The following is a 56565-nucleotide window of genomic DNA, read 5'->3' as shown; positions in this document are numbered from 1 at the left end:
TCGAGAGCGTGCGCGACAGGTCCGGCACCGCGATCGTCGCGATACCGGGCTCCGCCTCGGGGTTCCGGCCGATCACGCAGGTTCCGCCGAACCAGTGCACGGCGCCGGAGTCGAACCGCAGGACGACCGCGTCGGGCGGTACGGAGTCGTCGGCCACCGGTGCGGTCGGCGTGGGCACTGCCGCGAACCCGGCCGCGGGGGTGGGACCGAACCCCGCACGACGGGTGGCGTCGAGACCGGCCTGCACCGCGCCTCCCGGCAGTGGGGTCGACCCGGGACGGACACCCGCCGACGCGGCGGCGCCGAACGCAGTGCCGAGCGCAGGCACGGCGGGGTCGAGCGGCTCACGTCCGCGGTTCAGCGCCGCGGTCAGCGTGCCCGTCGCCGCGGCCCACGGGCCGGCTCCGGGCGCACGCCGGTGCCGACGGCCACCGAGGCGGGCGAGCTGTCGGACGGGCCCGGCGGGCAGCGCGTCGTCGACGTCGACGACGCGGGTACCGAGGAGCAACCCACCCGGCCCGCGACCGGTCCTGGAGGCGCGCATCGCCACGATCACGGTCGTCACGACGAGCCCGGCGACGGCTCCGGCGACGGCGGTGCCCACGGGGTCGGAGGAGGGGACCGCGGTGTGGGCGAGGAAGAGGAGGGCGGCGCCGGCGGCACCGCCGAGCAGGCAGACGACGACGTCCACCAGTCGGGCGAGGAGGACAGAACCGGCCGGGGCCGTGGCGACGCCCTGCAGTGGGTCGTACTCGGTGGAGGCGACCGTGCGACCGAGGAGTGCGCCGCAGTCGGTGCAGAAGCGCTGCCCCTGGCTCGACGCGACCCCGCATCGACCACAGGTCATCACGGGGACGACGGTCTCGACCACGAACGACGACATGCCTCACCTCCCATCGGCACGTCCGATCATGTCAGAAGCCGGGGGTGACGCGCGTCGCCGTCGTGGTCTACGCTGCGAGTATTCGCTGTCACCCGTTCGGGGTGGGGGAAACGACGAAGGGGATGTGCGATGAAGTTCGCCATGGGGGCTCAGGTCCTCACCAACCTGACCAAGCAGACGTCCGGAGCGTCGGGCGACCTGGGGACGCTCGTCCGCAAGCTGGCCGACTCGGCCGAGCCGCTGCAGGGTCGTTTCAACGGTGCCGGTCGACAGGCCTTCGACCGTTTCAAGGCCGAGACCGACACCATCGCCAACGAGCTCAACGGTGCGCTCGCGAGCGTGCTGCAGGGCATCTCGGGCATGGATCGTTCGTTCCAGGAAGGCGACCAGGACATGGCGCAGTCCACGAGCTCGCTCGAGGGCAGCTCGAACTTCGACGCGGCCCGCTTCAGCGGCCGCGCCTGACGGATCTTCGGGGAGAGGGAGAGAACACCATGAGCGGTGGCAACCAGGCAGACCGTCGCGACTACGACGTCGCGGCCTCGCAGAACGCGCAGGACAACTTCAACGCCGTGGCGGCTCAGCTCGAGTCGCTCATCGCGCAGCGTGACTCGGACGTGAAGGCGGCCATGGCCGACTACCAGGCCGACGGCGTCTCGGACGAGTACCACGCCAAGGAACAGCGGTGGAACACCGTCGCCGGCGAGGTCAAGCAGATCATCGCGACGCTGCGTGCATCGCTGCAGTCGAACGACGAGTCGGCGCAGTCGGCCATCAGCAAGGCGAAGTCGGCCGTCGGCAACATCGGCTGACGTGGTCGACGGATGGCGGGTCGACCCCGCCGGGGTCGAGGCCGTGCTCACGGACGTGTCGACCAAGACCACGACGATGAACAACGCCCTGGGCGGATCCGCGGACGGATCCATCCACGGCGTCGGAGAAGTCGTGCAGGACGCCGCGACGGCAGCACAGTCACAGGTGATCGGTGAGGCGCTCGCCGGGTTCTTCGAGCACCGGCAGGCCACACTGACGGGGATCCAGAACCGGATCCAGGCATCGCTGTACGGTGCTGCCGGCGCGACACGTGCCATCGTCGACGGCGACGACGAGATGGGTGCTGCGACAGTGCAGGCGAACGCCGTCACGGCGTCCACCAACGGCGACTTCCGCGCGTTCGACGGGATGTTCGATCGGTGACCGGCGTCGTCAAGACGGGAGCCATCCCGTACACGGACGTCCAACTCGAGGCGATCACGAGTGGTGCCGCTTCGCTGCGGACCGTCGCGTCCGCCGTCCGCGACGGCACGGCCGACATCGTCACCGCCTGGAGCGGCATCTCCGGTTCCTACGAGGGCCCGAGCGACCAGGAACTCTTCGCGGTGATGACACCCATCGGGCCCCAGGGCACGACGTTCGGCGACGACCTGGACACCGCGGCGAAGGCGCTCGACACGTTCGTCACCGAGGTCACGCCGATCGTCGCCGCGCTCAAGGCGTACGTCACGCGCGCCGAGCAGCTGCACCGCGACGTCGACGCGTTCACCCCGAAGACGGCGAAGACCGAGTACGGCAACAGCGCGATCGTCGAGTCCTGGGACCAGGACGAGACCCTCACCGACGAGAACAACGCGATCATCAACGGCGTCGCCGCGCAGGTGGTGGCGTACCAGGCCGCCGAGCGCTCCTGCGCGAACACCATCCGTGGGCTGTCAGGCTTGCAACCGCTGCACGCGATGAGCGGCAGCGGCTCGGACGACGTCCTCGCCTACGGGTACGAAAAACTGCCCGCCGGCACGAAGCTGCCGTGGGGGACCGCGTCGGAGCGGAACGAATCGTGCTCCGAGAAGACCGCCGACTTCCTGCCGAACATGCTCAAGGGCGTCGTCGTCGACGGCATCTGGGGCACAGTGAAGGGGCTGGGCACCCTCGTCGGTGTGGACGGCACGGGCTTCCACCTGGAGACCGCAGCGACGTCGTGGAGTGGGGTCCTCGCGCTCACGGGCTTCAACATGAAGACCATGCAGAAGGACCGCGACCTCCAGCTCGAGGCGTGGACCCAGGTGGGAAAGGCGACGGTCGGTTGGGACGAATGGGGCAGGGACCCTGGTCGCGCCGCCGGACAGGCGCTGTGGGGGATCGGCTCGATCGCCGTCCCGATCGCCGGGCAAGCGGGCAAGCTCGGCGCCGTCGGCAAGGTCGGCGAAGTCGCGGGGGCCGTCGGCAAGGCGGGGAAGTTCCTCGACCTCGTCGATGCCGGTGCGTGGGTCTCGAAGGGCCTGACCAAGGTGCTGCCGAGGCTCGATGAGCTCAAGACGATCATGACGAAGGGTGTCGGTGACGACGCCGTCGGGTCGACTGGGCGACTCGCCGACTTCAAGACCGGGCTCGACGACTTTCTGCACGGACGGCACGGCGACACCGACGTCGAGGTGCCGCCTGCTCGGACCGAGGCGGACACGGACGTGCGTGCGGGGAGCGACGCGAACGCGCGGGCCGACGGCGGCGATGCGACGGTGCACGCGCCGGAGCGGGAGCCGGCGCTCGTGGGGGCCGGTGGGCACGGCGAGACGGCGACAGGCGACGGCGGTTCGACGTCGGGGTCGCACGGCGGTGCAGGGCACGGGGGCGACTCGGCCGGGCACGGTGGCTCGGGCCACGGCACGGATGCCGATCACGGCGCCGGTGGTGGTCGGCCGGACGGCGACGGGCACGACGAGCCCGGGACTCCGCCCCCGCACCACTCCGACCGTTCGACGGACCCGGTGTTCGCCGACGATCCCAGTGGTCCCGGCTGGGAGCGTGACGAGTCGGCCCGGGGCGATGCCGAGCGGCCCGACTACGGCGAGCCGCACCTCCACCTCGACGAGCTCGGTGAGAACTACCGAGCTCCTGACGACCCGACGTACAAGGGCGCGGGGATGAGCGACGAAGTGCGCGCTCTCGTCGACGACTGGGGCAATCCGAACGGCCTGTACGGCAAGGACGCCGACGGCAACTACCTCACGCGGGACGGCTGGGAAGACCGGTACATCGACTGGAACGAGGAGTGGCAGTCGTACGCGCCGGAGTACCCGGGCAACGCGGGAGCTGTTGCCGGCCATCGCGTCGACTGGACGGATCCGCAGTTGTTCGTGCAGCAGTACGGGTCGCAGTTGGACCGGCTCGGTGCGGACAAGGGCGAATTCCTCTCGTTCCCCGGGACGTCATTCGAAGAGCGAGCGTTGCCGCCGTCCAACCTCAGCGACAAGTACTCGACGTTCGACTTTGATGCCGCTGCGTTCGAAGGAAAGGGACTGAAGATCGAGGTGAGCGAGATCGCTCCGGCTTTCGGGCACCCTGGCGGTGGACTGCAGGTGCGGTTCTTCAAGCCGGGCGATCCGATTGAGTTCGTTTCCGTCACCGACCTCAAGAGATTGGGAATCCTGAGTTGACCGACAGTGAACCAGGCGAGTTCGCCGACCTCCAGTACCTCGAGGACGTCCTGCTGCGTGCCGGAAACGACCTCGTCACGTGTGAACCGCGAAGGGTGCAGTTCGGCGATCACGAGACACTGCAGCGGTACTCGGTGTCCGGCACGTCGGTCGAGGAGTGGCGTGGAGACCGGGGGCGTGGCGCCCTGACCGGCACACGGTTCGGGTCGGCCACGGACGCGGAATTGTGGATCGTCGCGGACGCGAGTGGGTACATTCGCGAAGCTCGTGGTCTGCCGATCGCACATTGGCTTCCCGACGAAGAGCACGAACTCCCCGAAGGGTTCACTATCGAGCAAAACGGCGCCGGTGTTCTCCTCACCTGGAGCGCATCGGGAACGGAACACCGAGTCCGTTTCGGCGGCGCTCTCCCGGAGGCCCATGCGGTGCAGTTCTCGGCCGTGGCACGGGTGCCGCTGGACCAGATCGAAGAGTGCGCGCTCCAGCTCGACGCCCGCTCGGCGTTCGCGGCCGCGGCGTCCGCTGCTTCGCGCTGAACGACTCCGTCGTGCCGCTGATCCATCGGACTACGCCGCAATACCGTGCCTCGAGGTGCTCGCGGTCCTGGACAGATGTCGTGTTCAGAGACGGAGACGGTGACGATGCTGCGCGTCGAATCGCGTCCTCTGCTGCTGGTGTCACCCGAGATCGAACTGACCTCGAACGCGCCCACTGGCTGCATCGATCACCCCGAGGAGCTTCCCGCTGGCATGACGTCGACGGTCGAGTCCACGTTGAACGTGCTCCCGTGGACGGCGCAGGCGCCCCGCTCCGTGCCGGGTTCGGGAGGGGTCGTTTCGTTGCCGTTCGCAACGGTGGCGCGTGTTCCCGTGGACCGCATCGAGCAGTGCGCGCTCGAGACCGATTCCCGGCGAGCATTCGCCGAGCCTGCGCTTCCCGATTGACTCCGGCCTCTCGGCACGAGGCGCGGTCGTCCGTTCAGTCCTGAACGACGATCCTCTGCAGCGCGCCGCTGACGAGCAGATCGCGGATCGTCTACGCGATCGAGAAGCGGACCGCGCCGCTGGGCTGCCCGAACCAGGGGAGTGTGATCTGGGCGTGAACGAGGACGTTCTCCGTGCGATGACGATGCTGCGGGGCAGACCTGACCAAGGAATTCTGCCGTCGATGACGAGAAGGGCTTTCACGCTTGATTGACCAGACTGGCCTTCAGCGAGCTGACGCCGATCTGCTCGGAGCGTTCGTGGGCAATGAATCGCCGGACCTCTCTTCGATACCCGGCATCAAGCGCGATGACCGGATCGTTTTCGAGTACGGCACACCGGAGACCGCTTTCAGGATTACTGTCGACGGCTCTGGGTACAAGTTCGAGATTCGTGACAAGGGGAGCATTTGGTCTCTCGCGTGGTTCAGCTGTTTGGTGGATGCCGAGCGCTACGTCTTGGTGCGAGAAGGTGAAGTCCGAAACGATGCGCCGTGGTTCGACGGGAAGGCGACGACGCCGGCAGGAGTTGACCTGATTGAGGAGAACTCAGACAGAGAGCTTCGGTGGCACATCGACGGTGTGGAACACATCGTGCGAACGCTCTCCGACATCGAGTGGTCTCTGGTCTACCGGCTCGCTTGGGTCCGGGCGCGTTCGCTCGCCGAGGTGATCGAGATCGTGAGTGGGTCTTCTCCGGGCAAACAAGTGGGAAGCATCTAGTCCCGAATCACTCGATTCGTCCTTCCGCGGCCCCGGGTGTGCGCCGAGCCTGGCTGTCCGAAGACGGCGATGCCAGCGAGCGCGACTCGCACTACTGCGCCTGTACCGGCACGGAGGTTCGACTTCGGTTGGCTCAGCGCACGGATGCCCGAGTCGATTGTCGCTACCGAGTCTGCGCTTCGACCGGCAAGGAGATACGACGAATACGGTGAGGACGCCGACAGCAACTACCTCACGCGGGACAGCTGGGAAGACCGGTACATCGACTGGAACGAGGACTGGCAGTCGTACCTGCCCGAGTACCCCGGCAACGCTGGCGCCGTCGCCGGGCACCGCATCGACTGGGTGGATCCGCACAGGTTCGTCGAGCAGTACGGCTCGAAACTCGACCGGCTCGGGAAGGAGTCCGGCAATTTCTTCTCCTTCCCGGGGACCTCGTTCGAACAGCGCGCCCTTCCACCGTCCAACCTCAGCGATGCCTATCGGAAGTACGACTTCGACGCCGCTGCTTTCGAGGGGCAGGGGCTGAAGATCGAGGTGAGCGAGATCGCTCCAGCATTCGGGCACCCGGGTGGAGGGCTCCAAGTCAGGTTCGTCGACCCCGGTCCCCCCATGAGTGTCCGCTCGGTTACGGACCTCCGCGGGCTCGGGATCTTGTCATGAGCGACGAGCGCATCGCGTTCCCGCACCTCGGACTCCTCGAAGACCTCCTGCGCCGCGCTGGACACGATCTGGTCGTGACGGAGGCGGGGCTCGTCGAGTTCGGCGACCAGGAGACGCTGGAGCGGTACGTCGTTCGAGGCGGAGCAGTTCACGGGTGGGAAGGTGACAGGGGATCCGGTGACTGGACCGGGGTGGTGTTCGAAGCAGGCGAGGACGCTGCGCGGCGGATTGCCGCTTCAGCGTCTGGTGCCCTTCGCTACCGGGCCGGCCTTGAGCTGGGGCACTGGCTCCTCGACCGTCCCGAGGAACTCCCCGACGGGATGTCGCTGAGTGTGGAGAACGAGAGGAACCTTCTGGAATGGACGGTCCGCGGATCTCCTCACCGAGCGTGCTTCGGAGGCGGGCGGTTCATCGCCCCGGCGGCGCAGTTCGCAACCGTCGCCCGGGTACCCGTAGCTGACATCGAACGGTGTGCGCTCGAGGTCGACTCTCGGCGAGCATTCTCGGGGGCGGCCCTCCCCGAGTGAGAAGTGGCTTCGGAGGTAACCCGAACGCTTGCGGCTGATGGCCGCGCAGGGTTCGCCGATGCCACTGTCGGATCAGTCGCTGCCGGTGATCCTCCGGAGTTCTGCTGGGCTGCCCCGAGCCACGGAAGTGTGGTCTGCGCTTGCACGAGCACGATGCCGTCGGTGACGTAGGGGTGCACGCTCGACGGGAGCGACAAGGCGTTGGGTGGGAGCGACCTCGACGCGAACGACGCGCCGAACGGGTTGTGGAGCGTACCCTCCGGCCCGCCGACGCGGCCGACCGGGATCGCGGGCGGGAGCTCAAGGTGGGTCGTATCGACGCGGCATTCGGTTAACCGGGCGACGGTCTGCAGGTGCAGGTCGTGACCTCACGTGGGAATCCGGTCGATGCGATGCCGATGCTGCGGGGCAGACCTAACGAAGGAATTCTGCGGTCGATGACCAGCAGGGCTTTCGTCATCGAGTCCCGGTAGACCGGAAACCGATTCCCGAGTCGCTCTCGATGGCTTCGGCTACACATTCGAGACTTGTGACGAGGAGAGCGACTGACTTCGCGCGTCGCGGCTCGTGCTAAGGAGTCTGCGCCTGGACCGGCACGGAGATCCGTCGAAGAGAACCTTCGACGAGGAGGTCGCGGATGGTCAGAGACTCGTCGGCGATCGTGTAGCGGATGGCACCGCCGGGCTGTCCGAACCAGGCAGGCACGATCGATGCTCGAACGAGCACGGTCGCCTCGGTCACGAACTGGTGCACTCCGGAAGGCTCCCGAAGCGCCGTCGGCGGCAGGGAGCGAGACTCGAACGCAGCGTTGAGCTGGGTCAAGAGCCAGCCGTCGAGCGCGCCGATGCGGTCCACGAGGATCCCAGGCGGGAGTTGGATCAAGCTCGCACCACCACTCGCCGTGATCTGCTCGCGGAGCTGGGGATAGTACGGAGCGAGTCTGTCCTCGATCGCGGAGACCTCCGACGGGGCCATCATCAGCACCGGCGGGATCGGCCGGTCGAGGAACCCCAGAAGTGCTCGCCCGATCGCGTCCTCGTCAGGGGCCTTGACGACGACCCGTGGCTGCCCGTAGTCGATGCACTGCACTTCGAAGACCTGCCCGACCTGCACCACCCGGAGTGCACCCTCGGGAGGGGGCCCGGCTGGCGGATCGCCAGGGAGGATGACCAGCTCCAGGCCGAAGCCCCGGCCATCGAGGTCAGCGCGAAGCTGTTCGAACGTCATGCCACGAGCGTAACAACGGATATCGGGTACGGGCGGCGGTGGAGGAACAATTGGGAACGTGGATCGTGGACGTCTGGGGCGACGGCGGATCCCGCCTCGGGAAAACAACCCGGCGATCACAAAGACCGTGAACGTGGATCCGGCATCCGGCCCGACCCGGGTGATCTGGCCTGAACGGAAGGACCGCAGTTGATCGTGGATCTCGCTCTCAGCGAAGCAGTAGTTCGACTGATCGGGAAGGGTCGGAGCGCGACGCCTGGTGAGTTCTGGACGGCAGTGGAGTCGTTTCCCGACACGGTTCACCGTGATCTCGAGGAGGTCATGCGCGACTATGAGACGCTGTCACAGATCGATTTGGCCTCCGTCGACAACGACTTGATCCGCGGGATGGATCTGGTCAAGGGGAATCTCTCGAGATTCATCCAGAGCTCGACCCGTCCGCGCTGGATGCACTCGAGTGGAACTTCTCCTGGGATTGGCGCTGAACCGGAGAGGTGCGGCTCCTGCTGTCGCTGTCGCTGCCGCTGCCGCTCGAGATCCTCCAGGCGCTCGGCGTGCTCCGCGAACTCCTTCGGCACTGAGAACAGGACGAACTCATGGATGACATCGACGCGACGCGCGTTCTCGCCCTGGCCGAGGCCGCGGGCGTTCCCTTCCGCTGGATGCGGCAGCCCTCCAACGACGTGGACACCTCTTGCATCTACAAGACTGCAGACGGTTGGCGGGTCTCAACGACGAACGAACGAAGCACGGAGGAGTCCGTCAACGACTATTCGGACCGCTCCGCAGCCGTCGACGATTTCGTGAACCGTGTGCAAGGAATCGTCCGGTACAAGGAGCTCCGCAGGAAGTTCCTCGGGCACTAGGGCAGTTGGGATCCCTGTGGTGATTGGGCGCGTTTTAGGAACCTCCCACGACCTGGGCTCCTCGAGGGCGCGAGATTGTGGAGCGATTCACGGTGTCGGACACTTCGGTGATCGAGGAGCGGCGGACCGTGGCGCCGGAGCGCTGACGGGCACGCGGTTCTGCTCAGCAGCCGACACAACGGGAGTGTCCCGAGGGGTTCACGTTGCAGCAGGATGGTAGCCGTGCCCTCAGCAGGCTGCTCGAAGGACTCAGGCTCACTGAGGAGATCTGACAACGGTGTCGTCCCACAAGGAGGAGAACATGGATCGGTCAACTGCCAAGGAGATCCTCGCTGCCGAGGGCCTCGAGCGAGCGGTGTGGTTCCGGCAGCCCACCGGGAAGCCGGACGCGGTGGCGATCTACGAGTTCGGCGGCGGCTACCGGGTGGTGTCGACGGACGAGCGGGCGGTCGAGATCGGTCCGCGGGACTACCAGGACGAGTCCGACGCGCTCGAGGTGTTCATCATGCTGCTCCGCGACCTGAAGGAGCTGGTCGCGAGCGGCGTCGTCCGCTGATCGGGACTGCTGACAATGGACCTGATCGATAGGGCGGAGGCAAGATCGATCATCGCGGAAGAAGGCCTCCGATCGTGGATCTGGTTCTCCGACGAGGAAAGTCGGCCGGATCAAGCGGTGATCAACGAGGACGTGACGGGCTTCGCGGTCTTCGCGACGACTGAGCGAGGCAGGCCCGAGGGCGTGCACCACTTCGACTCGGAGTCGGATGCGCTCGAACGGTACGGATGGCGAGTGTCCACCACCAGCGATCGCGGCACCGAGGAATCGACTCGCGAGAGCGGCGACCGCAACGCAGCCGTGGAAGATTTCGTCCGCCGTGTCGAGGGCTTCGCCTGGTACCAGGAGCCACGGAAGCGACCACTCCCTGACCGGCGCGAGCACTCGTGACCACCGAGCGTCGTGCCGGAAGGTCAGCACGAGGCCGCTCGGTCGATCGTGGCTCGTCACGCCAGAAGGCCATCGGCGTACCGTCCACCCCATGACGAAGCACTGGTTGGCCCCGCGGTTCGGCGGCAGCGAAGTCCTGGAGTACGTCGACACCGAGGTTCCGGCACCCGGCCCCGGCGAGGTCACGATCGCCGTCCGCGCCGCCGGCATGAACCCCGCGGACACCAAGCACACCCGCCAGGGCGACCCCGCGGACCTGCCGATCGCCGTCGGGTACGAGGTCGCCGGCGTCCTGTCCGCCGTCGGTCCGGACACGCAGATCGCGTCCGGCGGGGGAGCGGTCGGCGACGAGGTCCTGGCGTTCCGCATCAGCGGCGGCTGGGCGGAGTCGGTCACGGTGCCCGCGTCCGACGTCTTCGCGAAGCCCGCCTCGCTCGGCTTCCCGGAGGCCGCCAACCTGCTCCTCGCCGGCTCGACCGCCGCCGACATGCTCCGCGTCACCCGCGCCGAGGGGCGCGACACCGTCCTGGTGCACGGCGCCTCGGGCGCGGTCGGCGTCAGCCTGCTCCAGCAGCTGCGGCTGCTGGGCACGCGCGTCATCGGCAGCGCGTCGGAGCGTGGTGCGGACGTCGTGCGACGCTTCGGTGGCGAGTGGGTCGCGTACGGCGACGGCCTGGAGGCGCGTGTCCGTGGTCTCGCACCCTCCGGTATCGACGTGGCACTGGACTGCGTCGGCACCGACGAGGCCGTCGACGTCTCGCTCGCGTTGGTTGCGGACCGGTCACGGATCGTGACGATCGCTGCGCAGGCGCGCGCTGCGTCGGAGGGCATCGCCGCGGTGGGCGGGGCGCAGCCGGCCAGCAAGGCGTTCCGTGATTCGGTGCGGCAGCGGCTCATCGACCTCGCCGGTGCCGGGCACCTCGAGGTCCCGGTGGCGCGGACGTTCCCGTTGGCGGAGGCGAAGGAGGCCGCTGAGCTGCTGGAGTCCGGGCACCCCGGGGGCAAGCTCGCGCTCCTTCCCTGACCGCACCGTCGGACAGGAGTCGTCCGCGCGGATGACGCTCGCCGCCCCGGGGGAGTGCCACACTCTGTGTGGACCGACAGCCCGCGCCGGAAGGACCCCCACGATGAGTGACCAGTACCCGCCCCGGGACCAGTACGGGCAGCAGCCGGGACCGTCCGGCCAGCAGCCGTGGGGACAACAGTCTCCGGGCCAGTACGGGCAGTACGCGCAGCCCGGTCCGGGGCAGCCGAGTGGCGGGAGGTCCGAGCCGCCGCTCTGGGCACCCTGGTACGGCATCCCCTTCCCCCAGGCGTTCCTGCGGTTCTGGAAGAAGTACGTGCGGTTCGACGGTCGGGCAAGCCAGTCGGAGTACTGGTTCTGGGCGCTCTGGTACCTCATCGGTTCGGCGGCCGCCGGCATCATCGGCAGCGGGTTCGATGTGCTGCCGTTCGTCGACGACGGGTCGGACGGGCTCGGCAGCCTGTGGAGCCTGGCCTGCGCGCTCGGCTTCATCGCGCTGACCGTGCGACGGCTGCACGACGTGAACCTCAGCGGCCTGCTCGCCCTGTTGTTCATCATCCCGCCGATCGGCATCCTGTTCTCGCTGATCGTCGGCCTGATCTCGTCGAACCCGCAGGGGCAGCAGTACGACCGCCCACAGCAGGGCTAACGCGCCGTCACGCTCCTGACGGGGGCTCACGAGTTCTGGTTGACTCGAACACGAACATCAGCCAACACTCGAGGGGGATCACGTGAGCGAGCAGTACCCGCAGCATCCGACCGGCCAGCCGAACGCACAGTTCGGTGGCGCGCCGCAGTACGGCCAGCAGCCGCCGACCGGACCGAACGGCGAACCGCCGCTCTGGGCGCCGTGGTACGGGATCTCGTTCGGCAAGGCCGTGGGCCGCTTCTTCAAGAAGTACGCGACGTTCAGTGGTCGTGCCAGCCGGAGCGAGTTCTGGTGGTGGTACCTCGCCAACGCGATCGTGGTCATCGTCCTCAGTATCCTGTACGGCATCGGTATCGGCACCTCAGAGCGGTCGACCGTGTCGACGTCGACGGCGACGTCCACCAGCGTCCAGTCGACCGTCACCGAGCCGTCGGCGCTGTTCGTCATCTCGGGCATCCTGTTCCTGCTCTGGGGCCTCGCGATCATCGTCCCGACGCTCGCCCTCGGCTGGCGCCGACTGCACGACGCGAACCTCCCTGGTGCGCTGTGGATCATCGCGTTCTTCGTCGGCATCGTCGGCATCGTCTTCGGGTCGCTGCCGTCGAACCCGCAGGGCGCACGCTTCGACCGTCCGGAGGGCTCGCGATGACCGAGAGCACGCAGCAGTGGGCGCCCCCGCAGCAGCCCGGTCAGCAGACCGACGCCGCGGGGACGCCGCCGCGCTGGGCCCCGTGGTACGGGATCTCGTTCCCGAAGGCGGTCGCGCGCTTCTTCGCGAAGTACGCCACGTTCAGCGGCCGTGCGAGCCGCAGTGAGTTCTGGTGGTGGATCCTCGCGAACGCGATCGTCACCGGGGTACTCGTCGCCATCGGGACGGTCATCCGCCTCAGCACACTCAATCGCCGGACTGTCGACTACTACGGCAACGAGATCACCGTGGTCGACCCCGTCCCGCCGGTCTTCTGGGTCGTACTTGTCCTGCTGGCGCTCTGGGGTCTCGCGACCCTCGTGCCGTCGCTCGCCCTCGGCTGGCGGCGCCTGCACGACGCGAACCTCTCCGGGGCGCTCTGGATCATCGCGCTGTTCGTCGGCGTCGTCGGCATCGTCTTCGGGTTGCTGCCGTCGAACCCGCAGGGAGCGCGGTACGACCGGCCCGAGGTCGGTCGATGAGCAACGACGGGACGCCGCAGTGGGGCCAGCCGGGTGGAGGTCAGCCGCAGGGGCAGCCGGGGTCCGGTGACCAGCCTGCTCACGGGCAGCCGGGCTCTGGCGAGCAGCCTCTCTACGGGCAGCAGCCTCTCTACGGGCAGCCGCCTCTCTACGGGCAGCCGCCTCTCTACGGGCAGCAGCCTCTCTACGGGCAGCAGCCGTACCAGCAGTACGCCCAGCCGTACGTCGGTGGGTACCCGCAGCTGGCGGAGCCGATACCGGTCGGCCCGGACGGCGTTCCGCCGCTCTGGGCCCCCTGGTACGGCATCGGGTTCCTCGACGCGTTCCTCCGGTTCTTCAAGAAGTACGCCCGCTTCGACGGCCGTGCCAGTCGCAGCGAGTACTGGTACTGGTTCCTGGCCAACGCCATCGTCACGATCGTGCTCTACGGGGGCTTCATCGCCCTGCTGATCGCCACCAGCCCGTCGACCACGGTCGTGGACGACTACGGGTACTCGCGCGACGTGTCGGGTGCGCCCTCACCGTTCGCCTTCGTGCTGCTCGTGCTGTTCGTGCTGTGGTGGTTCGCCACCTTCGTGCCGAACCTGGCACTCGCGTGGCGTCGGCTCCACGACGCGAACCTGCCGGGTCCGCTCTGGCTCGTCTCGCTCGTCGCGAGCCCCGCGGCCATCGTGTTCGGCTGCCTGCCGTCGAACCCGGCCGGTGCGCAGTACGATCGCCCCGACCTGCGGTAGCTCCACGAACGAGAACAGCCCGCCCCACGCGTCGAGCGTGGGGCGGGCTGTTCGTGTGTCGGAGGGCTCAGATCACCCGGAGACGGACGAGCGCGCCGTCGACGACCAGGTCACGCACGGTGGCGGACGGGTCGGCGATCTGGAAGCGCAGGGCTCCGCCCGGCTGCTCGAACCACGGCTGGACGAAGCGGACGTTCACCAGGAACGGCCGGTCGACCACGTAGCGATGCGTCTCGGGCGACGAGGTCACGTGCGGCGGCAGCGAGCGGCTGGGCACCGGGGTGTCGAGCGGGTGCAGCAGGTAGCCGTCCGGGCCACCGATGCGGTCGACGGGGACCCCCGCCGGGATCTGGATGGTCAGCCCCTGCTCGCCGGCCTGTGTGACCTGCTGCGCGAGCTGCGGGTAGGTCGACGCCGCACGGTCACGGAGCCCGTCGAGCTCGTGTCGGGGGATGTCACGCGGTGCCGGGAACGGACGGTTCAGGAACCGGCGGAGCATCTCGACCGCGTCATCCTCGCCTGTCGTCTGCGCGAGACGACGAGCGGTGCCGTAGTCGACGACCTCGAGCGCGTAGCCGGAGGCGTCGGTCTGGACGATGCGGAGCGCACCCTCGACCGGCGGTTCGTGCAGGGTCTCACCGGGGAGCTGCACGTACCGGGTCGTGTAGCCGAGCTGGTCGAGGATGGGGCGGGTGTCCGCGAACGTCATGGTCGGGAGCCTATCGGTCGGCGTGGTGCGGAGCTTGGACGGAGCCGGGACTACGCCCGACCCCGCATGATCGCCTGCTTGACCTCGGAGATCGCCTTCGTCACCTGGATGCCGCGGGGGCACGCGTCGGTGCAGTTGAAGGTGGTCCGGCAGCGCCAGACGCCTTCCTTGTCGTTGAGGATGTCGAGACGGACGTTCGCGGCGTCGTCGCGGGAGTCGAAGATGAACCGGTGGGCGTTCACGATCGCGGCCGGACCGAAGTACTGCCCGTCGGTCCAGAACACCGGGCAGGACGACGTGCACGCTGCGCAGAGGATGCACTTCGTGGTGTCGTCGAAGCGGGCGCGGTCGGCGACGGACTGCACACGCTCCTTGCCGGGCGTCGGGGCCGACGAGGACTGCAGGAACGGCTGCACCTCGCGGTAGCTCTGGAAGAAGGGCTCCATGTCGACGACGAGGTCCTTCTCGAGCGGCAGGCCCTTGATCGCCTCGACGTAGATCGGCTTCGAGACGTCGAGGTCCTTGATCAGGGTCTTGCACGCCAGACGGTTGCGGCCGTTGATGCGCATCGCGTCGGAGCCGCAGACGCCGTGCGCGCAGGAGCGGCGGAAGGTCAGGGACCCGTCCTGCTCCCACTTGATCTTGTGCAGGGCGTCGAGGATGCGGTCGGTCGGCAGCATCATGACGTCGAAGTCCTGCCAGCGCGGCTCGTCGTCGACGTCAGGGTCGAAGCGACGGACGATGACCGTGACGGAGAAGGATCCGGGAGGGGCGTCCTGCACGGTGTCGGTGCGGGGTGCGTCGGAGACCAGGGTGTCGGTCATCTCAGTACTTCCTCTCCATCGGCTGGTACCGCGTGATGACGACAGGCTTCCAGTCGAGCGTGATGTGGTCGTCGGCGAGTGACGAGTGCGGGTCGCCCGTCAGGTACGCCATGGTGTGCTGCATGTAGTTCTCGTCGTCGCGCTTCGGGTAGTCGTCGCGCATGTGGCCGCCGCGGCTCTCCTTGCGGTTGCGTGCGGAGTAGACGACGACCTCGGCCAGGTCGAGCAGGAACCCGAGCTCGACGGCCTCGAGCAGGTCGGTGTTGAACCGCTTGCCCTTGTCCTGCACCGAGACCTGCATGAATCGGTTGCGGAGCGTGTGCAGGGTCTCGGTGACGCGGGCGAGCGACTCGTCCGTGCGGAACACCTGCGCGTTCTTGTCCATCTCCTCCTGCAGTTCCTTGCGGAGGGCGGAGACGCGCTCGGTGCCGGTGGATGCGCGGAGCTGGTCGAGCATGCCGCGGACGCCAGCAGCCGGGTCTTCCGGCAGCGGGAGGAACTCGGCGGTCTGGACCCACTCGGCGGCGTTGTTGCCCGAGCGCTTGCCGAAGACGTTGATGTCGAGCAGCGAGTTCGTGCCGAGACGGTTCGAGCCGTGCACGGAGACGCAGGCGCACTCGCCGGCGGCGTACAGGCCGGGGACGACGGTGGTGTTGTCGTACAGGACCTCGGCCTTGACGTTCGTCGGGATCCCGCCCATCGCGTAGTGCGCGGTCGGCATGACGGGGACCGGCTCGACGACCGGGTCGACGCCGAGGTACGTGCGGGCGAACTCGGTGATGTCCGGCAGCTTCGTCTCGAGGACCTCGGCCCCCAGGTGTGTGCAGTCGAGCAGCACGTAGTCCTTGTTCGGACCGGCACCCCGGCCCTCGGCCACTTCCTGCACCATGCACCGCGCCACGATGTCGCGGGGAGCGAGGTCCTTGATGGTGGGGGCGTACCGCTCCATGAAGCGCTCGCCCGAGGCGTTCCGGAGGATCGCGCCCTCGCCGCGGGCGCCCTCCGTCAGCAGGATGCCGAGCCCGGCGAGCCCGGTGGGGTGGAACTGGAAGAACTCCATGTCCTCGAGCGGCAGGCCCTTGCGCCAGACGATGCCGACGCCGTCGCCGGTCAGGGTGTGCGCGTTCGAGGTGGTCTTGTACATCTTGCCGAAGCCGCCGGTCGCGAAGATCATCGCCTTGGCGTGGAAGACGTGCAGCTCACCGGTCGCGAGCTCGAACGCGACGACGCCGGCCGGCTGCTGGCGGGTGACGCCGTCCTCGCCGACGACGTCGACCATGATGAGGTCGAGCGCGTAGAACTCGTTGTAGAACTGGACGCCGAGCTTCACGCAGTTCTGGAACAGCGTCTGCAGGATCATGTGACCGGTGCGGTCCGCGGCGTAGCAGGCCCGGCGGACCGGGGACTTGCCGTGGTCGCGGGTGTGGCCACCGAAACGACGCTGGTCGATCTTGCCCTCGGGCGTGCGGTTGAACGGCAGCCCCATGTTCTCGAGGTCGATGACGGCGTCGATCGCCTCTTTCGCGAGGATCTCGGCAGCGTCCTGGTCGACGAGGTAGTCGCCGCCCTTGATCGTGTCGAACGTGTGCCACTCCCACGAGTCCTCTTCGACGTTCGCGAGGGCCGCGGCCATCCCGCCCTGCGCCGCGCCGGTGTGCGACCGCGTGGGGTAGAGCTTCGAGATGACGGCCGTCTTCGCCTTCGGGCCGGCTTCGATCGCGGCTCGCATGCCCGCGCCTCCGGCGCCGATGATGACGATGTCGAACTGGTGGTGGTGGACGGTGGTCTCGGTCACAGGGGTCTTTCCGTAGACGGTGGGAACGCGGGCAGCAACGGTGGTGGTGTTACTGCGCCGGGCAGAAGGACGGCAGGTCGGCGGCAGCGGCGCCGGCGGGGCACGGGTCGAAGGTCCAGCAGACGAGGAGCCCGAGGACGATCAGCACGACACATGCGGCGAGGATCGCGACGAGGAGCGTCTTGCGGATGCCCGGCTTCGACACGTAGTCGTTGACGATCGTGCGCATGCCGTTCGAGCCGTGGATGAGCGCGAGGACCAGCATCAGCGAGTCCCAGACCTTCCAGAAGGGGTTCGCCCACTTGCCGGCGACGAAGGCAAAGTCGATCTGCTTGACGCCTTCGCCCGCCACCATGTTGACGAAGAGGTGGCCGAAGATCAGCACGACGAGCAGCACGCCCGAGGCGCGCATGTAGATCCAGCCCCACTTCTCCCAGTTGGTGGTGCTGCGGGCGGCTGCGGCCGAGCGGGGAGGTTCGACGATCTGCGTGGTCATCTTCGTGCCCCTCAGTTGAAGTCCGCGACGAGGTTCATGAGCTGGCGGGGCAGGAAGCCCGCGATCGCCACCGCCCACAGGACCATGACGATCCAGAACATGGCGCGCTGGTACTTCGGGCCCTTCGACCAGAAGTCGATCAGGATGATCCGCAGCCCGTTGAAGGCGTGGAACACGATGGCCATCACGAGCGCGATCTCGCCGATGTTCATGAGCGGCGTCTTGTACGTGCCGATGACCGCGTTGTACGCCTCGGGCGAGAGCCGCACGAGCGCCGTGTCGAGGATGTGCACGAGCAGGAAGAAGTAGATGGCGACGCCGGTGATGCGGTGGAGCACCCACGACCACATCCCGATCGAACCGCGGTAGAGCGTGCCCTGTGGCGTCCGAGAGGCCCGCGGGGCTTCTATCGAGACGTCGGGCACCGCGGTCGCCGTACCCCCGCCGGTGTGCTCAGCCATGAGCTCGTCCTTCCATAGGACGGGCTCGCCCGATCGGCGAGCCCTTGCCGTTCGTGTTCGTGTGGAACACGACCCATCCTATGCGCGAGCGCTGACCTTCTCGTCCCGACCTGCCCGCAGGCCCCGTCCGACGGGCGGCGCGCCGATGGTGCGGGCCGTGTCGTGGTGCTCGAGGAGCTGGTCGCCGACGGCCTCCCAGGTGGTCCCCTCGACGCGGAGCCGACCTGCCGAACCCATCCGCTCGGCCAGTGCTCGGTCGTGGTGCAACCGCAGGACCGCGTGGCGGAGGGCCTGCGGTTCGTCGGCGTCGTAGAGCTCCCCGTCGAGCCCCGGGGCCACGAGGTCGAGGGGGCCGCCGGACGCCGGGGCGATCACGGGCAACCCGGAGGAGTGGGCCTCCTGCAGGGTCTGCCCGAAGGTCTCGGCCGGTCCGGTGTGCACGAACAGGTCGAGTGCCGCGTACGCGTCGGCGAGGGCATCGCCGCGCAGGGGACCGGTGAAGGTCACGTCGAGGTGCCGGAGACGCCGCTCGAGCATCGCGCGCGACGGACCGCCGCCGGCGACGACGACCCGGATGCCGGGGACCCCGCCGAGTTCGGCGAGCCGCTCGACCTCCTTCTCCGGGGCCAGCCGGCCGACGTAGCCGACGATCGTCTCGCCGTTCGGGGCCAGACGACGGCGGAGGGCCCGCACGTGCCCGGACGTCCGGCGAGCGGGGTGGAACAGCTCGGTGTCGACGCCCCGGCCCCAGCGGGCGACGCGGGGCACGCCGTCCTCGGCGAGCATCGCGGCGGTCGCACTCGACGGGGCGAGCGTCAGCGAGGCACCGGCGTGGATGCGTCCGAGGATCTTCCGCACCAACGGGACGGTCGCCGTCAGGCCGTTGCGGCGGGCGAACCCGGCCACGTCGGTCTGGAAGACGGCGACGGAAGGGATGCCGAGCCTCCCGGCTGCCGTGATCGCGCGCCCACCCAGCAGGAACGGACTGGCGGCGTGGAGCACGTCGGCGCCGGAGGCGGCGAGGATCGTGTCGAGCACCGGGTGGGGGAGCGCCACCGGGAACTGTCGGTACGCCACGGCGGGGACGCGGTGGACGTCGAAGGAGCGGTAGCGCTCGACGGCGCTGCGCGACCGGAACTGCGCGAGCCCCGGGGTGTCCGGCGCGATCACGACCGCGCGGTGACCACGTCGTTCCAGGTGGTCGAGGACCGCCAGGACGCTGGTGGTCACGCCGTTGAGGGTGGGCAGGAAGCTCTCGGTCACGACGGCGACGGTCCGGGGGGACGTGCCGCGCTCCACGCTGCGTGCGCTCATGGTGCTGCCCATGCTCCGGGCATGACGTGACCCGACGGGGCCGACGACGTGAACGGGGCGCACGCGCCGGGTGAACAACGCGGCGGCCCGTGCTGCGGGAGCCCGCATGCGGGAATCGTGCGGGGACCACCCAGGATCCGCCCGGTGGGACCGGTACGGTGAGCGCGTGGCTGACGCTCTCGAAGACTTTTACGCGATCATCCCCGCAGGGGGCATCGGATCGCGCCTGTGGCCGTTGTCGCGCGCGGACGCACCCAAGTTCCTGCACGACCTGACCGGTTCCGGCACCTCGTTGCTGCGGCAGACCTGGGACCGCCTGGCGCCGCTCGCCGGCGACCAGCGGATCATGGTCGTCACCGGCCGTGCGCACCGGGTGGCGGTGGAGTCGCAGCTGCCCGGCGTGGAGGACCACAACGTCGTGCTCGAGAGCGAGCCGAAGGACTCCACCGCGGCCATCGGCCTCGCGGCGGCGATCCTGGTGCGCCGTGAGCCCGACGTCGTCATCGGCTCGTTCGCGGCCGACCACGTGATCGGGGACGCCCGGGGCTTCCGCCGCTCGGTCCGCGAGGCCGTCGCCGTCGCACGCGCCGGCTACGTCACGACCATCGGCATCACCCCGACCGAGCCCGCGATCGGCTTCGGCTACATCAACGCGGACACCGCCGGGCTCGACATCGAGGGAGCCCCGACCGCGCACGCGGTGAAGTCGTTCGTCGAGAAGCCGGACCTCGACACCGCCCGCTCGTACGTCGAGCAGGGCAACTACCTCTGGAACGCCGGCATGTTCATCGCGCGCGCCGACGTGCTGCTCGCCGAGATCGGCCGGACGAAGCCGGAGCTGCTGGCCGGGATCAACGAACTCGCGGACGCCTGGGACACCTCCGCTCGCGGCGCCGTCGTCGACGCCGTCTGGCCGATGCTCGAGAAGATCGCGATCGACTACACGGTCGCCGAGCCGGCAGCCGCGGCCGGACGCATGGCGGTCGTCCCCGGCGACTTCGACTGGGACGACGTGGGTGACTTCGCCTCGCTCGCCAAGCTGCAGTCCGGCGGCCGCCCGAACAACCTCGCCGTGCTCGGCGACGGTGCGCGCATCCTGGCGGATTCGTCGAGCGGCATCGTGATCTCGCACAGTCAGCGGCTCATCTCGCTCATCGGCGTCGAGGACATCGTCGTCGTGGACACCCCGGACGCCCTGCTCGTCACCACCAGCGCGAACGCGCAGCGGGTGAAGAGCGTGGTGGATGCGCTGAAGATCAGCGGCCGGGGCGACGTCCTGTAGGTTCGAGTATCGGCCAACGGGCCGGTGATGTTCCAGGTGCAGGGTCGCTGGGGAGCGACGTCGGGGGAGGACATGGCGGACATCGAGCTCGACGCGGGGGATGCGTCCGTACTGGCGAAGGCGGTTCCGGCAGCGGCAGCGAATCTGCACGGGCATGGCAGAAGCCGGTCGCGGTGGGTTGCGAGCACGCTCATGGTCGTGACGGTGGCGACCGCGCTCGCCGGGTGCGCCCGGCAGCCTGAGGATAGTAAGCCTGACGTAGACCCTGACGTCGCGAAGCAGCAGATGATCGACGCCGTCGACGACGTCACCGACCATCTGGGCGGCGAGTGGAAGCCGCGAACTGGGCCTGACTATGCCGAGCGTTGCAGCTTGTCCGGAGGGGAGAAGGGGGCGCACTGGGTGTACCTCACCGGCCGGACTTCCGACGTCGGTTCGGAGGGCCCGGAACCGGACGCGAAGGAGACGCTCGACCGCTGGGAATCCCAGGGCATGGAAGTCGAGCGTTGGGCTGACCCCGACGGGCCCGCGATCGTCGGCCGCGGCGGTGGCTCGATCGACTCCATCAACCTGTACGCGTTTCCGGGCCACTACACCGTCGAAGCCATCTCGCTGTGTTTCCCGGGCGACGCCGACAGCTTGTGACACACCGACGTGACGTGGGATGCGGCTTTGTCGGCTCCGTGCTCCTGGTCGGCATGCTGCTGGTGGGGCTGACCGGTTGCGCCGCGCAGAGGACCGGCACCGGTTCATCTGAGCGGGCGGAGCCCCAGGCGAGTGAGAATGCCGCGAAGCGACAGATGGTCGAAGCGGTCGATGACGCAACAGAGCGCCTCGGCGGTGAATGGAGAGCACGCACCGGGCCGGACTACGCAGAAGGCTGCGTCCTCGCGGACGGCGAGCGAGGTGCGCACTGGCGCTACCTCACGGGCAGCACGCTGGCCGGGCGACCCGATGTCGACGCCGCCCGGATGACGGAGCACTGGGAAGGTCAGGGGATGCGGGTCACCCAGCGTGATTCGAGCGACGGGCCCGCCATCTTCGGCGACGGCGCAGGGAAGATCACCTCGATCAGCGTCTACGCCTACTCGGGGAACTACACCGTCCAGGCCGTCTCGCTGTGCTTCCCGGGCGACGCCGACGAACTCTGACCTCCAGAGATCCGCCGCTCCGTCGACGTCCTGTAGCGCTCCACCGACAAACCCCTCGAACTGGGGGTCTGTGTGCGACCCTGCGTTACGGGCGCGTTTCGGCGGGGTCGCGATCCCGTAACCGATCAGCAGGACCCCCGCAACGGGTCCTGTACCGACCCGACGGTCGTGTACTGTCGCCACGATCGCCCGGAACGCACGTGGTCCGGGCACGCTCCCCGGAGGAACCAACCCGTGACATCTCGTACCCGACAGGTCGTCCTCAGCGGCCTCGCGCTCGCCGGCACCGTCGCCGTCCTCGCTGGCTGCGCCTCGGCGCCGTCCGACACCGAATCGGCGAAGAAGACCGACTTCCGCCCCTGCATGGTCTCCGACGCCGGTGGGTTCGACGACAAGTCGTTCAACCAGCTCGGCTACGAAGGCATGAAGGACGCCGCCAAGGAGATCGGTGCCACCTACAAGGAGGCCGAGTCGAAGGACGCCACCGTCTACGACTCGAACATCGAGCAGCTCATCGGCCAGAACTGCAACCTCGTCGTGACCGTCGGCTTCAACCTCGCCGACGCCACGAAGAAGCAGGCCGCTGCGAACCCGGACACCGACTTCGCGATCATCGACGACAACTCGATCGACGCGGACAACGTCAAGCCGATCACGTTCGACACCTCGCAGGCGGCGTTCCTCGCCGGCTACGCGGCGGCGTCCTACTCGAAGAGCGGCGTCGTCGGCACGTTCGGTGGCATGCAGATCCCGACCGTCACCATCTTCATGGACGGCTTCGCGGACGGCGTGAAGTACTACAACGAGCAGAAGGACAAGGACGTCAAGGTCGTCGGCTGGAACGTCGACACCGGCAAGGGCTCCTTCACCGGTGGCTTCGAGGCCGGCACGCAGGCGAAGTCGGTCGCGCAGACGCTCCTCGACCAGGACGCCGACGTGATCCTGCCCGTCGGTGGCCCGATCTACCAGTCCGCTGCCGAGGCCATCAAGGACGCCGACAACGGCTCCGTCCTCATCGGTGCGGACAGCGACCTCTACGAGGCCGACCCCCGCTACAAGGACATCGCTTTCACCTCGGTCGAGAAGGGCATGCGCCCGGCCGTGAAGGACGTCGTCGAGCAGGCGGCTGACGACAAGTTCTCGAAGGACCCGTACGTGGGCACCCTCGAGAACGACGGCGTCGGCATCGCCCCGTTCCACGACTTCGAGTCCAAGGTCGACAAGGGCCTGCAGGGCGAGCTGGACGACGTGAAGGCCGGCATCATCGACGGCTCGATCAAGGTCAAGACCCAGTCCTGACCCGGTGAACGCGGGCGGGGGAGCATCCCTCGCCCGCGTTCTCGTGCGCCCGGGTGGCTCACGCCACATCGTGCGCCCGGGTGGCTCACGCCACATCGTGCGCCCGGGTGGCTCACGCCACATCGTGCGCCCGGGTGGCGCACACCACATCGTGCATCCGCGGGGTGTACGCGACATCGAGCGCCCGCGTGGCGCGCGCGAGACAGAAATAGACTCCCGAACATGAAGCTCGAACTCCGCGGCATCACCAAGCGGTTCGGCGCCCTGGTCGCCAACGACCACATCTCGCTCACCGTCGAGCCGGGTGAGGTCCACTGCCTCCTGGGTGAGAACGGCGCCGGCAAGTCCACCCTGATGAACGTCCTGTACGGCCTGTACGACGCCGACGAGGGCGAGATCCTGCTCGACGACGTGGTGCAGGACTTCGACGGCCCCGGTGACGCCATGCGCGCCGGCATCGGCATGGTGCACCAGCACTTCATGCTCGTGCCCGTGTTCACGGTCGCCGAGAACGTCATGCTGGGGCAGGAGCAGACCACCTTCGGCGGCCGGCTCGACCTGGCCGGTGCCCGCAAGCGCGTGCAGGAGATCTCCGACCGCTTCGGGTTCGACGTCGACCCCGACGCCAAGGTCGAGGACCTGCCCGTCGGTGTGCAGCAGCGCGTCGAGATCATCAAGGCGCTGTCGCGCGACGCGTCCGTGCTGGTGTTCGACGAGCCGACGGCCGTCCTCACCCCGCAGGAGACCGACGAACTGATGGGCATCATGCGCCAGCTCCGCGAAGCCGGCACCGCCATCGTGTTCATCACCCACAAGCTCCGCGAGGTGCGCGAGGTCGCCGACCGCATCACGGTCATCCGCCTCGGCAAGGTCGTCGGCGAGGCCTCGCCCACCGCGACGAACAACGAACTCGCCGCGCTCATGGTCGGCCGCGCTGTCTCGCTGGTCGTCGACAAGGAACCGTCGACCGGCGGCGCCGATGCCCTGGTCGTCGAGAACCTCACGGTCACCGACCCGTCCGGTATCGTCCTCGTCGACGACGTCTCGTTCACGGTGCGCCGCGGTGAGGTCCTGGCGATCGCCGGTGTGCAGGGCAACGGGCAGACCGAGCTCACCGAGGCGATCATCGGCCTCGAGCCCGTGCACGCCGGCCGCGTCACGCTCGACGGCAAGGAGCTCACCGGCCGCAGCGTCAAGCAGGTGCTCGACGCCGGCGTCGGCTTCGTGCCCGAGGACCGCAAGGAGGACGGGTTGGTCGGCGAGTTCACCATCGCCGAGAACCTCATGCTCGACCGTGCGGACCACGCCGAGTTCGTCCGCGCCGGCACGATCCGCTCGGCCGAGCGCGACGCCTTCGCCGACGCCAAGATCGCCGAGTTCGACATCCGCACGCCCGGTCGCACCACCGCGGCCGGCCGGCTGTCCGGCGGCAACCAGCAGAAGATCGTCCTCGCCCGCGAGCTGAGCCGCGAGCTGCGGCTGTTCGTGGCTGCGCAGCCCACCCGCGGCATCGACGTCGGTTCGATCGAGTTCGTCCACAAGCGCATCGTCGCCACCCGCGACACCGGCGTGCCGGTCATCGTCGTCTCCACCGAGCTCGACGAGGTCGTGGCCCTGGCCGACCGCATCGCCGTGATGTACCGCGGCGGCATCGTCGGCATCGTCCCCGCGACCACCCCCCGTGACGTCCTCGGCCTCATGATGGCCGGGGAACTCCCCGAAGGAACGGAGCTGGCCGCGTGACCACCCCACCGCCAGACAACACGCAGCAGCCAGCCCCCGAGGCGCCGCTCACCGACGACCGTCTGCAGGAGGTCGAGTCGACCCCGCACCTCATGACGGACTCCGCCGAGGACACCGAGCGCCGCAACGGCGCCGGCGGCGATCGCTGGCAGGCCGCCCTGCAGGGCATCCTGAACGGCTCGGTGCTCGTCACGGTCCTCGCCGTCGTGCTGGCCCTCGTCGCGTGCGGCGTCCTCATCGCCCTGACCGACGAGAACGTCCGCGCCACCGCCGGGTACTTCTTCGCCCGGCCCACGGACATGCTCCAGGCGATCGGCACCGCGGTCGGCGGCGCGTACGCCTCGCTGTTCCAGGGCTCCGTGTTCAACTTCGGCGCCGAGTCGTTCCAGCAGGCGATCGTGCCGCTCACCCGCTCGGTCGACTACGCGGTCCCGCTCATCGCGGCCGGCCTCGGCGTCGCGCTCGCGTTCCGCGCCGGCCTGTTCAACATCGGCGGCCAGGGGCAGATCCTGATGGGTGCCGCTGCTGCCGGCTGGGTCGGGTTCTCGTTCGACCTGCCCGCCGCGGTCCACATCCCGCTCACCATCGTCGCCGGCATCGTCGGCGGTGCGGTCTGGGGCGGCATCGTCGGTCTGCTCAAGGCCCGGACCGGTGCGCACGAGGTGATCGTCACGATCATGCTCAACTACGTCGCGCTCTACCTGGTGAGCTACCTGCTCCGCACCCCCGGGCTGCTGCAGGCCTCCGGCAGCAGCAACCCGATCTCGCCCGCCACCAAGGAGAGCGCACTCCTGCCGCAGCTCTTCGGCGTGCGGTACGGCGTGGACCTCGGGTTCATCGTCGCGATCCTGGCCGTCGTCGTGGTCTGGTGGCTCGTCAACAAGTCGTCGCTCGGCTTCCGGTTCCGCACCATCGGTGAGAACCCCCGTGCCGCCCGCGTGGCCGGCATGAGCGTGCCGTCGCTGACCATCTGGGTGATGCTGATCTCCGGCGCGCTCGTGGGCATCGCCGGCGCCTACCAGGTGCAGGGCGCAGTCACCTCCGGCTTCACCTCGGGGATCGACGCCGGCATCGGCTTCGACGCCATCACCGTGGCCCTCCTCGGGCGCTCCAAGCCGTGGGGCGTGTTCTGGGCGGCGATCCTGTTCGGCGTGCTGAAGAACGGCGGGTACGCCATGCAGGCCGCCAACGGCATCCCGATCGACATCGTCGGGGTCATCCAGGCCCTCATCGTCCTCTTCATCGCGGCACCGCCGCTCGTCCGCGCGATCTTCCGGATCCCGCAGCCGGGTGCACGCAAGCGCACGAAGACGAGCAAGAACTCCAGGAAGGCGGTCGCCGCATGAGCACCCTCAGCCCCACCGCGGCCCCCGCGTCGCCGCTCGCGGACCGTCCGGTCGAGACCACCAGGAGCTGGAAGCTCCCGATCGGGTACGCCGTGTTCACGGTGCTCGCGGTCGTCTTCTTCGTCCTGCTCAGCCGGGCCGGCACCACGACGTTCCGGCTGGCGAACGCGGGTGACTTCTTCGCTCTGCCGGACGTCCCGCTGCCCGCGGCCCCGACCGGCTACGTCGTCGTGCTCCTGCTGGCGATCGCGACGGTCTACGCCTTCGTCGAGGTCCGAGCGTCGCGGCACGTCCCGCTCTGGGTGACGTCGGTGTTCGCGATCGTGTTCGTCGTCGGGTTCCTCACCTGGGCCGCGGCCGGTGCCACGATCCCGCTGCCCGGCCTGCTCGTCGGTGCACTCGGCCTGAGCGTCCCGCTCGTGTTCGGTGCCCTCGGCGGCGTGATCTCCGAGCGCGTCGGCGTCGTCAACATCGCCATCGAGGGCCAGTTCCTCGCGGGAGCGTTCACCTCGGCGCTCATCGCGTCCATCACCGGCTCCGCGTGGGTCGGCCTCGTCGGTGCGCTCGTCGCGGGTGTGCTCGTGTCGTTCATCCTCGCGGCGTTCAGCATCAAGTACCTGGTCGACCAGGTCATCGTCGGTGTCGTCATCAACGCGTTCATCTCGGGCCTGACCGGCTTCCTGTACTCGCAGGTGCTGTCCCCGAACGAGGAGACGCTGAACATCGGCATCCGGTTCCCCCGGGTCGAGATCCCGCTGCTGCACCAGATCCCGGTCATCGGCCCGGTGTTCTTCGAGCAGACGGTCGTCGTCTACCTCGCCTACATCGCCGTCGCGGTGGTCACCTTCGGCCTGTTCAAGACCCGCTGGGGCCTGCGCCTCCGCGCGGTCGGCGAGCACCCGCAGGCAGCCGACACGGTCGGCATCAACGTCACGAGCACCCGGTTCTGGAACGTCTCCCTCGCCGGCGCGATCGCCGGCCTCGGCGGCGCGTACTTCACGCTCGACGCGACCGGTGGCTTCACGAAGGACATGACCGCCGGCGCGGGCTACATCGCACTGGCCGCCGTGATCTTCGGCCGCTGGGACCCGATCAAGGCCACGCTCGCAGCCCTGCTGTTCGGCTTCGCGTCGAACCTGCAGAACACGCTGAGCGCGACGCAGTCGCCGGTGCCGAGCGAGTTCCTGCTCATGCTCCCGTACGTGGTGACGATCTTCGCCGTCGCCGGCCTGGTCGGGCAGTCGCGCGGCCCCGCCGCGTCCGGCAAGCCCTACATCAAGAGCTAGTCCTGATCACACCGGCCTGGAGGCGCGGCACATGACCCACACGAACGCCCAGGGTGACCAGGCGGTCACCGCCACCGACCCGGCAGACGCAGCCACGGGCCTCCCGGTCGACGACGTGGACTGGGGCGCCCTCCGGGACGCCGCCACGGCCGCGATGCGGCGCGCCTACGCGCCGTACTCGTCGTTCCCGGTGGGCGCCGCGGCGCTCACCGACGACGGCCGGATCGTCTCCGGCTGCAACATCGAGAACGCGAGCTACGGGGTGACGCTCTGCGCCGAGTGTTCGCTCGTGTCGCAGCTGCACATGACCGGCGGCGGCAAGCTCGTCGCGTTCACGTGCGTCGACGGCGACGGGGCGACCCTGATGCCGTGCGGCCGGTGCCGTCAGCTGCTGTTCGAGCACTCGACCGAGGGCATGCTCCTCGAGACCGTCTCGGGGATCCGCACCATCGACGAGGTCTTGCCGGACGCCTTCGGGCCGCGCACCCTCGCCACCTACCAGCAGGAGCACTGATCACATGGCCGTCGAGCCCTTCGACACCGTCGACCTCATCCGCACGAAGCGCTCCGGCGGCGCCCTGAGCACCGCCGAGGTCGACTGGCTCGTCGACGCGTACACCCGCGGGTACGTCGAAGACCCGCAGATGGCCGCGATGGCGATGGCGATCTTCCTGAAGGGGATGGAGCGGCGCGAGATCAAGGACCTCACGCTCGCGATGATCGCGTCGGGGGAGCGGATGTCGTTCTCGTCGCTCGGCAAGACGACGGTGGACAAGCACTCGACCGGCGGGGTCGGCGACAAGATCACCCTGCCGCTCGCACCCCTGGTGGCGTCGTTCGGCGTCGCCGTGCCGCAGCTGTCCGGCCGTGGACTCGGGCACACCGGCGGCACGCTCGACAAGCTCGAGTCGATCCCCGGCTGGCAGGCGTCCATCTCGAACGACCGCATGATGCAGGTGCTGCAGGACGTCGGCGCGGTCATCTGCGCCGCCGGGTCCGGGCTGGCCCCCGCGGACAAGAAGCTCTACGCGCTCCGCGACATCACCGGCACGGTCGAGTGCATCCCGCTCATCGCGTCGAGCATCATGTCGAAGAAGATCGCCGAGGGCACCGGTGCGCTCGTGCTCGACGTCAAGTTCGGTTCCGGCGCGTTCATGCCGACCTACGAGGCGTCGAGGGAGCTCGCGCAGACCATGGTCGACCTCGGCAACGACGCCGGGGTCGCGACCTCGGCACTGCTGACCGACATGGAGGTCCCGCTCGGGCTGACGATCGGCAACGCGCTCGAGGTGCGGGAGTCGGTCGAGGTGCTCGCCGGCGGCGGCCCCGCCGACGTCGTCGAGCTGACCGTGGCGCTCGCGACCGAGATGCTCACGCTGGCCGGACTGCCCGACGCCGACCCCGCCGCGGCGCTCGCGGACGGCCGCGCCATGGACACCTGGCGTCGGATGATCGAGGCGCAGGGCGGGGACCCGTCCGCCGCGTTGCCGGTGGCCCGCGAACAGCACGTCGTCACCGCGCCGACCTCGGGGGTCCTCACGCAGCAGGACGCGCTGCCGTTCGGCGTCTCGGCCTGGCGGCTCGGGGCCGGTCGTGCCCGCGCGCAGGACCCGGTGCAGGCCGGTGCGGGCATCGAGCTCCACGTCAAGCCGGGGGACACCGTGACCGAGGGCCAGCCGCTCTGGACGCTGCACTCTGACGACGCGTCAAGGATCCCGCGCGCGCTGGAGTCGCTCGAGGGTGCGTGGACCATCGGCCCGGCGGACTCCGCAGCGGCCGCACGAGGGCCGATCGTGCGCGAGCGCATCGGGTCCTGAACCCGGCCACGCGACCGACCGGAGGCTCCCTGCACACCTGTGGGGAGCCTCCAGTGTCTTCCGTTGTGGGTTGTGCACAGGTGCCTGCGCGGCGGCGGTGACCACCGATAGCCTGGGGGCATGAGCGCCGACGCCCCGACCTACCGCCTGCCCGACGCCGGGGCGGTCATCAACGACCTGCCGAAGGTCTCGCTGCACGACCACCTCGACGGCGGTCTGCGTCCCGCGACCATCGTCGAGCTCGCGGCCTCGGCGGGTGTGTCGCTCCCCACCACCGACCCGGCCGAGCTCGGGCAGTGGTTCGCCGACCAGTCGAACTCCGGCTCGCTCGTCGAGTACCTGAAGACCTTCGACGTCACCACGTCGGTGATGCAGACGGCCCCGCAGCTGACGCGCATCGCCCGCGAGTTCGTCGAGGACCTGGTCGCCGACGGCGTCGTCTACGGCGAGGTCCGCTGGGCGCCCGAGCAGCACCTGCAGGGCGGGCTCACCCTCGACCAGACGGTGGAGGCCGTGCAGGCCGGCATCGAGGAAGCCGTCGACGCCGCCGGCGGGCGCATCCGCGTCGGCCAGCTCGTCACCGCGATGCGGCACGCCGACCGGTCGCTCGAGATCGCCGAGCTCGCCGTCCGGCACCGTGACGCCGGCGTCGTCGGCTTCGACATCGCCGGTGCCGAAGCCGGGTTCCCCGCGTCGAACCACCGCGCCGCCTTCGACTACCTGGCGTCCGAACTGTTCCCCGTCACCGTCCACGCGGGCGAGGCCGACGGGCTCGCCTCGATCCGCTCCGCGCTCGTCGACGGCCGGGCGCTCCGTCTCGGGCACGGCGTCCGCATCTTCGAGGACGTCGCCCTGTCCGACGCCGGGGACGGCTCGACGCTGGCCTCCCTGGGCGAGGTCGCCTCGTGGGTCCGTGACCGCGAGATCCCGCTCGAGGTCTCGCCGTCGTCAAACCTGCAGACCGGTGCGATCGCCGCGTGGGGCGACGACCTCGCCGACCACCCGTTCGACGTGCTCTACCAGCTCGGCTTCCGCGTCACGGTGAACACCGACAACCGCCTGATGAGCGGGACCTCGCTGTCGAAGGAGCTCGCGCTGCTCGCGGGCACGTTCGGCTACGACCTCGACGACCTGGCCGCGTTCCAGATCAACGCCGCGCTCGGGTCGTTCCTGCCGCTCGAGGACCGCGAGGAGATCATCGCCACCATCACGGCCGGGTACCAGGAGGCCTGACGCATGGGACTGCCACCGCTGCCGGACACCGCCGTCCTCCTCGGTGCGGACGCGCCCGCGTGGCGTGACGCGATGCGCCTGGTCGGCGGGGCGCTCGTCGCCTCCGGTACCACCTCCGACGAGTACACCGACGCCATGATCGGGATGGTCGAGGAACACGGGCCGTACATCGTCATCTCGCCGGGGCTCGCGTTCGCGCACGCACGGCCCGGTGGCGCCGTGGTGCGGGACGGGCTCGCGATCGTGACGCTCGCGTCGCCGGTGGCGTTCGGGCACCCGCACAACGACCCCGTGCGGGTGGTGCTCGGGCTCGCGGTGGCCGAGGTCGGCACGCACCTCGAATCGATCGGCGAGATCGCGAACCTGTTCAACGACGTCACCGTCACCGGGCGGATCGCGGCGGCGACCACGGCGGACGAGGTCCGCGCGATCATGGGGGTCTCCGCGTGAAGATCGTGACCATCTGCGGTGCCGGCATCGGGTCGAGCGGCATCCTCAAGGTGAACGCCGAGAAGGCGCTGGACGCCCTCGGGCTGTCGGCGTCGGTCGTCGCGGCGGACGTCGCCTCGGTGCGGGACGTCTCCGACGACGCCAACGTGATCCTGACGAGTCAGGAGTTCGTGGAGGCGATCGGTGACACCTACGCCGAGGTCATCGTGATCAAGAACCACTTCGACCAGGGCGAGATCACGGCGGCGGTGGACCGGGCCCTCGGCGAGCACTGAGGCGGGCTGCGCCGTCAACGCCCGTCCCGTGCGGTGCCCTCGTCGCTCGCCCTTTAGAGTTGGGCCATGAGCACCGAGAACCCGCTGAACGACCCCGCTGCCGACCCGTTCGAGGTCGCGCGGGACGCCGCAGCCGCCATCGCCGAACAGTCCGGCATCGAGCGGCACGACATCGCCCTGACCCTCGGGTCGGGCTGGGGCAAGGCCGCCGACATCATCGGCGAGACCGTGTCCGAGATCCCGGCGGACCAGGTCCCCGGGTTCAGCGCCTCAGCCGTCCCCGGCCACTCCGGCACGATCCGGTCGATCCGCCTCGCCGACGGCCGCCACGCGCTCGTCATCGGCGCCCGCACGCACTACTACGAGGGGCACGGGGTCCGTCGGGTCGTGCACAGCGTCCGCACGGCCGCGGCGACCGGTGTCTCGATCATGGTGCTGACCAACGGTGCCGGCGGCATCAAGGAGCACTGGACCCCGGGCACCCCGGTGCTCATCAGCGACCACATCAACCTGACCGCCGACAGCCCGCTCGAGGGCGCGACGTTCATCGACCTGACCGACCTGTACTCGGCGCGTCTGCGCGAGCTGGCCCGGACGGTCGACCCGTCGCTCGACGAGGGCGTGTACACGCAGTTCCGCGGGCCGCACTACGAGACCCCGGCCGAGGTCCAGATGGCGAAGACCATCGGCGGACACATCGTCGGCATGTCGACCGCGCTCGAGGCCATCGCGGCCCGTCAGGCCGGCATGGAGGTCCTCGGGTTCTCGCTCATCACGAACCTGGCCGCGGGCATCCAGAAGACCCCGCTGTCGCACACCGAGGTGCTCGAGGCCGGCAAGCAGGCCGAGCCGGTGATCGCGGACCTGCTCGCACGCGTGGTCACGGCACTCGGGCAGTCGGCATCGTGAAGCTCGACGTCGACCAGGTGCTCGGCGCCGCGCGCGCGTGGCTCGCGCAGGACCCGGACCCGGAGACCCGCGACGAGCTGGCCGCGGCGATCGACGCCGCCGCCGACGGTGACGGTCCCGCTGTCCAGGCACTTGCCGCACGGTTCGACGGCCGACTGCAGTTCGGCACCGCCGGACTCCGCGCGGAGCTCGGCTGGGGCCCGCTGCGCATGAACCGCGTCGTCGTGACCCAGGCCGCTGCGGGTCTTGCGCGGTTCCTCGTCGACACCGGGCGCTCGCGCAGCGTCGTGATCGGCTACGACGGCCGGGTGAACTCGGACGTCTTCGCACGTGACTCGGCCGAGGTCATGCGCGGCCTCGGGCTCGAGGTCACGCTGCTGCCCTCGGCCCTGCCGACGCCGGTCCTGGCGTTCGCCGTCCGGCACCTCGACGTCGGTGCCGGCGTCATGGTCACCGCGAGCCACAATCCGCCCCGGGACAACGGGTACAAGGTCTACCTCGGCCAGGACGACGACGGGTCGCAGATCGTGCCGCCCGTCGACGGCGAGATCGCGGACGCCATCGACACCGTCGCCACCGGGTCGATCGCCGACCTGCCGCGCGGCACGGACTACACCGTCGCGTCCTCGGCCCTGGTCGACGCCTACGTGGCCGCCACGGCCGCGATCGTGCCCGCTCCGGCACGCGGAGTCGACGAGCAGCCGAAGGTCGTCTACACGGCCATGCACGGCGTCGGGTGGGAGACCGCTCGTGCGGTGTTCGCCGCGGCCGGGTTCGCCGAGCCCGCGGTGGTGCCGGAGCAGATCGATCCAGACGGTGCATTCCCGACGGTCTCCTTCCCGAACCCCGAGGAGCCGGGTGCGATGGACCTGGCGATCGCCCGTGGTCTCGCCGTCGGCGCCGACCTGGTGATCGCGAACGACCCCGACGCCGACCGGCTCGCACTCGCGATCCCGACGGCCTCGGACGCCGGTGCGCCGTCCTACCGCCGGCTCTCGGGCAACGAGGTCGGCTGGCTGCTCGGGTGGCGGGCCGCCGCGCGGGCGTCCGAGTCCGGCGTGACCGGCACGCTCGCCGCGTCGATCGTGTCCTCGCCGGCCCTGGCCCGGGTGGCAGCACGTCACGGGCTGGAGTACCGGGACACCCTGACCGGCTTCAAGTGGGTCTCCCGGGTCCCCGGGCTGCTGTTCGGCTACGAGGAGGCGCTGGGCTACCTCGTCGACCCGTCGGTCATCCGTGACAAGGACGGCATCTCGGCGGCGCTGGAGCTGCTGTCCCTCGCCGACGAGCTCGCGGCGTCGGGCTCGACGATCGCCGACCACCTCGAGGCCTTCGCCGCCGAGTTCGGGGCGTTCGCCTCGGGGCAGGTCGCGACCCGTGTGGACGACCTCTCCCGCATCGGCGAGATCATGGCGTCGCTCCGGTCCACGCCGCCGACGTCCCTCGGTGGGCTCGACGTGCACACCGTGACCGACTACGCCGACGGGGTACAGGGCTTCCCGCCCTCGGACATCCTGCGTTACGACCTGTCCGGCGACGCCAGGGTGATCGTCCGGCCGAGCGGGACCGAGCCGAAGGTGAAGGTCTACATCGACACGGTCGCGGACACCGCCGCCGAGGCGCAGCGCCTGGTCGACGCCCTCGCCGACTCGGTGCGCCCCCTGGTCTCGTAGGGCGGCGCGGGCGGTTCCGCTCGTTCGTGTTGCGCCCCGTTGCGGGCATCGCGCCCCGACTCTTCGGGGCGCGATGCCCGCAACGAGGTGCGGTGCCCATGGCCTCTCCACAGATCGCGCAGACCCCGCTCCCGATGGACCGTGCGTCGCGATCATCGGAGCATGGAACACGAACCCATCTCGACCGTCGGCCTCGCGCAGGACCCCGGTCGTGCGTCGGCGATCCGTCGCGCAGCGGCTGCCGGCACCCTCATCCGGGTGCACCGTGGCACGTACGTCGGGTCGGGCGAGTGGGCGTCCATGACGGGACGCGAACGACATCGCATGCTCGTGCGGAGTGTGCTCGCCGGCGGGATGGGCTCGGTCGTGGTGTCACACCGGTCAGCGGTCGCCATGCTCGGACTCCCGTGGATCGGGGCGTTCGGCGAGCGTGTCACGGTGACCGACCCGTCCCGGGACCGGGGCCAGGTCAAGCGGAGCATCCAACGCATCGGCAGCGCCGGCCGGCGACCGTCCTCGGTCGAGGTCGACGGTGTGCCCGTCGCGACCTTGACCGAGACGGCGGTCGACGTCGCCCTTCGCGAACACCCGTGGCGTGCCATCGTCGTGCTCGACGCGGTCCTGCGGCGCGGCGTCGAGCGGCCGGCGATCCTCGAAGCGCTCGGGAGTCGCCGTGCTCGCGGGCATCGACGCGCGCGGGAACTGGTCGAGCACGCGGATCCGCTCGCCGACTCACCGGGTGAGAGCATCACACGGTGGGGTGCGCACGTGCTCGGCGCTCCGGGCCCGGTACTGCAGCAGGAGTTCCGGCACGACGGCCTGCTCCGCGATCGGGTGGACCTGTGGTTCGCGGAAGCCGGGGTGATCGTCGAGTTCGACGGCCGGGTGAAGTACGACGACCCGCGGCGGGGGCGGACGGCGGCAGACGCCCTGGTCGACGAGAAGCGCCGGGAGGACCGTCTCCGCCGCCGTCGCGAGGTCAACGGCTTCGCACGGGTGATGTGGTCGGACGCGATGCCCGCGGGGCAGCTCCCCCGGGTGCTGCACGATGCCGGGGTGCCGCTCGGTCCGAACTGGGGTACTGCCTGGCGTCATGCTGCGAGCCGCGCCCTCTGACGGTCATCGCGCCCCGAAGAGTCGGGGTGCGATGACCGTCAGAGGGCGCACATCGAACTGACGGCGGGAAGGAGCGCCCGCGCTACGCCAGCTCGAGCAGCACGTGACCGGACGAGACCGTCTGGCCGACCGGGGCGTTCAGGCCGGTGACGACGCCGTCCTTGTGGGCCTGCACGGGCTGCTCCATCTTCATGGCCTCGAGCACGACGAGCAGGTCGCCCTTCACCACGGTGTCACCCTCGGCGACCGCGAGCTTCACCACGGTGGCCTGCATCGGCGACGCCACGGACGACCCGGACTTCGCCAGACCCCCACGGACGGCCGACGAGCGGCGCTTCGGGGGAGCGGTGGGGCCGGCGGGACGACGACCGGCGAGACCGGCACCGGCAGCACCGCCACCGACGATCGACGGCATGGTGACCTCGATGCGCTTGCCCTGCACCTCGACGACGACGCTCTCGCGCGCAGCCGGGGCCGGCAGTTCCTCGGGGGAGCCGCTCCACGCCGGGATGTCGTTGACGAAGTCGGTCTCGATCCACTGCGTGTAGATGCTGAACGGCTCGTCGTCGGCCGTCGCGAACGCCGGGTCCGACACCACGGCACGGTGGAAGGGGAGCACGGTCGGCAGGCCGGTGACCTCGAACTCGGCCAGTGCCCGCCGGGACCGCTCGAGCGCCTCGGCACGGGTGGCGCCGGTGACGATGAGCTTCGCGAGCATCGAGTCGAACGAGCCGGACACGACGTCGCCGGAGACGACACCCGAATCGACACGGACGCCGGGGCCGGACGGCGCGTTGAACGCGTGCACGGGGCCGGGCGCGGGGAAGAAGTTGCGACCCGGGTCCTCGCCGTTGATGCGGAACTCGAACGAGTGTCCCCGCGGCGTGGGGTCCGAGTAGTCGAGCACGCCACCCTCGGCGATGCGGAACTGCTCGCGCACGAGGTCGATGCCGGTGACCTCTTCGGACACGCAGTGCTCGACCTGCAGGCGGGTGTTCACCTCGAGGAACGACACGGTGCCGTCGGCGCCGATGAGGAACTCGCAGGTGCCGGCACCGACGTAGCCGACCTCGCGCAGGATCGCCTTCGACGACTCGTACAGCGCGGTCTCCTGCTCGGGCGTCAGGTAGGGCGCCGGGGCTTCCTCGACGAGCTTCTGATGGCGGCGCTGCAGCGAGCAGTCGCGTGTGGAGACCACGACGACGTTGCCGTGCTCGTCGGCCAGGCACTGGGTCTCGACGTGGCGCGGCTTGTCCAGGTACTTCTCGACGAAGCACTCGCCCCGACCGAACGCGGCGATCGCCTCACGTGTGGCGGACTCGAAGAGTTCCTCGACCGAGGCACGGTCGCGGACGACCTTCAGACCACGACCGCCGCCGCCGAACGCAGCCTTGATCGCGACGGGCAGACCGACCTGGTCGACGAAGTCGAAGACCTCGGAGACGTCCTGCACGGGCTCGATGGTGCCGGGGGCGAGCGGTGCGCCCACCTTCTCGGCGACGTGTCGCGCGGAGACCTTGTCGCCGAGGCGCTCGATCGACTCAGGCGACGGGCCGATCCAGACGAGCCCGGCGTCGATGACGGCGCGCGCGAAGTCGGCGTTCTCGGCAAGGAACCCGTAGCCCGGGTGCACGGCGTCTGCGCCGGAGCGGCGGGCGACCGAGATGATCTTGTCGATGACGAGGTACGTGTCGGCGCTCGTGGTGCCGTTCAGCGCGTAGGCCTCGTCGGCGAGGCGGGCGTGCAGGGCGTCACGGTCCTGGTCGGCGTAGACCGCGACCGATGCCTTGCCCGCGTCGCGGGCCGCTCGGATGATGCGGACGGCGATCTCGCCGCGGTTCGCGATGAGGACCTTGCTGATACGGGGCATGACACATCAGCGTATTCGTGCGGCGGGAGTGCGTTTTGACTGGCACCCACAAAGAACCACCCCGAAGAGGTGCGGATGTCTACAGCGACCAGAGGTCGTGCCAGGCGATGCCGAAGCCCCGGAGCAGCATCGAGCGCAGCACCGGCAGGGACATCCCGATCACGGCGGACGGGGCTCCGTCGATCCGCGTGATGTACGCCGCGGCCCGACCGTCGATGGTGAAGGCACCGGCCACCTCGAGCGGCTCACCCGTCGCGACGTACGCGTCGATCTCGTCGACGGACACGTCGTCGGCGAAGGTCAGCACCGCGCTGTCGACCGCGACCACGCGGTCGCCGTCGGCGGCCAGCGCCGACCCGCCGGGCGCGACGTCGCCCAGCTGCGGGACGCCGGCAGGGGACGTGACCAGCGACCGGACGGGAGGCACGGTGCGGGCCCGTGCCGCGCCTCCAGGCCGCTCCGTGGTCGGGTCCAGGTCCCGGCGCCGGTCGTCGCGTCGTCGATCGATCACGCAGTGTCCGCTCCACAGCGTGCCGCCGCCGGCGGCCAGCATCTGCCGCCAGCGCTCTCGGGCGAGGGCGGGGTCGTGCGGCTTGCCGTACAGCTGCCCGTCGACCTCGAACGCGGAGTCCCCGCCGAACACCACCCCGTCCACCGGCGACCCGGCGACCGCGGAGTCCGCGACGGCCGACGCCTTCGCGACGGCGAGGAGCGAGACGAGCTCGGGGCCGGTCAGGTCGCGTCCGAGCGCGTCGGATGCTGCGGTGCCGACGGCGTCCTCGTCGACCCCGGGGGACACGAGCACGGGTTCGATCCCGGACTGGGCGAGGAGTGCTCGGCGGGCGGGGGATGTACTCGCGAGGTACAGACGCATGGGACCATCTCACCATGGGTGAATCCGTCGGCACGCTGCTCGAACTCGACGTCACCGGGATCGCCCACGGCGGCATCTCGGTGGCACGGCACGAAGGTCGGGTGGTCTTCGTCTCGGACGCGATCCCCGGGGAGCGCGTCGTCGCCCGGGTGACCGAGGACCGCAAGAAGTCGTTCTGGCGCGCCGACACGGTCAGCGTCGTCACGCCGAGCGAGCACCGCGTCGACCACGTCTGGCCGGAGGCCGCGCTCGAGCGTGACCCGGAGACGCGCCCGGGCGGTGCCGAGTTCGGCCACATCGCCCTCGCCCACCAGCGCACGCTCAAGCACGACGTCCTCGTCGACTCGTTCGCGCGGTTCGCACGGATGGACCTCGCCGAGGTGCTCGGTCACGACGTCGTCGTCGAGGCCGTGCCCGGTGACGACGCGGCGAACGGCCTCGGCTGGCGCACCCGCGTCCGGCTCCACGTCGACGAGCAGGGCACCGCCGGCCCGTTCGCGGCCCGCTCGCACTCGGTGATCCCGGTGACGAGCCTGCCGCTCGCGACGGCCGTCGTGCAGCAGAGCGCCCCGCTCGGCCGTGGTGCGCTCCCGGGCTCGTCGGTGATCGACGTCCTCGCGCCGAGCGGTTCCGAGGGGGCGCGGCTCGTCATCGACGACCAGAAGCCCACCGTCGTGACCGAGGTCGTGGGGGAGCGCACCTTCCAGGTCGACGACAACGGGTTCTGGCAGGTGCACCGCGCGGCGGCGTCCGTGCTGACCGAGGCCGTGCAGGACCTCGTGGACCGCGACCGCCTCGGCCCCGAGGGCACCCACCTCGACCTCTACGGCGGCGTGGGCCTGCTGGCCGCCGCCCTCGGTGACCTGGTCGGCCCGAAGGCGCGCATCACGAGCGTCGAGAGCGCCGGCCGTGCCACCGAGCACGCGCAGGAGAACCTGTCCGAGTGGCTCGGTGCCCGCGCCGAGACCGGCCGGGTGGACCGCTGGTTGACGAACACGGTGGCGAACGCCTCGCGGGCCGAGAAGGACCGCTTCCGGGCCGGCACGATCGTGCTGGACCCGCCGCGCGCCGGTGCCGGCCGTGACGTGGTCGTGCAGATCGCAGCGCTGCAGCCGGAGCAGGTCGTCTACGTGGCGTGCGACCCGGTGGCGCTGGCGCGCGACGTCGCGACCTTCGCCGACCTCGGGTACCGGCTCGAGGCGCTGCGGGCCTTCGACCTGTTCCCGCACACCCACCACCTGGAAGCCGTCGCACGCCTGGTCCCCACCCGCTGAGGTCCGGGGCGCGGCCCGGGTGCGACCGGGGCGGGTCCGGCCGCCGCTCCTTGCGTGTCGGGGTGTCCACCAATCGGCGGACCGGCCAGCGTGGCGCAGCCCAGAAGCCCCGCACCTGAGTCCGGGCTGGGTATCCTGGGTCGTTGATGGCACTCCGGTTTCAGGGGCCGGCGTCGCGCATCGGAACGAGAGGCCACTGTGGCAGCAGGAACGACAACCACCAGCACCGAGACGTCAGGGGCGGCCACCAGGCCGGTCCGGGTCGCGATCGTCGACGACCACGAGTCCGTCCGGCTCGGGATCCAGGCGGCGTGCCAGAACGAGGGGTTCGAGGTGGTGCTCACCGCCGCCAGCGTCCCCGAGTACGTCCAGAACCTCGACGGGCGAGAGGTCGACGTCGTCGTCCTCGACCTGTCGCTCGGTGACGGATCGACCGTGACCGAGAACGTCAAGGGCGTGCAGGGGACCGGATCAGCGGTGCTCGTGCACTCCATCGCGGACCGCGTCGCCAACGTGCGTGAGGCGCTCGCAGCAGGGGCTGCCGGCGTCATCCCGAAGTCCTCCGCCACCAAGACAGTGATGGCCGCGGTCGCCACCGTCGCCCGCGGCGACGTGCTCAACAACCTCGAGTGGGCGAGCGCCATCGACGCCGACCGCGACTTCGCGAAGGCGCAGCTCGGCCGCCGGGAGCGCGAGATCCTGCACCTGTACGCGTCGGGACTCCCGCTCAAGCTCGCCGCCCAGCAGCTCGGCATCGGGTACTCGACGGCTCGTGAGTACCTCGACCGGATCCGCGTGAAGTACGTCGAGGTCGGGCGTCCGGCCCCGACGAAGGTCGACCTGCTGCGTCGAGCCGTCGAGGACGGGATCCTCCCCGGGCTCGACTCGGGCATCGACCCCGACGGCGACGGTCGCTGACACGGATGGCGACCGCGGCTGAGCCGGCGCGGACGGTCGTCGAACCGGCGCCGTTCGGGGCCGATCCGGCGCGCAGCGTCCGTGCCTCGATCACGCAGGCGTCGGTGGAGCGCGCGTTCGCGATCCTCCTCGCGATGGCCGCGGTCGGACTCGGCATCGTCGACGCACCCGCGGTCCTGGAGCAGCTGCCCTACCTCGATCCGTTCTGGGGTCCGGCGGTGACGCTCGCACTCGCGGCGTCGTTCGTGTTCGTCGGCGTCTCGGCCTTCGTGCAGCGGGTGGCCCAGGTGGCGCAGATCGTGTGCGCCCTCCTGTTCCTCGTCGCGATCGTGACGTGGCCGGCGACCGTGCAGGAGCCGATCCCGTCGTCGCAGCAGCCGTGGCCGTGGTGGTTCTGCACGGTGGGGTGCACGGCGGCGGCGATGGGCTTCGCGACGTGGCGCGCGACGGTCTACACGGCGCTCGTACCGGCGGTGTACGTCGTCGTCCGGCTCAGCCCGGTCGGCGGCGGCGTCGGGGTCCTCCCCGCCCTGCTCGACGGCGTGTACACGGCGCTGCTCAGTGGTGCGGTGCTCGTCATCGCGGTGGTGCTGCGCCGGGCAGCCACTGCGGTCGACACGGCGCAGTCCACGGCGGTGCGCCGGTACTCGCTCGCCATCCGGGAGCACGCCACCGAGGTCGAACGGGTCCAGGTGGACGCCATCGTGCACGACAGCGTGCTCACGACGCTGCTCTCCGCCGCCCGTGCCGACACGCTCGAGGCCAAGACCCTCGCCGCGCGGATGGCCCGGAACGCGATCGACCACCTCGAGGCCGCGGCCACCGACGGCCCGGGCGAGGTCGCACCGGTCACCCTCGGCGAACTCCGGGCCCGCATCCGTGAGGGCGTGGGCGCACTGACCGCACCGGTCCGCCTCGTGCCGACACCGACGGGCTCGGTCCGCCTGCCCGCGTCCGTCGCCGACGCACTGGCCTCGGCGGCGCTGCAGGCCGCGGTGAACAGCGTGCAGCACGCCGGTGACGGCGAGGTCTCCCGCTGGGTCCGCATCGAGCAGCAGGGGCAGGGCGTGCTCGTCGAGGTCTGTGACGACGGCCGCGGGTTCGACGTCGCGGCGATCCCCGCCGAGCGGCTCGGCGTCCGGCGCTCCATCGTCGAGCGGGTCGCCACCGTCGACGGACGCGCCGAGGTGCACACCGCCCCCGGCGAGGGCACCCGCATCGTGCTGACGTGGTCCCCGGCTGCGAGGGCGACGGCATGAGGGTCTCCCTGCCGGCGAGCATCGCCCTCGGCCTGGCGTCGCTGTTCTCGCTGTACCACCTGGTGCTCGCCGCCGCCACACTTCCGCGCGCCGACCAGGTCGCCCCGATCATCGCGTGCATGGTCCTGTACGCCGCCGCCACCGTGCTCGCGTTGTTCGTCCCCGGGAAGGTCCTGCCGGTGTGGACGGCCTGCTTCTCCCTCGCCACCGCCGTCGTGATGCCGGCGATCGCCGCCCCCGTCGTCGTCGAGGACGACGGCCCGGGCTCCGCCACGTGGTGGATCGCGGCCATCGGCACGCTCATGGTGGTGCTCGTCGTGCGCGGTCGGGGTCCCTTCGCGTGGGCCGGCGTGCTGTTCCTGACCGTGTACACCGTCGCCTGGGCCGGCCTCGGCGCACTCGGTGGGCTCGGCGTGGTCGGCAGCGTGGCCTGGGTCGCGATCGCCACGGTCTTCGCCGGCGCGATGAGCCGCGCCACCCGGAACACGCGCGAACTCGTCCTCGCCGAGCAGGAGACCGCCGACTGGCAGGCCGCGCAGGACGCCCACGTGTTCGAGCGGCAGTTCCGGCTGAGCCAGACCACCCGGATGGCCCTGCCGATGCTGCAGCGCATCATCGACTCCTGCGGTGACCTCGACGAAGCCGACCGCGCCGAGTGCCTGCACCTCGAGCAGGCCATCCGCGACGAGATCCGCGGCCGCTCGCTGCTGTCCGACGACGTCCGCGACGAGGTCATGCGCCTGCGGCGCCGCGGCGCCACGGTCCAGCTGCACGACGACGGCGGGCTCGACGACCTGGACGCCCCGGACATCCGCCGCATCCATGCGCGGGTCGCGGAGGCGCTCCGACAGGCCCGCGACGCCGACAACGTCATCGTCCGGACCGTGGGCGAGGGATCGGACTCCGCGGTCACGGTCGTCGGGCTCCGCCTCGACGGGGCGGCGAGCGAGTCCGCGGCGCTCGGTGCGGGGCTGGACGACGACGACGGTGACGAGGACGACTCCGTCGCGCTCTGGCTCGAGATCCCGCGGCACGAGCCCGCGTAGCACGCGGCACGCGCTGAGCGCGCCACGCGCTGACCGCGCCACGCGCTGACCGCGGCACGCGCGTGCCGCCGACGGCGCTGGCGACGATCATGGTGCGCCTGGCGTGTGGGCGGCGGTGGACGCGATGGGGGACAGCCGGGAGGCCCGTGGCGGTCCGGCCCCGGGCCTCCCGGCCGTCACGTGGTCGCGCCGGGCTGGCGCGGGCACGGAAGCGACCATGTCGCTGTCGTACGACGTCGACGGTGTCGCTCTGACGCGAGCGCACCTGTTGCGCGGGCACGGAAGCGACGATGTCGCTGTCGTACGACGTCGACGGTGTCGTTCCGCATCAGCCTCGGTATCGGGCTCGACAGCCGCTCCAGCACCCGCCCACAGACGCCACACACCCCGGAAACGGGGAACGGGCCGGTCGGATACCGACCGGCCCGTTCACGACCCGAGGCTGAGCGACAACCCGAATGTCGCCCTGCCTCGCAGCGGACGGTGGCTTCGTACCCTAGTCGGCCACCGACCTGCGATGTCTTTCATCGAAGGACACCGAACACCAACTACTATGCCCACGCACGAGCTGGATGTCAGTCGTCATTATGGGGGACAATTCTGGCATTTCCGGACCACCCCGGCGAATCGTGTCCCCCGAGTGAGGGGATACCGACCGGGAAGTGCGCCCTGCAACCGCTCCCGGCTGCCCGCGCACCAGGGGTACATCAGCGGAGCGATCGGCCCCAGGCGCCCGGTCCGGTCTCGAGCGGGCGGCGCAGTCCGCGGGCCGCGGCGTCCCACCCGGTGCGGGGCTCGACGACCACGGCGGCGCGTCCGGCGGCTGCGGCCTCGTCGGCCTGGCGCTGCAGGACGGCCACGACGGCGGCGAGTTCCTCGGGCGACGGGTCGCCGGAGACCACCCGGACGTCGGCCACCGAGGCGGGCTCGTCCGAGGGTACGGCTGCTGCGTGGCGACCCATCAGAGGGGAATGTTCCCGTGCTTCTTCGGGGGCAGCGTTGCACGCTTGCCCCGCAGCGACCGGAGGGCCTTGATGACCGACACGCGGGTGGCGTGCGGCTGGATGATGCCGTCGAGCTCACCGCGCTCGGCCGCCAGGTACGGCGACGCGACGTTGTACGTGTACTCGTTCGCGAGCTTCGTGCGGACCGCGGCGACGTCCTCACCGGACTCCTCGGCGCGCTTGATCTCGGCGCGGTACAGGATGTTCACGGCGCCCTGACCGCCCATGACGGCGATCTCTGCGGTCGGCCAGGCCAGGTTGATGTCGGCGCCGAGCTGCTTCGAGCCCATCACGATGTACGCGCCGCCGTAGGCCTTGCGGGTGATGACGGTGACGAGCGGGACGGTGGCCTCGGCGTAGGCGTACAGCAGCTTCGCGCCGCGGCGGATCACACCGGTCCACTCCTGGTCGGTGCCGGGCAGGTAGCCGGGCACGTCCACCAGGGTCAGGATCGGGATGCCGAACGCGTCGCAGAACCGGACGAAGCGTGCGGCTTTCTCACCGGCGTCGATGTTCAGCGTGCCGGCCATCGCCTGCGGCTGGTTCGCGATGATGCCGACCGTGCGGCCCTCGACCCGGCCGAAGCCGATCAGGATGTTCGGCGCGAAGAGCGGCTGGACCTCGAGGAACTCACCGTCGTCGACGATGTGGTCGATGATCGTGGTGACGTCGTACGGCTGGTTCGTCGAGTCCGGGATCACGAGGTCGAGCTCGTGGTCGGCGTCGGTGGTCTCGAGCTCGGGAGCGACGTCGTACGCCGGCGGGTCGGACAGGTTGTTGTCCGGCAGGAACCCGATGAGCGAGCGCGCGTAGTCGAGCGCGTCGGTCTCGTCCTCGGCCAGGTAGTGCGCCACGCCCGAGACCGCGTTGTGGGTCTGAGCGCCGCCGAGCTCCTCGAAGCCGACGTCCTCGCCCGTGACCGTCTTGATGACGTCCGGACCGGTGACGAACATGTGGCTCGTCTTGTCGACCATGATCACGAAGTCGGTGAGGGCGGGGGAGTACACCGCACCGCCGGCCGCCGGGCCCATCACGATGGAGAGCTGCGGGATGACGCCGGAGGCCTGCGTGTTCAGGCGGAAGATCTCGCCGTACTTGCCGAGCGCGACGACGCCTTCCTGGATGCGCGCACCGCCGGAGTCGAGGATGCCGATGATCGGCACGCCCGTCTTCAGCGCGTGCTGCATGACCTTGATGATCTTCTCGCCCGCGACCTCGCCGAGCGACCCACCGAAGACCGTGAAGTCCTGCGCGTACACGGCGACGTTCCGGCCGTGGATCGTGCCCACGCCGGTGACGACCGCGTCACCGTAGGGGCGCTTGGCGTCCATGCCGAACGAGGTGGTGCGGTGCCGGACGAACTCGTCGAACTCCACGAAGGAGTTCGCGTCGAGCAGCTGCTCGATGCGTTCCCGCGCGGTGCCCTTGCCCTTCGCGTGCTGCTTGGCGATGGCGGATTCGCCCGCGGCGGTCACGGCCTCGTGGTACCGGTCGCGGAGGTCGGCCAGCCGGCCGGCCGTCGTCGACAGATCGGGGGTGTCTCCTGAAGTCACCCGCTCACCCTACCGGCGGGCGGGACGGGGTCGGTTGGAGGACCCCCACGGTTCCTGCCCGTACATTTGCGTGCATGTCCACAGCCCCGCCACCGTCGTTCCCCGCCACCAGCGAGGCGGTCCGGTCGGCGGGCGCGACGATCACCACCCCCGCCGAGACCGGGTCCACCAACGCGGACCTGCTCGCCGCCGCCGCCGAGCAACAGCACGGCAGCGTCGTCGCGACCCTGCACCAGACCGCGGGGCGGGGCCGCCTCGACCGCACCTGGACCGCACCCGTCGGTGAGACGCTCGCCGCCAGCGTGCTCGTCCGCGCCGACCTGGACGACCACGACCGCGGCTGGCTGCCCCTGGTCGCCGGCGCGGCGATGCGCGACGCGATCGCGTCGGTGCTCCCCGCCGGCGCGGACGTCGTGGTGAAGTGGCCGAACGACGTGCAGGTCGCCGGGGACAAGGTGTGCGGGATCCTCTGCCAGGTCGCCCCCGACGGCAGCGTCGTCGTCGGCGCCGGCGTGAACCTCACGATCCCGGCCGACCGGCTACCCACCCCGACGTCCACCTCGCTCCTGCTCGCCGGCGCGGTCGACGACGCGCCCGCCCTGGCCGACGCGGTCCTGTCCGCCTTCCTGCGGTCCGTCCTGGAGGCGGTGGCCGGCCTGGTCACGGGTGGTCCCGCCGCCGAGACGGTCCGGTCCCACGTCCGTGCCGCGTGCGGCACGGTCGGTCGCCGCATCCGCCTCGAGCTGCCGGACGGCTCGGTCGAGGAGGCCGACGCCACCGGCATCGACGACGCCGGCCGCATCACGATCCGGGACCGAGCGGGCGTCAGCAGGGGCGTCGCGGTGGGGGACGTCACCCACCTGCGGTATGCATGACGGCATGACCGCCGAGCCCCCGCCCGAACGTGTCGTCGCGCGCCTGCGACCGCACGCCCGTCGGCTGGTGCGCCCGGCGGTGTTCGTCGTGCTCGTCACCGCGGCCGGCGGCTTCGGCTTCGGGGTGTTCCAGGCGCAGCTGGCGTGGTTGAACGCGGTCGTGGCGCTCGTCGTCGTGGTCCTCGTCGTGTTCGGCGGTGCCGTGCCGTTGTTCCGCTGGATGTCGGAGCGGTACGTCGTCACCACACGGCGCCTGGTCGTGGTCAACGGCCTCGGCACCCGGACCCGACGTGAGCTCCTGCACTCCCGCGGCTACGACGTCACGGTGCGGCGCCGCGGCCTCCAAGGGCTGTTCCGCTCCGGTGACGTGCTCGTGTTCCCCGGGGACGACCCCGCTGTGGTCCTCGCCGACGTGCCGCACGCCGACCTCGTCGTCGCCGTCCTGCACGACCTGGTGGAGGCGTACGAGGCCAGGCGTCGCCATCGTGAGCCGGACTGGGACGAGATCGTCGGCGGTCCCGACCGTCCGCCGTGGGGCGACGTGCGGGCCTGACCCGGCCACTCCGAGCGGCGCCGTGGGCGTCGCTGCGGGCGCCGTGATGAGACTTCGGCGAGAAACCGGTACCTTCTTCGACGTGCGTATCTCTGTGATCGGCTGCGGCTACCTCGGTGCCGTGCACGCCGCCTCCATGGCCAAACTCGGACACGAGGTCGTCGCCGTGGACGTCGACCCCACCAAGATCGAGCGGCTCGCCGCGGGCGAGGCCCCCTTCTTCGAGCCCGGCCTGCCCGAGATCCTGACCGAGGCGCTCGAGTCCGGTCGGATCCGCTTCACCACCGACATGGCCGAGGTCGCCGGTGCCCGCGTGCACTTCCTCGCCGTCGGCACCCCGCAGGGCCCCACCGGTGCCGCGGACCTGACGTACGTGAACGCCGCCGTCGCCGCGCTCACCCCGCACCTGTCCGCGGGCGAGTTCGTCGTGGGCAAGTCGACCGTGCCCGTCGGCACCGCCGCGCGCCTGGCCGCCGAGGTCAGCGAGGCCGTCCCCGGCGCGACGCTCGTCTGGAACCCCGAGTTCCTGCGTGAGGGCTTCGCCGTGCAGGACACCATCGCGCCGGACCGCTTCGTGTACGGCGTGCCGGACGGCGAGGCGGGCGAACAGGCCGTCGCCGCCCTCGACGAGGTCTACGCCGAGGCGCTGTCCACCGGCACGCCCCGACTCGTCGTCAACCTGCCCACCGCCGAGCTCGTGAAGATCAGCGCCAACGCGTTCCTCGCCACGAAGATCTCGTTCATCAACTCGATGGCCGAGATCGCCGAGGTCGCCGGAGCCGACGTCACCGCGCTCGCCGACGCCATCGGCCACGACGCCCGCATCGGCCGCAAGTTCCTGAACGCCGGCCTCGGCTTCGGCGGCGGCTGCCTGCCGAAGGACATCCGTGCCTTCCAGGCGCGCGCGAACGAGCTGGGCGTCGGGGAGTCCCTGGCGTTCCTCGCCGACGTCGACGCCACCAACCTGCGTCGTCGTGCGCACGTCGTCGAACTGGCGCAGGAGCTGCTCGGCGGGGTCGTCAGCGGCAAGCGCGTCGCGGTGCTCGGCCTGGCGTTCAAGCCGAACTCCGACGACGTCCGCGACTCGCCGGCCCTCGACATCGCGGCTCGCCTGCACGAGCTCGGCGCCGTCGTCTCGGCGTACGACCCCGAGGCCGTCGTCACCGCGCGCCGCGTGCACCCCGAGCTCGACTACGTCGAGACCGCGGCCGAGGCGCTGGGCGGGGCCGAGCTGGTGCTCGTGCTCACCGAGTGGACCGAGTTCCGCGAGCTCGACGCGACCGCCGCCGCCGCACTCGTGGCGTCGCCGGTCGTCATCGACGGCCGCAACTGCCTCGACCGTGACGCGTGGACTGCCGCCGGCTTCACCTACCGCGGCATGGGACGCTGACGTCGCCTGACGTGCAGCAGCACACCCGGCGCTCCGACCGCATCCACGCTCTGCTCACCGCGGGGCTCCGGGGCCGGGACTGGGCGACACCGGTCGTCCTCGCCGCCACGCTGCTCGTCCTGACGGCCTCGGTCGCGCGGACCTTCTCGTCGATGCCGCTCGCGAGCGTCGACGAGTCCGCCCACGTCGACTACGTGCTGCGGGTGTGGCACGGCCAGCTGCCGGTGCTCCTGGACGGCATCCGGTTCCGACCGGGGTTCGGTGGGACGCCGCCGGTGCAGTGGGTCGCACAGCACCCGCCGCTGTACTACGTGCTGCTCGCCCCGGTGATCGGGCCGCTCGTCGACGCCGGGCACCCCGTGCAGGCGGTCGTGTTCGGCCGGCTCTGCAACGCGGTGTTCGCCGCAGCCGTCGTACCGAGTGCGGCGTGGGCGGCCTCCCGCTGCTTCCCGGGCGTGGTGCGGCTGCCCGGAACCGTCGCCGTCGTCACCGCGTCGACGAGCGTCCTCGTGGTGCAGGGCGGCGTCGTCTACAACGACTCCCTCGCCGCGTTGACGTGCGCGCTCGCGTGCGGTGTGGCCGGCGCAGCACTCCGGTCCGGCGTCGGTGCGGGGCTCGCGGTCGGGGGAGCACTCGTCGCCGCCGCCGGCACCACCACACGGCTCACCTTCGCGCTCTGGCTCGTCGCGATGGTCGTCGCGTTCGCGCTGGCCCGGACGGTGCGGCTCGGACGCCTGCACGGTCTCGCCGCCCGGGCCCTGGTGGCCGCGGTGCCCCTCGCCGCCGCGGCCGCCGCGTCCGGGTGGTTCTGGCTGCGCAACCAGGCCCTGACCGGTTCGTTCAGCGGCCGGCCCACCGCGTGGCCCGGGTACACGCCCCGCCCGCACTGGTCCGAGGTCGAGGTCGTCTCGATGCTCGGGTTCTGGCGCCAGCTGTTCGCGCTCTTCCGGGGTGCGCTGCCCATCGCGTCGCCGCTGCCGTGGGTGCTGCTGCTGCTCCCGGTGCTGCTGTTCGTCGCGGCCCTGGTGGCGCGTCGCCTCCGGCCCCGGGGTCCGGCCGACGAGGACCGGTGGCCGCGCCGGCTCGTCGTCGCGATGCTGGTCGTCGTGACCCTGCTGTTCGTCGTCGTCGAGATCCGCTACGCGGCCGGCGGCGGCGCGCCCCTCAACCGCTACACGCTCACCGTCCTGGTGCCGATCGCCCTCGCGATGGCGGCGGGGTTCCTCGCCTGGGGACGGATCGGCACGTGGACGGCGCTGGCCTGGGCCGTGGCGGCGTTCGTGCCGACCTGGTCGCTGTTCGACGCAGCCGGGTCGGAACTCGTCGGACACTCCGGAACGGTCGTCGTGCTGGCCTCGGTGGCCGCGGCGGTGTGCGCCGCCGCCACCGTGGTGCTCTACGCGATCGCCGCGCGCAGCACCGCCCGGTAGCGCTCGCCGATCCGCTCCGTCGAGAACTCGGCTGCCGAGACGACGGCCTGCTCCTGGTAACGGGACCGTGCCGCGTCGTCGGTGAGCACGCGCTGCAGTGCCGCGCGGAGCGCCGGGACGTCGCCCGGGGGCACGAGCACGCCCGACACGTCGTCCTGCACGACGTCGCGGATGCCCGGCAGGTCGCTCGCCACGATCGCGGCACCGACCGCCGCGGCCTCGAGCAGGGTGACCGGCAGGCCCTCCTGGTCGCCGTTCGCAGCGGGGATGGACGGCACCGCGACGACCGTGGCCGACGCCAGGGTCTCGAGCACCTCGGTGCGACCGCGCTGCCCCAGGAACGTCACCGGCAGACCCGCTGCCTGCTGCTCGAGCTGCGCGCGGTACGGGCCGTCGCCGACGACGGTGAGCCGCCACGGGACGTCGGCGCCGAGTCCCCGGAGCGCCTCGATCAGGTTGCCGAAGCCCTTCTTCTCGACGAGCCGGCCGACGGCGACCACGTGGTGCTCCTGCGGCGCGACGCGGGCGCGGGTGTCGCGGGCGGGGCCCAGGTCGACCCCCATCGGGATCACGGTCGACCGTGACTCCGGGACGCCCCACTCGGTCAGGCGGTCGCGCATCTCGGAGTTCACGGTGGTGACGTGCGCCGAGCGACCGAAGATCCAGCGCTTGAGCCGGACCAGGGGAGCCGCACGGAGGGCGTAGATGTCACCGCCGTGAGTTGTCACGACGACGGGCACCCCGGGGGCGGCCAGGGTCGCGACGAGGGCCTGCGGGATCGCCCAGTGGGCGTGGATGACGTCCGGCTTCGCGGAGCGCACCAGGCGACGGACGGCCAGGTACTGCGCGAGCACCAGCGCGGGGACCTGCACGACCCGGGAGCGACGCTCCTTGAGGTTGTCGAGGATCGCACCGTCGGCGAGGTCCTCGAACCGGCGCGGGAAGTACGGGTAGCGGCGCACCGCGACCTCGCCGATGCGCTCCTTCGCAGCGCCGCCCGGCACGCGGGGGGTGAGCACGAGGGTGTCGAACTCGGTCGCCTCCTGGTGGGCGAGGTCGAGCACGAACGCCGGCACGCCGTCGTCCGGACGGGCCGGGAACGTCGAGCCCAGGACGAGCAGGCGGGGGCGGTCCGGGTGGGAGCGGGCGGAGCGAGTGGTGCGGGACATCGTGCCTTTCCGGGGGTGGCGGGGGACGGTCCGGTAGGCTCTCACCCCGTGCGCGTACTGATCCACAATAGCGATTCGCCCCACAACCGCGGGGACCGGGCGATCCTCGCCGGCAACGTCGAGCTCGTCCGTCGCCGGTGGCCCGACGCCGAGATCGTCTCCCTGTCCCAGTACCCCGAGCGGGACGCCGCGTGGTTCGGGATCCGGTTCCTGCCGGTCTCCCCGTACAGCACCGGCATCGGGGACCTCTTCGCCCTGCTCCGTGCGGCCCGTGGTGCCGACGTGGTGCTCTGGGGTGGCGGCGAGATCCTGAAGGACTACACGAACAAGCTCGGCCTCGTGTACTGGTTCGGCAAGATGCTGCTCGTCCGTGCGGTCAACAAGAACCTCGTCGGGGCCTTCCAGGGCATCGGCCCGACCACCGCCGGCATCAGCAAGCGCCTGATCCGCGCCACCGTCGACCTGTGCAGCGCGTTCGCCGTCCGTGACGACGAGTCCCGCGACAAGCTCCTGTCCTGGGGCGTGAAGACACCGATCGTCTCGTCCTTCGACCCCGCGGTCGTCGGGACGGTCACCGCGCCGGACGCCGACGTGCTCGAGCGGCTCGAGCGCACCACCGGTCTGACCGCCGAGCGGCTCGAGGGCTCGATCGGCTTCGGCGTCCGGCGCTGGTTCCACTACAAGCGCAGCGGCTGGATCCCGTTCCGGTTCCTGCCGAAGCGCTTCCGCCAGACCGGCGTCGACAGCGACAAGCTCGTGACCTACCGACAGGCCGTCGCCGACCTCGCCGACCGCGTCATCGATCGTTGGGACGCCGACGTCGTGTTCTACCCGATGCACATGGAGGCATCCGAGGGCGACGCCGCGTTCGCCCGCGAGGTCATCGCCCTGATGCGGCACGCCGACCGCACCCACGTGGTCGAGGCCGACGAGTTCTCGCCGTCCGAGTACGCCGGGCTGATGTCCCGCAGCCGCCTGTTCCTGGCGAGCCGCCTGCACTCCGCGATCGTCGCGACCATCGCCGGGGTCCCCGCCGCGGTGTTGTACTACGTCGACAAGGGCCGGCTGTTCTTCGAGCAGATGGGCCAGCAGGCGTACTCGAAGCCGATCGAGGCGGCGCTCGAACCCACGTTCGTCGACGACGTCACGGCGCAGCTCGAGGCGCTCGACACGGACCGCGACGCGGTCCGCACGCAGCTCGCCGAGGGCGTGGCCCGCATGGCCACCGCCCTCGACGCCGACTTCGCCGAGGCGACGCGCGACGTCCGCTGACGTCGTCCGCTGCACGACGGGCGCGATCGTGCGCCCGTGACGGACGGGAGGCCCGTGGCGACACCGCCACGGGCCTCCCGTCCGTCGTCAACCTGGTGTGGCTGGCGCCATCGGTCGGGCCGTCGTCGCCTGGTGCGGCGTTGACCGCTCGGTGCGCGCTCGCAAGCGCGCACCGAGCGGTCAACCTCGCACGGGGCGTCAGCTCGTCCGGGAGGCGAAGCGCTTCAGGTACGTGATGTCGTTGCGGTAGACGTCCTGGTCACCGGGGAGCGTGCCGCTGGCCGCCCACTGCCAGAACGTCCACTTCGACCAGCTGCGCCCGAGGGTGCCGGGCGAGGTGAAGTTCTTCACCGGGTAGATCGCGACGAACAACGGGTTCTTCGAGAACTGGTTGCTGTTGTTCGTGCAGCGCTTCCACCAGTCGGTCGTGGTGTAGATCGCGGGGTACCGACCCGTCTTGGCGACGACGGTCCTGTTGAAGTCCTTGATCCAGCTGCGCATCGACGACCACGACTTGCCGTAGCAGGTGCCCTGGGCGGCGCTGCCGTACTCGATGTCGAGCAGCGGCGGCAGGGTCTTGCCGTCCTTGCTCCACTGGCCGCCGTGGGCGAAGAAGTAGTTCGCGGTCGCGGCGCCGCTGGCCTGGCTCGGCTGGGCGTAGACGTAGCCGCCTCGGTACAGGTTGCGCTGCTTCGCCGTGGCGTACTGCTGCTTGTAGGTGGAGCTGACGTACGAGGTGCCCTCGGTGGCCTTGACGTACACGAACCGGGCGCCGTTGCGGTACGCCTGCAGGAAGTTGACGCTCGGCTGCCACGCGCTGATGTCGAAGCCCTGCACGCGGCCGGGGGGCGGCCCGCCGGCGGCGGCGGCGGCGGCTGACGAGCTGAGGGCCTGCGCGCTGACCCCGCCGCCCGAGGTCGCGTCAGGGGAGGCGGTGGTCACGTGGGACTCGCCGGCGTGGGCGGCGATGCCGGCGCCCATGGTGTGGTTGCCGGTGCGGTCCATCTCGGCGATGGAGAGCTGCTGGGCGGCGGCGGGCGCTGCGGCGTCCGGGGCTGGTGCCGGCGCCGCCGCGGGCGTGCTCGCGGCGGGCGTGGGTGCCGGCGTCGCGGTGGTCGGGCCGGTCGTGGTCGTGGTCACGCCGACCGCCGGGCCACTGCCGAAGGTGATGGCCCCGGCGACGACGGCAGCGGTGCCGAGCCCGAGGAGCCTGCTGATCGGTGCGCGCATGTGGTCTCGTCTTCCCTGTCGAGATGCCGTGGGGCCTGATCTCCCACGCCGCGGTCCGAGCGATGCTACCTGGCCTCGGCGACACATGTCCGTCCGGCGCACACCCGACGGCCCCGGCGGAGGGGGGCTAGCGGGTCGTGCGCGTGTCCTCGGTGTCGTCGGTCTCGACTTCTGGCAGTCGGCCGCGGGACGAGACCTCGCGGGTCGCGTGCTTCTGGCGACGGTTCAGGAAGTTGCGCTCCACCAGCCACCAGAAGCCCACGCAGATCGCGAGCACGACGGGGATGACCACGAAGATCATCAGCAGGAACTGCCACTTCGGGTACAGCCCCATCGGCAGGAGCAGCAGGTTGCCGAGGCCGAGCAGCGGGCTGTGGAACAGGTACACCGAGTACGACACCAGGCCCAGGAGCACGAACGGCTTCCAGGCGAAGAACCGGGCGAGCCAGGTGTGCTGCCCCGTCACCGCCCGGCGTCCCATCCAGGTCAGCAGGATGCCGGCGAAGATGCCGAGGACGACCTCGGACGGCCAGGTCTGGTGCTGCCAGTAGTCGCGGTTGCGGAAGAACACGAGGAGCATGCCGACGAACATCGCGGCGACGAACACCCCGCCCTGCCAGCGCGGGCCGCCGAGCTTCGAGGTGTTCAGCTTGCCGGTGAGGTGCTCGTCGCGGGCCTTCACCGTGAGCTCCGCGGCGAGCATGCCGACCGCGAAGAGCCCGACGAACCACGGGTGCATCCACGAGTAGCGGCTCTCGGAGCCCATCCACATGCCGATCAGGACGAGCGAGGACGCGGTGGCCCATCCGCCGAAGACCTTCCAGAGCGGCAGGATCAGCAGCGGCATGAGGAAGTAGATCTGCCACTCGACGGCGACCGTCCACATCGGGCCGTTGATCTTGCCGATGTACTGCGGGAAGAAGTCGTGCACCAGGAAGAAGTGCGTGAGGAACGTGCCCCAGCCCATCGGGAGCTTGGTGTCCCACTGCGTGCCGCCGGGCTGGCCCATCACCGGGACGAACAGGATGATGAGCGCGAAGACGACGAGCGACGCCCAGTACGGCGGGATGATCCGTCGGGCGCGGCGCCAGATGAACTTCCAGAAACCGCCGGGCAACCGGTAGCGGTCGAACCGGGTCACGACGGGCAGCATGAGCACGTAGCCGGACAGGACGATGAACAGCGGGACGCCGAGGTAGCCCCAGCCGATGAACGGTCGGAGCCACGGCAGCTCGGTCGGCCCCGTGCCGGTCGTCCCCGTGAAGAGGTACGCGTGGTAGAACACCACGGCGAGGGCAGCGAGCCCGCGGAGTCCGTCGAGGTACGGGAACTCGAGTCGGCCCCCGGCGCGGGGAGCGGCGGCCGTCGGTTCGGCTGCGGATTCGGCTGCGCGGGTTTCGGTGGCCAACGAACGTCCTCGAGGTGGTCGGAGCGGGGTCCCCGGCAGTCTCCCACACGCCGAGTGCGACCCGCGATCCGCCTCAGTGCGGTCCGACAAGCGAACGGATGTCATGATGAAGCACGTGACCGTGACGACGCCCGCAGCACCGCAGATCACCCACGAGCCCGTTCGACGGCGTTCGGGGGCGGTCACACGGCGGTACCGGCACGTCGTCGCACCCCTGATCCTGGCCGTCCTCGTGGTCGTCGGCGTCGTCCTGAGCGCCGCCGTGGCGTACCACAACCGCCTCGGCGTGACGAACGTCGACGGCATCTCCTACATGGGCATCGCGCGCGAGTACGCGAACGGCTGGTTCCCCGACGCCATCAACGCGTACTGGTCGCCGCTGGTGTCGTGGATGATGGCGCCGTTCGTCGCGTTCGGCCTCGGCTTGCAGACGGCGTTCGCGATCGTGAACTGCTTCGCCGTGGCCGTCGTGCTCGGCATCGGCGGGTGGCTCGTCTGGTCGCAGAACCACCGCATCGTCCCCGCCGTGCTCTTCATGGTGACCGCGATCCCCGCCCTGATGAGCGCGGTGTCGGTGCAGACCCCGGACCTGCTCGTCGTCGCGTGGGTCGTCGGGTTCCTCTGGGCGCTCCGCTGGGCCGACCAGGCGCTGCACGGGTCGACGCGTGCGCGTGTCGCCTCCGGCGCGGTGCTCGGCGTCGTGGCCGCCCTCGGCTACTTCACGAAGCTCTTCCTGCTGCCGGTGGCCATCGGCGCCGTGATCCTCTGGCTGCTGCTGCGCGTCTGGTCAGCGCGCCGTCGCGGTGAGCCCGTGCGGCACTGGTGGACGGCCCCGGTCGCGACGATCGTCGTGTTCGCCGTCGTCATCGCCCCCTGGGTCGGTGCCCTGACCGTCAAGTACGGCACGGTGACCCTCGGGTCGTCGCTGTCGGTGAACATCGGCTCGAAGTTCGACGACGGCGGCCGCGCCACCGACTGGCCGTTCCTGCCGGTCCCGCCGAACGACCACGCGTTCTCGCCCAACGAGGACTTCACCCCGTCGGTCTACAAGCAGGGCCCGATGGAGAACCCGGACCCCGCCGTGGTGCCGCCGCGCACCGAGTCGGCCACCGAGGACACCGCGCCCAAGGTGACGAAGGAGTCCGGCATCGCGGCCCGCGCCGGGTACTACCTGCACGAGCGCATGCTCGCCCTGCCGTACTACCTGCAGAAGATCAGCACGTTCGCGCCGTTCGCCGCACCGATCGCCCTGCTCTTCGCCGCCGCACTCGTCATCGGCGTCGTCCGCTTCCGCCGCTACGCGTTCACCTGCATCGTCGCCGCGACGACCCTGGTGTACTTCGTCGGCTACGGCATGATCACGTCGTCGTCGAGCGGCGGCGGCAACGCCCGCTACTACTGGCCGCTCTTCTACCTGACCGCGATGATCGGCGCGCTCATGCTGCCGGCCGTCTGGCGGCTGGTCCGCCGCCGTGGGGTGGTCCGCACGATCGTCGCCTGCCTCGCGATCGCCGTGGTGCCCATCGCGTCCTACACGCAGAACTGGCTCGGTTCGCCGGCGCCGTTCTACCCGTCGGTCAACCGCACCGAGGCGCTGCGCGTGCTCGGGCCGACCGACGTGCCGGAGATCGTCCGGCTCGCCGACCAGATCCGGGCGAGCGGCGCCCTGCCCGAGGACGCCACCGTCATCGGCTCGAACTACCGCTCGCTGTCGTCGCTCGCGTTCCTGACGGACACGCGTGTGTACGGTCGCTCAGGTCAGGGCTACACGTACCACTCCGACGCGATGCGCAACCTGTTCATCGACGAGGGCGTGCAGTACTTCGTGCAGTTCGACCCGGCGACCGCTCCGGCGCGCGACTACTCGGTGGCCGGCAAGCTGGTCGGCACGTACAACGCGACGATCTCGTGCAGCGCCGACCGGTCGACGGACCCGGAGATCCCCTGCCGCGTGCAGATCGTCAAGCTCGCCCGGTGACGGCACCGCAGCGCGCACCCCGCAGCAGCACCGCAGGGAGCGGCCCGCCCCACCGTCTAGCATGACCTGAGCCCGTGACCTGAGCAGGAGACCCGTTTGTCCGCAAGCACCAGCGACACCCCCGCGCCCGAGGGGAAGCGTCCGTCGAAGCGGCGGCGGTTCCTCGGCAAGGCGATCCCCATCGTCTTCTACGTCCTGCTCGCGGTGTTCCTCGTGCTGTACCTGCGCGGCGTCGACTGGGGACAGCTCGCCGGGCTCGACTGGCAGTGGTCCTGGGTGGTCGTCGCGACGGTGATCAGCCTCGGGTTCCGCTACTGGGGCGTCGGCATCTGGTTCTACCTGCTGCGGCGTCTCGGAGCCACCGGGCTGAAGGGCAGCGGGGTCACCCTGACCTACGTGTACGCGAAGTCCTGGATGGGCCGCTACATCCCGGGTGCCGCGACCTGGATCATCGGCAA

At 70.3% G+C, this 56565-nt stretch carries 58 protein-coding genes and 1 pseudogene (2 of these 59 running past the window's edge); 43 read left to right on the top strand and 16 right to left on the bottom strand.

All coding sequences use genetic code 11. The annotated features are described in order from the left end of the window. On the bottom strand, positions 1–883 hold the 5' portion of the coding sequence (locus tag KK087_RS07780; RefSeq protein ID WP_214528452.1) for an FHA domain-containing protein. It extends 200 nt beyond the left edge of the window; 883 of the gene's 1083 nt are visible here — the first part of the coding sequence; it begins with the start codon at positions 881–883; its stop codon lies beyond the left edge, outside the window. 129 nt (positions 884–1012) lie between these two features. On the opposite strand from KK087_RS07780, the gene KK087_RS07775 reads away from it, so the two are divergent. The 9 genes from KK087_RS07775 to KK087_RS07735 all read left to right on the top strand — a co-directional run bounded on the left by KK087_RS07775 (position 1013) and on the right by KK087_RS07735 (position 7209). Further along, positions 1013–1348: a WXG100 family type VII secretion target gene (locus KK087_RS07775; RefSeq protein ID WP_027466433.1), complete on the top strand. Its 336-nt coding sequence runs from the start codon at positions 1013–1015 to the stop codon at positions 1346–1348. Positions 1349–1377: 29 nt separating this feature from the next. After that, positions 1378–1695, top strand: a complete 318-nt coding sequence (locus KK087_RS07770; protein WP_027466434.1) for a pore-forming ESAT-6 family protein — start codon at positions 1378–1380, stop codon at positions 1693–1695. 1 nt (position 1696) lies between these two features. Then, positions 1697–2080, top strand: a complete 384-nt coding sequence (locus KK087_RS07765; RefSeq protein ID WP_214528450.1) for a DUF6507 family protein — start codon at positions 1697–1699, stop codon at positions 2078–2080. Continuing rightward, on the top strand, positions 2077–4314 hold the full coding sequence (locus KK087_RS17895; RefSeq protein ID WP_214564757.1) for a TNT domain-containing protein: 2238 nt from the start codon (positions 2077–2079) through the stop codon (positions 4312–4314). The genes KK087_RS07765 and KK087_RS17895 overlap by 4 nt, the downstream gene beginning before the upstream one ends. Continuing rightward, positions 4311–4850, top strand: a complete 540-nt coding sequence (locus KK087_RS07755) for an Imm61 family immunity protein (protein WP_214564756.1) — start codon at positions 4311–4313, stop codon at positions 4848–4850. The genes KK087_RS17895 and KK087_RS07755 overlap by 4 nt, the downstream gene beginning before the upstream one ends. Positions 4851–4949: 99 nt before the next feature. Next, a complete protein-coding gene (locus KK087_RS07750) occupies positions 4950–5258 on the top strand; it encodes a hypothetical protein (RefSeq protein ID WP_214564755.1) in 309 nt (102 codons plus the stop codon). Between the two features lie 245 nt (positions 5259–5503). Beyond that, entirely contained in the window at positions 5504–6019 is a 516-nt protein-coding gene (locus KK087_RS07745) for a hypothetical protein (RefSeq protein WP_214564754.1), read from the top strand. Between the two features lie 144 nt (positions 6020–6163). Further along, positions 6164–6682, top strand: coding sequence for a TNT domain-containing protein (locus tag KK087_RS07740; protein ID WP_214564753.1), 519 nt, complete (start codon positions 6164–6166; stop codon positions 6680–6682). Continuing rightward, positions 6679–7209 (top strand): hypothetical protein, encoded by a 531-nt coding sequence (locus KK087_RS07735; RefSeq protein ID WP_214564752.1) that lies wholly within the window; start codon positions 6679–6681, stop codon positions 7207–7209. The genes KK087_RS07740 and KK087_RS07735 overlap by 4 nt, the downstream gene beginning before the upstream one ends. Positions 7210–7331: 122 nt before the next feature. Here the strand turns inward: KK087_RS07735 and KK087_RS18020 are convergent. After that, positions 7332–7496 (bottom strand): annotated as a pseudogene (locus tag KK087_RS18020) (hypothetical protein); the annotation flags it as partial. Between the two features lie 283 nt (positions 7497–7779). Next, complete coding sequence (locus tag KK087_RS07730; RefSeq protein WP_214564751.1) at positions 7780–8436, bottom strand: TNT domain-containing protein; 657 nt, start codon at positions 8434–8436, stop codon at positions 7780–7782. A 596-nt stretch (positions 8437–9032) separates the two neighbouring features. Between KK087_RS07730 and KK087_RS07725 the strand changes: the two genes are divergently transcribed. From KK087_RS07725 to KK087_RS07690, 8 genes are all read left to right on the top strand, one after another. After that, on the top strand, positions 9033–9302 hold the full coding sequence (locus tag KK087_RS07725; RefSeq protein ID WP_214564750.1) for a hypothetical protein: 270 nt from the start codon (positions 9033–9035) through the stop codon (positions 9300–9302). Positions 9303–9603: 301 nt separating this feature from the next. Further along, positions 9604–9858 carry a hypothetical protein gene (locus KK087_RS07720; RefSeq protein ID WP_214564749.1) on the top strand — a complete coding sequence of 85 codons (255 nt, stop codon included), beginning with the start codon at positions 9604–9606 and terminating at the stop codon, positions 9856–9858. 15 nt (positions 9859–9873) lie between these two features. After that, positions 9874–10248, top strand: a complete 375-nt coding sequence (locus KK087_RS07715) for a hypothetical protein (protein ID WP_214564748.1) — start codon at positions 9874–9876, stop codon at positions 10246–10248. Between the two features lie 91 nt (positions 10249–10339). Continuing rightward, complete coding sequence (locus KK087_RS07710) at positions 10340–11272, top strand: NADP-dependent oxidoreductase (RefSeq protein ID WP_214564747.1); 933 nt, start codon at positions 10340–10342, stop codon at positions 11270–11272. 103 nt (positions 11273–11375) lie between these two features. After that, positions 11376–11921, top strand: a complete 546-nt coding sequence (locus tag KK087_RS07705) for a DUF805 domain-containing protein (RefSeq protein ID WP_250900912.1) — start codon at positions 11376–11378, stop codon at positions 11919–11921. A gap of 82 nt (positions 11922–12003) precedes the next feature. Continuing rightward, complete coding sequence (locus tag KK087_RS07700) at positions 12004–12570, top strand: DUF805 domain-containing protein (protein WP_214564746.1); 567 nt, start codon at positions 12004–12006, stop codon at positions 12568–12570. Beyond that, positions 12567–13091, top strand: coding sequence for a DUF805 domain-containing protein (locus KK087_RS07695; protein WP_214564745.1), 525 nt, complete (start codon positions 12567–12569; stop codon positions 13089–13091). The genes KK087_RS07700 and KK087_RS07695 overlap by 4 nt, the downstream gene beginning before the upstream one ends. Continuing rightward, a complete protein-coding gene (locus KK087_RS07690; protein ID WP_214564744.1) occupies positions 13088–13825 on the top strand; it encodes a DUF805 domain-containing protein in 738 nt (245 codons plus the stop codon). The genes KK087_RS07695 and KK087_RS07690 overlap by 4 nt, the downstream gene beginning before the upstream one ends. 67 nt (positions 13826–13892) lie before the next feature. Here the strand turns inward: KK087_RS07690 and KK087_RS07685 are convergent, their stop codons facing one another. From KK087_RS07685 to KK087_RS07660, 6 genes are all read right to left on the bottom strand, one after another. Then, positions 13893–14534 (bottom strand): TNT domain-containing protein, encoded by a 642-nt coding sequence (locus tag KK087_RS07685; RefSeq protein ID WP_214564743.1) that lies wholly within the window; start codon positions 14532–14534, stop codon positions 13893–13895. A 50-nt stretch (positions 14535–14584) separates the two neighbouring features. Further along, on the bottom strand, positions 14585–15358 hold the full coding sequence (locus KK087_RS07680) for a succinate dehydrogenase iron-sulfur subunit (protein ID WP_071244286.1): 774 nt from the start codon (positions 15356–15358) through the stop codon (positions 14585–14587). Position 15359: 1 nt separating this feature from the next. Further along, on the bottom strand, positions 15360–17153 hold the full coding sequence (gene sdhA, locus KK087_RS07675; protein WP_214528435.1) for a succinate dehydrogenase flavoprotein subunit: 1794 nt from the start codon (positions 17151–17153) through the stop codon (positions 15360–15362). 49 nt (positions 17154–17202) lie between these two features. Beyond that, the gene (gene sdhD, locus KK087_RS07670; protein ID WP_071406401.1) at positions 17203–17649 is read right to left on the bottom strand and encodes a succinate dehydrogenase, hydrophobic membrane anchor protein; all 447 of its coding nucleotides are present in this window, start codon (positions 17647–17649) and stop codon (positions 17203–17205) included. 11 nt (positions 17650–17660) lie between these two features. After that, entirely contained in the window at positions 17661–18110 is a 450-nt protein-coding gene (sdhC, locus tag KK087_RS07665; RefSeq protein ID WP_284730917.1) for a succinate dehydrogenase, cytochrome b556 subunit, read from the bottom strand. 78 nt (positions 18111–18188) lie between these two features. After that, positions 18189–19424: a glycosyltransferase family 4 protein gene (locus tag KK087_RS07660; protein WP_250896352.1), complete on the bottom strand. Its 1236-nt coding sequence runs from the start codon at positions 19422–19424 to the stop codon at positions 18189–18191. A gap of 166 nt (positions 19425–19590) precedes the next feature. On the opposite strand from KK087_RS07660, the gene KK087_RS07655 reads away from it, so the two are divergent. The 15 genes from KK087_RS07655 (at position 19591) to KK087_RS07585 (ending at position 35004) form a co-directional block, all read left to right on the top strand. Then, on the top strand, positions 19591–20706 hold the full coding sequence (locus tag KK087_RS07655; protein WP_214528432.1) for a mannose-1-phosphate guanylyltransferase: 1116 nt from the start codon (positions 19591–19593) through the stop codon (positions 20704–20706). A 72-nt stretch (positions 20707–20778) separates the two neighbouring features. Further along, the gene (locus KK087_RS07650) at positions 20779–21351 is read left to right on the top strand and encodes a hypothetical protein (protein WP_214564742.1); all 573 of its coding nucleotides are present in this window, start codon (positions 20779–20781) and stop codon (positions 21349–21351) included. Positions 21352–21389: 38 nt separating this feature from the next. Continuing rightward, the gene (locus KK087_RS07645) at positions 21390–21857 is read left to right on the top strand and encodes a hypothetical protein (protein WP_214564741.1); all 468 of its coding nucleotides are present in this window, start codon (positions 21390–21392) and stop codon (positions 21855–21857) included. A gap of 234 nt (positions 21858–22091) precedes the next feature. Further along, positions 22092–23156: a BMP family lipoprotein gene (locus KK087_RS07640; protein ID WP_214528431.1), complete on the top strand. Its 1065-nt coding sequence runs from the start codon at positions 22092–22094 to the stop codon at positions 23154–23156. A gap of 222 nt (positions 23157–23378) precedes the next feature. Next, positions 23379–24899 carry an ABC transporter ATP-binding protein gene (locus KK087_RS07635; protein ID WP_214543534.1) on the top strand — a complete coding sequence of 507 codons (1521 nt, stop codon included), beginning with the start codon at positions 23379–23381 and terminating at the stop codon, positions 24897–24899. Then, positions 24896–26245, top strand: a complete 1350-nt coding sequence (locus KK087_RS07630) for an ABC transporter permease (protein ID WP_214564740.1) — start codon at positions 24896–24898, stop codon at positions 26243–26245. The genes KK087_RS07635 and KK087_RS07630 overlap by 4 nt, the downstream gene beginning before the upstream one ends. Further along, positions 26242–27531 (top strand): ABC transporter permease, encoded by a 1290-nt coding sequence (locus KK087_RS07625; protein ID WP_214543536.1) that lies wholly within the window; start codon positions 26242–26244, stop codon positions 27529–27531. Before KK087_RS07630 ends, KK087_RS07625 begins: the two co-directional genes overlap by 4 nt. A gap of 31 nt (positions 27532–27562) precedes the next feature. Continuing rightward, a complete protein-coding gene (locus KK087_RS07620; RefSeq protein ID WP_214528425.1) occupies positions 27563–28045 on the top strand; it encodes a cytidine deaminase in 483 nt (160 codons plus the stop codon). Between the two features lie 4 nt (positions 28046–28049). Then, the gene (locus KK087_RS07615) at positions 28050–29348 is read left to right on the top strand and encodes a thymidine phosphorylase (protein ID WP_214564739.1); all 1299 of its coding nucleotides are present in this window, start codon (positions 28050–28052) and stop codon (positions 29346–29348) included. A 120-nt stretch (positions 29349–29468) separates the two neighbouring features. Next, positions 29469–30581 carry an adenosine deaminase gene (locus KK087_RS07610; protein WP_214528421.1) on the top strand — a complete coding sequence of 371 codons (1113 nt, stop codon included), beginning with the start codon at positions 29469–29471 and terminating at the stop codon, positions 30579–30581. A 3-nt stretch (positions 30582–30584) separates the two neighbouring features. Next, positions 30585–31031, top strand: a complete 447-nt coding sequence (locus tag KK087_RS07605; protein ID WP_214564738.1) for a PTS sugar transporter subunit IIA — start codon at positions 30585–30587, stop codon at positions 31029–31031. Further along, on the top strand, positions 31028–31306 hold the full coding sequence (locus KK087_RS07600) for a PTS sugar transporter subunit IIB (protein ID WP_110892706.1): 279 nt from the start codon (positions 31028–31030) through the stop codon (positions 31304–31306). Before KK087_RS07605 ends, KK087_RS07600 begins: the two co-directional genes overlap by 4 nt. Positions 31307–31372: 66 nt before the next feature. After that, positions 31373–32215, top strand: coding sequence for a purine-nucleoside phosphorylase (locus KK087_RS07595; RefSeq protein ID WP_214564737.1), 843 nt, complete (start codon positions 31373–31375; stop codon positions 32213–32215). Continuing rightward, a complete protein-coding gene (locus tag KK087_RS07590; RefSeq protein WP_214564736.1) occupies positions 32212–33888 on the top strand; it encodes a phospho-sugar mutase in 1677 nt (558 codons plus the stop codon). The genes KK087_RS07595 and KK087_RS07590 overlap by 4 nt, the downstream gene beginning before the upstream one ends. 162 nt (positions 33889–34050) lie before the next feature. After that, positions 34051–35004, top strand: a complete 954-nt coding sequence (locus KK087_RS07585; protein ID WP_214564735.1) for a hypothetical protein — start codon at positions 34051–34053, stop codon at positions 35002–35004. An 82-nt stretch (positions 35005–35086) separates the two neighbouring features. Here KK087_RS07585 and KK087_RS07580 read toward each other — a convergent pair whose 3' ends face one another. Both KK087_RS07580 and KK087_RS07575 read right to left on the bottom strand, forming a co-directional pair. Then, positions 35087–36874, bottom strand: coding sequence for an acetyl/propionyl/methylcrotonyl-CoA carboxylase subunit alpha (locus KK087_RS07580; RefSeq protein WP_214543542.1), 1788 nt, complete (start codon positions 36872–36874; stop codon positions 35087–35089). A 79-nt stretch (positions 36875–36953) separates the two neighbouring features. Then, positions 36954–37748 (bottom strand): Maf family protein, encoded by a 795-nt coding sequence (locus KK087_RS07575; protein WP_214564734.1) that lies wholly within the window; start codon positions 37746–37748, stop codon positions 36954–36956. 14 nt (positions 37749–37762) lie between these two features. Here KK087_RS07575 and KK087_RS07570 point away from each other — a divergent pair, with 14 nt between their 5' ends. The 4 genes from KK087_RS07570 (at position 37763) to KK087_RS07555 (ending at position 42245) form a co-directional block, all read left to right on the top strand. Next, positions 37763–39022: a class I SAM-dependent RNA methyltransferase gene (locus tag KK087_RS07570; protein WP_214564733.1), complete on the top strand. Its 1260-nt coding sequence runs from the start codon at positions 37763–37765 to the stop codon at positions 39020–39022. Positions 39023–39220: 198 nt separating this feature from the next. Further along, positions 39221–39940, top strand: a complete 720-nt coding sequence (locus KK087_RS07565; RefSeq protein ID WP_017888757.1) for a response regulator transcription factor — start codon at positions 39221–39223, stop codon at positions 39938–39940. A 5-nt stretch (positions 39941–39945) separates the two neighbouring features. Beyond that, a complete protein-coding gene (locus KK087_RS07560) occupies positions 39946–41199 on the top strand; it encodes a sensor histidine kinase (protein WP_214564731.1) in 1254 nt (417 codons plus the stop codon). Then, positions 41196–42245: a DUF8320 family protein gene (locus KK087_RS07555; protein WP_214564729.1), complete on the top strand. Its 1050-nt coding sequence runs from the start codon at positions 41196–41198 to the stop codon at positions 42243–42245. Before KK087_RS07560 ends, KK087_RS07555 begins: the two co-directional genes overlap by 4 nt. Before the next feature lie 707 nt (positions 42246–42952). Here KK087_RS07555 and KK087_RS07550 read toward each other — a convergent pair. Next, positions 42953–43207 carry an acyl-CoA carboxylase subunit epsilon gene (locus KK087_RS07550; protein ID WP_214528402.1) on the bottom strand — a complete coding sequence of 85 codons (255 nt, stop codon included), beginning with the start codon at positions 43205–43207 and terminating at the stop codon, positions 42953–42955. Further along, positions 43207–44802 carry an acyl-CoA carboxylase subunit beta gene (locus tag KK087_RS07545; RefSeq protein ID WP_214528400.1) on the bottom strand — a complete coding sequence of 532 codons (1596 nt, stop codon included), beginning with the start codon at positions 44800–44802 and terminating at the stop codon, positions 43207–43209. The genes KK087_RS07550 and KK087_RS07545 overlap by 1 nt, the downstream gene beginning before the upstream one ends. Positions 44803–44876: 74 nt before the next feature. On the opposite strand from KK087_RS07545, the gene KK087_RS07540 reads away from it, so the two are divergent. The 4 genes from KK087_RS07540 to KK087_RS07525 all read left to right on the top strand — a co-directional run bounded on the left by KK087_RS07540 (position 44877) and on the right by KK087_RS07525 (position 49050). Next, positions 44877–45677, top strand: coding sequence for a biotin--[acetyl-CoA-carboxylase] ligase (locus tag KK087_RS07540; protein ID WP_214564728.1), 801 nt, complete (start codon positions 44877–44879; stop codon positions 45675–45677). 4 nt (positions 45678–45681) lie between these two features. Next, entirely contained in the window at positions 45682–46230 is a 549-nt protein-coding gene (locus tag KK087_RS07535) for a PH domain-containing protein (RefSeq protein ID WP_071244247.1), read from the top strand. 82 nt (positions 46231–46312) lie between these two features. Then, a complete protein-coding gene (locus KK087_RS07530; protein WP_214564727.1) occupies positions 46313–47620 on the top strand; it encodes a UDP-glucose dehydrogenase family protein in 1308 nt (435 codons plus the stop codon). Positions 47621–47631: 11 nt separating this feature from the next. Further along, positions 47632–49050 carry a hypothetical protein gene (locus tag KK087_RS07525; RefSeq protein ID WP_214564726.1) on the top strand — a complete coding sequence of 473 codons (1419 nt, stop codon included), beginning with the start codon at positions 47632–47634 and terminating at the stop codon, positions 49048–49050. Here KK087_RS07525 and KK087_RS07520 read toward each other — a convergent pair. Continuing rightward, a complete protein-coding gene (locus KK087_RS07520) occupies positions 49017–50219 on the bottom strand; it encodes a glycosyltransferase (protein ID WP_214564725.1) in 1203 nt (400 codons plus the stop codon). The genes KK087_RS07525 and KK087_RS07520 overlap by 34 nt on opposite strands. A 48-nt stretch (positions 50220–50267) precedes the next feature. Between KK087_RS07520 and KK087_RS07515 the strand changes: the two genes are divergently transcribed. Then, positions 50268–51491 carry a polysaccharide pyruvyl transferase family protein gene (locus KK087_RS07515; protein ID WP_214564723.1) on the top strand — a complete coding sequence of 408 codons (1224 nt, stop codon included), beginning with the start codon at positions 50268–50270 and terminating at the stop codon, positions 51489–51491. A 198-nt stretch (positions 51492–51689) separates the two neighbouring features. Here the strand turns inward: KK087_RS07515 and KK087_RS07510 are convergent, their stop codons facing one another. Continuing rightward, complete coding sequence (locus tag KK087_RS07510; protein ID WP_214564721.1) at positions 51690–52721, bottom strand: GH25 family lysozyme; 1032 nt, start codon at positions 52719–52721, stop codon at positions 51690–51692. A 127-nt stretch (positions 52722–52848) separates the two neighbouring features. After that, a complete protein-coding gene (locus KK087_RS07505) occupies positions 52849–54129 on the bottom strand; it encodes an acyltransferase family protein (RefSeq protein ID WP_214528389.1) in 1281 nt (426 codons plus the stop codon). 103 nt (positions 54130–54232) lie between these two features. On the opposite strand from KK087_RS07505, the gene KK087_RS07500 reads away from it, so the two are divergent. Then, positions 54233–56107 carry an ArnT family glycosyltransferase gene (locus tag KK087_RS07500; protein WP_214564720.1) on the top strand — a complete coding sequence of 625 codons (1875 nt, stop codon included), beginning with the start codon at positions 54233–54235 and terminating at the stop codon, positions 56105–56107. A 96-nt stretch (positions 56108–56203) separates the two neighbouring features. After that, on the top strand, positions 56204–56565 hold the start of the coding sequence (locus KK087_RS07495; RefSeq protein WP_214564718.1) for a lysylphosphatidylglycerol synthase domain-containing protein. It continues 670 nt past the right edge of the window; the window shows 362 of its 1032 coding nt (coding positions 1–362); the start codon lies at positions 56204–56206; its stop codon lies off the right edge, out of view.

The organism is Curtobacterium aurantiacum (assembly GCF_018598555.1).
GTDB classification, from domain to species: domain Bacteria; phylum Actinomycetota; class Actinomycetes; order Actinomycetales; family Microbacteriaceae; genus Curtobacterium; species Curtobacterium aurantiacum.
This window is presented reverse-complemented; position numbering and strand designations above follow the sequence as displayed.

Bases quoted from the DNA above. Each gene is read 5' to 3' on its own strand.
- sdhC (WP_284730917.1), bottom strand. From the start codon at position 18,110: ATGGCTGAGCACACCGGCGGGGGTACGGCGACCGCGGTGCCCGACGTC.
- KK087_RS07585 (WP_214564735.1), top strand. From the start codon at position 34,051: ATGGAACACGAACCCATCTCGACCGTCGGCCTCGCGCAGGACCCCGGT.
- KK087_RS07680 (WP_071244286.1), bottom strand. From the start codon at position 15,358: ATGACCGACACCCTGGTCTCCGACGCACCCCGCACCGACACCGTGCAG.
- KK087_RS07685 (WP_214564743.1), bottom strand. From the start codon at position 14,534: ATGACGTTCGCGGACACCCGCCCCATCCTCGACCAGCTCGGCTACACG.
- KK087_RS07520 (WP_214564725.1), bottom strand. From the start codon at position 50,219: ATGTCCCGCACCACTCGCTCCGCCCGCTCCCACCCGGACCGCCCCCGC.
- KK087_RS07560 (WP_214564731.1), top strand. From the start codon at position 39,946: ATGGCGACCGCGGCTGAGCCGGCGCGGACGGTCGTCGAACCGGCGCCG.
- KK087_RS07770 (WP_027466434.1), top strand. From the start codon at position 1,378: ATGAGCGGTGGCAACCAGGCAGACCGTCGCGACTACGACGTCGCGGCC.
- KK087_RS07735 (WP_214564752.1), top strand. From the start codon at position 6,679: ATGAGCGACGAGCGCATCGCGTTCCCGCACCTCGGACTCCTCGAAGAC.
- KK087_RS07570 (WP_214564733.1), top strand. From the start codon at position 37,763: ATGGGTGAATCCGTCGGCACGCTGCTCGAACTCGACGTCACCGGGATC.
- KK087_RS07710 (WP_214564747.1), top strand. From the start codon at position 10,340: ATGACGAAGCACTGGTTGGCCCCGCGGTTCGGCGGCAGCGAAGTCCTG.
- KK087_RS07500 (WP_214564720.1), top strand. From the start codon at position 54,233: ATGATGAAGCACGTGACCGTGACGACGCCCGCAGCACCGCAGATCACC.
- KK087_RS07575 (WP_214564734.1), bottom strand. From the start codon at position 37,748: ATGCGTCTGTACCTCGCGAGTACATCCCCCGCCCGCCGAGCACTCCTC.
- KK087_RS07775 (WP_027466433.1), top strand. From the start codon at position 1,013: ATGAAGTTCGCCATGGGGGCTCAGGTCCTCACCAACCTGACCAAGCAG.
- KK087_RS07580 (WP_214543542.1), bottom strand. From the start codon at position 36,874: ATGCCCCGTATCAGCAAGGTCCTCATCGCGAACCGCGGCGAGATCGCC.
- KK087_RS07695 (WP_214564745.1), top strand. From the start codon at position 12,567: ATGACCGAGAGCACGCAGCAGTGGGCGCCCCCGCAGCAGCCCGGTCAG.
- KK087_RS07615 (WP_214564739.1), top strand. From the start codon at position 28,050: ATGGCCGTCGAGCCCTTCGACACCGTCGACCTCATCCGCACGAAGCGC.
- KK087_RS07610 (WP_214528421.1), top strand. From the start codon at position 29,469: ATGAGCGCCGACGCCCCGACCTACCGCCTGCCCGACGCCGGGGCGGTC.
- sdhD (WP_071406401.1), bottom strand. From the start codon at position 17,649: ATGACCACGCAGATCGTCGAACCTCCCCGCTCGGCCGCAGCCGCCCGC.
- KK087_RS07720 (WP_214564749.1), top strand. From the start codon at position 9,604: ATGGATCGGTCAACTGCCAAGGAGATCCTCGCTGCCGAGGGCCTCGAG.
- KK087_RS07595 (WP_214564737.1), top strand. From the start codon at position 31,373: ATGAGCACCGAGAACCCGCTGAACGACCCCGCTGCCGACCCGTTCGAG.
- KK087_RS07690 (WP_214564744.1), top strand. From the start codon at position 13,088: ATGAGCAACGACGGGACGCCGCAGTGGGGCCAGCCGGGTGGAGGTCAG.
- KK087_RS07605 (WP_214564738.1), top strand. From the start codon at position 30,585: ATGGGACTGCCACCGCTGCCGGACACCGCCGTCCTCCTCGGTGCGGAC.
- KK087_RS07510 (WP_214564721.1), bottom strand. From the start codon at position 52,721: ATGCGCGCACCGATCAGCAGGCTCCTCGGGCTCGGCACCGCTGCCGTC.
- KK087_RS07725 (WP_214564750.1), top strand. From the start codon at position 9,033: ATGGATGACATCGACGCGACGCGCGTTCTCGCCCTGGCCGAGGCCGCG.
- KK087_RS07635 (WP_214543534.1), top strand. From the start codon at position 23,379: ATGAAGCTCGAACTCCGCGGCATCACCAAGCGGTTCGGCGCCCTGGTC.
- KK087_RS07740 (WP_214564753.1), top strand. From the start codon at position 6,164: ATGCCCGAGTCGATTGTCGCTACCGAGTCTGCGCTTCGACCGGCAAGG.
- KK087_RS07555 (WP_214564729.1), top strand. From the start codon at position 41,196: ATGAGGGTCTCCCTGCCGGCGAGCATCGCCCTCGGCCTGGCGTCGCTG.
- KK087_RS07650 (WP_214564742.1), top strand. From the start codon at position 20,779: ATGGCGGACATCGAGCTCGACGCGGGGGATGCGTCCGTACTGGCGAAG.
- KK087_RS07625 (WP_214543536.1), top strand. From the start codon at position 26,242: ATGAGCACCCTCAGCCCCACCGCGGCCCCCGCGTCGCCGCTCGCGGAC.
- KK087_RS07535 (WP_071244247.1), top strand. From the start codon at position 45,682: ATGACCGCCGAGCCCCCGCCCGAACGTGTCGTCGCGCGCCTGCGACCG.
- KK087_RS07550 (WP_214528402.1), bottom strand. From the start codon at position 43,207: ATGGGTCGCCACGCAGCAGCCGTACCCTCGGACGAGCCCGCCTCGGTG.
- KK087_RS07620 (WP_214528425.1), top strand. From the start codon at position 27,563: ATGACCCACACGAACGCCCAGGGTGACCAGGCGGTCACCGCCACCGAC.
- KK087_RS07540 (WP_214564728.1), top strand. From the start codon at position 44,877: ATGTCCACAGCCCCGCCACCGTCGTTCCCCGCCACCAGCGAGGCGGTC.
- KK087_RS07705 (WP_250900912.1), top strand. From the start codon at position 11,376: ATGAGTGACCAGTACCCGCCCCGGGACCAGTACGGGCAGCAGCCGGGA.
- KK087_RS07730 (WP_214564751.1), bottom strand. From the start codon at position 8,436: ATGACGTTCGAACAGCTTCGCGCTGACCTCGATGGCCGGGGCTTCGGC.
- KK087_RS07660 (WP_250896352.1), bottom strand. From the start codon at position 19,424: ATGAGCGCACGCAGCGTGGAGCGCGGCACGTCCCCCCGGACCGTCGCC.
- KK087_RS07715 (WP_214564748.1), top strand. From the start codon at position 9,874: ATGGACCTGATCGATAGGGCGGAGGCAAGATCGATCATCGCGGAAGAA.